Raw genomic sequence first — 45,810 nt, 5'->3', positions numbered from 1 at the left:
CGAAACCGTATATATGGACCGCGAAAGCGACCGACATTCTTGCCAAAGTCACGCGCGCTCGTGCCAAACTTAATAAGATTCAATCTGTTTGACGCACTACACTAGTTACCGCGAGCTCAAGCAAACGATGATGGGTGTGGCGTTAACCCTGCGCAGCCAAACTGTCGCTGGCGTGCAGCAGGAAATCTGGGGCGCCATGATTGCTTATAACTTGGTTCGGCTTGAAATTGCCAAGGCAGCGCTCGAGGCCGAGTGTGCTCCGACCGACATTAGCTTTGTGCTGGCCTTGCACACGATCCAGTATGAGTTGATGTGGGCCGCGGCAACGCGGGCACAGGGAAAATTCCCGAAGCTACTTCAGAACATGCGGCAGAGGCTCGTTACCGAGCTCACTGTGAATCGACCCGGCAGGAGGTTCGACCGGGTCGTTAAAACCAAGCCACAACGCTACCCGTACCGCATTACGAAAGAAATAGCTTAAGTCAACGCCATTAGGGACGGTGCCGGAATTGCCGGAACTGTCGGAATTGCCGGAAATGTCGTTCTGTCAGCCGCCCTGGCCCCCGCTCGGCTTCCATAAGTGCAGCGTCACCGTCTTGACGTTGCGCCCGTCGCGCGCGGCGGGATTGGCCAGCGTGACCGAGCCGGCCGGCACATGCGAAGCGGGGCCCAGGCGGCGCGCCAGCAGCGCTTGCCAGCCGTCGATGCCGCGCGCCTTGTAGTCGGTGCTCAAGAGCCAGGCGCTGCGCAAGTGGGCGGCATCGATTTTCTCGATCACCCGGGCCGAACCGGCCGTGCTGCCTTCATAGCCCGCAATCAGCCATGGCGTGCCCAGCGGAACGGCGCCAAGCGCGTACACCACGCCGGGGCTGTCGGCAAAATCGAGCATGTCCTCGCCCGCTCGCAAACCTGCGGCCTGCGCCATGGCGCCGATCTGGCGCACGCCGTCGGCGCTGCGCGCGTCAAGCAGCAGCGTGCCGGTTGCCACCGCGGCGGGACTGTTTTGCGCGCCCAGCGCGCTGTACTGGCGGTAGGTGTAGGCCGCATCGGTGAGCGCGAGCACTTGCGTGGTCAGCGCCGGTGCGCACAGCAGGCAGGCACTGGCCGCCAGCGCGCCAGCGTTGAGCAGGCCCTGGTGGTGCAGGCGGTACAGCAGTAGGAACACCGCGCACAGGGCGAACATCGAGGCAATCGCGCTGTGGCGCAGGATGGGCATGTTGGTGCCGAAGGAAAACGCCAGCGGCAAGGTGAACAGCAACAGCAGCAGCGCGGGACGCGCGCGCTCGGCGCGCTGTTCCAGGCTCCACAGGCCCAGCGCCGCCAAGGCCAGCACCTGCAGCCAGATGGAACCGCGATGGTCGAGCGTGATCGCCAGCGCGGCCGCGCCCACCAGCAGCAGCGTCAATGCCGAGACGGCGCCCGCCGTGGCGGTGCCGAGCCGGCGCCGGATCAGGAAAAACAGCAGGCCCGCCGCCAGCAGCACAGGTCCGCTGCGCATGAATTCGCGCTGCACGTCCCAGCTGACCGACTTGGCCAGCCACACGAGGCCGTAGCCGCCGCGCATGCGGGTAATCTCGATGCCTTCGCGCAGCGAGGCCAGCCAGCCGGGGAACTGGGCGGCGAGCAGGATAAAATTAATCGCAAAGCCGGCCGTGATCAATCCCGCCATCGCCAGCAGGCTGTTCCACTTCCAGGCGCGATTGACGGCGCCGTAGAACAGCAGATGCACCAGCAGCACCAGCAGCGCGCTCGTCGCTTTCGACAGAAAGCAGGCGCCCAGCGCCAGCCCATACAGCAGCGGCGCCAGACGCGGCGCCTTGCCTGCTGCCTGCTGCGCGATCGTGCGCAGCAGGCAGGCCGTCATGACGGCCATGGTGGCAAGCGAGAGCAGGTTGTAGGAGGGCGCGCGCAGCGTGGTCAGGAACCCGAAGTACAGCATCGAGGCCGCCATCGGCCCTGCCAGCCAGGCGCAGCGCTGCCAGCGCGTGGCGTCCTGCCGGGGCAGCGAAAAGCGCAGCACGGCATGCATCAGCAAGGCGCTGCTGGCCAGCACCAGCGCCAGCGACAGGATGCGGATGCCGGCAATGCTGTGGCCCATGGCGCGAAACGGCCACTCGAAATAGGCGCCAAAAAACGTGACGGTGCCGGTGAACTGGCGCCAATACAGAAAGTTGTGGAAGTAATAGGATTCGTCGGTGAAATCGAAGCCGCGCGGCGCCATCCAAACGTACAACGCCACTTGCACCAGCAGGATCAGCAGTGCGGGCAGGGCCCAGCGCGCCAGACCCGGCGCAGGGAGCCGGGAAGGGGCTGGCGTAGGGACTTGCGACGGGACGGGCGAAGGGAGCGGGCCGGAGCGTCGGGCAGGGGAATCGAGGATCATCGGGTCACTTTATACGGTGCGAATTGCAGTTCCGACATGATACAGAGCGCGCTTCGGTCGAGGCGTGTTTTTATCACAATTGCATGGCTATCTGTTACTCATACTGCCAATGTTTTGATATGATCTGCCCCGCGTCGCCTTACGATCCTCGCAACATGACGCGCGGGGTCAAGCACGTTGCACGTCTGTCAAGCGGAACGGCAGTCCCATCCGAAAAATGATAAAATCGCACTCCTCCGAGAGCCTCGCGCCTTCTCATTGCGCGCAGCGGCACTAACGGTCTCTAGGCGCGCTTGCCGGGGCCAGTGGTTGACAACAAGCCAGTTACAGCGCCTGCCTGGCGCGTGGACCGGACCGAAAGTTCATCCATGAATCTTGCTGCCCGGTACAGCGTTGTGCTGACGTACAGTGATGTTTTAACAATGCTCTTGCGGGTATGTTGTTTCTCCTGAACAAAATTAGTTGCTTCAATTGAGCGTCGCTTGTTGGTGTGATATATTCTAGTTGTTATAATTGCAAAAATTTTCTTATACGGATGCGAACATGAAATCAAATGACGTCGTTGCAGTAGTTGGACTGGGCTATGTTGGCATGCCGCTGGCAGTAGAGTTCGGAAAAAAGCGGACAACGATCGGATTTGATCTTTCGGCCAGCAAAATTGAAAGCTATCGCAATTTCATCGACCCGACGGGCGAGCTGTCGACCAGCGAATTGCGCGCCGCCTCCCAGCTGACGGTCGGCACCGACCCGGCGGCGCTGAGCGACGCCAAGTTCATCGTGGTGGCCGTGCCGACCCCGGTCGACATCGCCCACAACCCCGACTTCACGCCGCTGGCCGGCGCCAGCAAGACGGTCGGCCTGCACATGAAAAAGGGCGCCATCGTCATTTTCGAGTCCACCGTGTACCCGGGCGCGACCGAAGAAGTGTGCATCCCCATCCTCGAGCAGCATTCCGGCCTGAAATGGAAAGAAGACTTCCACGTCGGCTTTTCGCCTGAGCGCATCAACCCGGGCGACAAGGAACACACCTTGACCACGATTCTCAAGGTGGTCTCGGGCGACGACGCCGAAACGCTCGAGCTGGTGGCCGAACTGTACGAGTCGATCATCACCGCCGGCGTGCACCGCGCCTCGTCGATCAAGGTTGCCGAAGCTGCCAAGGTCATCGAAAACACCCAGCGCGACCTGAACATCGCCCTGATGAACGAACTGGCTATCATTTTCGACAAGATCGGCATCGACACGCTGGAAGTATTGAAAGCGGCCGGCACCAAGTGGAATTTCCTGCCGTTCCGTCCGGGCCTGGTGGGCGGCCACTGCATCGGCGTCGATCCTTACTACCTGACGCACAAGGCGGAAATGGTCGGCTACCACCCGCAAGTCATTCTGGCCGGCCGCCGCATCAATGACGGCATGGCCAAGTTCGTTGCCGAAAAAACCGTCAAGTCGATCATCGCCGCCGGTTTCCACGTCAAGGGCGCCAAGGTCAACGTCATCGGTCTGACCTTCAAGGAAAACTGCCCCGACCTGCGCAACTCCAAAGTGGCCGACATCGTCTACGAACTGCAATCGTACGGCGTGGACGTGCGCGTCTACGACCCGGTCGCGTCGAACGCCGAAGCGCAGCACGAATATGGCATCAAGCTCGACAGCTGGGAAGACTTGCCGCAGGCCGACGCCATCGTCGCCGCCGTGCCGCACAAGGAAATCCTGGCCCGTCCGCTGGCTGACCTGACCGCCAAGCTCAATCCGAACGGTTGCTTCATCGACGTCAAGTCGCAGTTCGACAAGGCGGCGCTGGTGGACGGCGGATTCTCCGTCTGGCGCTTGTAATAGTGCCCCTCCCTTTCGATTGCGTTGCCAGGAAAGTACCGACCAGTGAATAAGTTTGCCGAACTTCAATTGCATTTGCGCGACAACGCGTATCACTGGCTCGTGACCGGCGCCGCCGGCTTCATCGGTTCGAACCTGGTTGAAGCGCTGCTGCGGTTGAACCAGCGCGTCACCGGCCTGGACAACTTTGCCACCGGCCACCAGTACAATCTCGACGAAGTGCGCTGCCTGGTGGGCGACGCCGCCTGGCAGCGCTTTACCTTCATCGAAGGCGATATCCGCCAGTTCGCCGATTGCGCGCGCGCCTGCGAAGGGGTCGACTTCGTGCTGCACCAGGCGGCGCTGGGTTCCGTGTCGCGCTCGATCGCCGACCCGATCACCAGCAACGACGTCAATATCACGGGCTTTTTGAACATGATCACGGCGTCGCGCGACGCGAAAACGCGCCGCTTCGTCTACGCCGCTTCCAGCTCCACCTATGGCGACCATCCAGCCTTGCCCAAGGTCGAGTCCGTCATCGGCAATCCGCTCTCGCCGTACGCGGTCACCAAATACGTCAATGAACTGTTCGCCGATGTGTTTGCCCGTTGTTACGGGATTGAAGCGATCGGCCTGCGCTACTTCAACGTCTTCGGTCCGCGCCAGGACCCGCACGGCGCTTACGCCGCCGTGATTCCCCAGTGGATTGCCGCGCTGATTGAAAACCGCGACCTGTTCATCAATGGCGACGGCGAAACCAGCCGCGACTTCTGCTTTATCGACAATGTCGTGCAAGCCAATTTGCTGGCGGCCATGTCGCCGGCCGCGGCCGCCAACCAGGTCTACAACGTGGCGCTCAACGAGCGCACCAGCCTGAACGAACTGCACCAGATGATGTGCGCGCTGCTGCGCGAGCGCTATCCGCATGTCGAAGGGCACCGGCCCCATTTCAAGGATTTCCGCGCCGGCGACGTACGCCACTCGCAGGCCGACATTTCCAAGGCTGAAACGCTGCTCGGCTTTGCGCCCACGCACCGGATCGGCGAAGGCCTCGAACAGGCCCTGCAATGGTACATCGCGCACCTCGACCGGGCGCTCTAGTTCCAGGCAACAGTGGGCAGGGCGCCATGCGTCCCCCAGTAGGCATTAAGAATTGCGGAGGAAAGCGTGTTAAAGATTTCTAATCACTACGTCTCGAAGATAGTGTTTTTCCTATTGTTCGTCGAAGTGCTGGTACTGATCGGTTCGGCATACGCCGGCGCTGCCGTACGCGTGCTGAATATGGCCGAAGGCACCACGGCGCCGGAGTTTCCTCACTTTTTCCTGTCCGCACTCGCGTTTGCCTGCGCCATCATTTTTTCGATGAGCGCCATGGGCCTGTACCAGCTCAACTTTACCGAAGGCTTGCGCGACCCGTTTTTCCTCAAGCTGATGCCCGCCTTTGTGATGGGCTTCGTGATCCTCACCCTCATTTTCTACGTGCTGCCGGACCTGCAGATCGGGCGTGGTGTGCTGGCGGCCGTGTTTACGATTGCCGCAGGCGGCATCTTTTTGGCGCGCATGGTGTTTTTCAAGACGTCCGAATTGCGCTTCCTGGAAACGCGCATCATCTTTTTGGGCGGCGGGCCGCTGGCCAAGGAATGCTCGGACCTGGCCATTCATAACACCGGCTACCACCGCTACGACATTGCCGGCTATGTCGCCATTCCTTCCGAGGAATGCTGCGTGCCGCTGTCGCAGGTGCTCAAGGTGCGCGACGGCGAGTCGCTCTCGACGCTGGCCATGGCCCACAATGTCGAGGAAATCGTGGTGTCGGTGCAAAACCGGCGCGGCGGCTTCCCGATCAAGGAACTGCTCGACTGCAAGCTGCAAGGCATCAAGGTGACCGACGCCGCCAATTTTTTCGAGCGCGAAAGCTGCCAGATCCGCGTCGATTCGCTGCAGCCAAGCTGGCTGGTGTTTGGCGGCGGCTTTGACCAGAGTTTCATCCGTACCTTCATGAAGCGCGGCTTTGACCTGATCTGCAGCGGCGGCATCTTGCTGGTGGCGTTTCCCGTCATGGTCGTCACCGCCATCGTGATTTACCTGGAAGACCGTTCGCCGATCTTTTACCAGCAGGAGCGCGTGGGCCTGGACGGGCACAGCTTCAATGTGCTGAAATTTCGCAGCATGCGCAACGACGCCGAAAAAGGCGGCAAGCCGCAGTGGGCCGCGCAAAACGATCCGCGCGTCACGCGCATCGGGAACTTCATCCGCAAGACCCGGATCGACGAACTGCCGCAAATCCTGAACGTGTTCAAGGGCGAGATGAGCTTTGTCGGCCCGCGCCCGGAACGCCCATATTTCGTCGAGCAGTTGATTGAAGTGGTGCCTTACTACAACGTCCGCCACAGCATCAAGCCCGGCATTACCGGCTGGGCACAGGTGCGCTATGGCTACGGCGCTTCTGCGGACGATGCGTTGCAAAAACTTCAATATGACCTGTATTATGTGAAGAACAATAGTTTATTCCTGGACATCCTGATTCTGATTGATACGCTCAAGGTCGTACTGTTCCGCAGCGGTCGCTAGTCGGTCGCTAGTCGGTCGCTGGACGATTGCCAGACGTTCGCTAAATACAGGGACATTTTAATTTCCGCTGCGGTTCTGACGGATGGTGCACATTGAGCAGTATCGCTTCCTACAGCTACCTGGTAGCCGCCCTTGCATTCCTGGTCCTGTGCGTCATGCTGATGACGCGCTGGCGCAGCCGTACCCACGCCACCTCGGTCACCATCGCCGCCGTCGCCAGCCTGTTCTGGAGCGCCGCGCTGGCATGGCAAGCCGACCAGGGCGACTTGCCAGCCTGGTCGGCCTGGACCGATTCCTTTGAAGTGCTGCGCAACGGCGCCTGGTCCGCCTTTCTCATCGTCCTGATCGGCAGCTACCGTGACCCGGACAGCCGCCTGCCGCTCAAGCTGCAGGGCTGGGTGCTGGCAATCTTTTCCTTCTATGTGCTGTTCTTCCTGGGCACCGTGGCCGGGGTGTGGCACCTGACGTCGCTCAGCGAATCGGGCTTGATGCCGAGCGTGACGGCGCGCGTGGCGCTGGCCGTGCTGGGCATCGTGCTGGTCGAGCAGCTCTACCGCAACAAGTCGCTGCAGGAGCGCTGGGCAGTCAAGTTTGCATGCCTGGGCATTGGCGCCATGTATGCGTACGATTTTTACCTGTTTTCCAACACCATGCTGTTCCACCAGGTGGACCCGGACATCTGGGCCGCGCGCGGCGTCATCAATGCGCTGACCGTGCCGCTGGTGGCCATGTCGATCGCCCGCAGCGCTTCCTGGTCGTCGGAACTGGCGCTGTCGCGGCGCGTGATGTTCCATACCGCCGCGCTGTTCGGCTCGGCCATCTACCTGCTGGCCATGGGCTCGGCCGGCTACTACCTGCGCTTTGTCGGCGGCAGCTGGGGCACGGTGATGCAGGTCGCGTTTTTGTTCGGGGCGCTGGTGCTGCTGGTGGTGATCCTGTTTTCAGGCACCTTCCGCTCGTGGCTGAAGGTCTTCATCAGCAAGCACTTTTACCGCTACAACTACGACTACCGCGAAGAATGGCTGCGCTTTACCCGCACCCTGTCCGAAAGCGGTCCGGGGCTGGGCGTGCGCACCATCCAGGCCGTGGGCGAACTGGTTGAAAGCCCGGGCGGGGTGTTGTTCATCCGCCGCGATTCGGGCCTGTACGAGCCGCAATCGTACTGGCATGTGCCGGTCGAAAACATCAGCGAGCCGGCCGATTCGCCGTTTTGTCAGTTTTTGGAAAGCAAGCAGTGGGTGGTCGACCTGAACGAATACGCCGAGCGGCCCGAGCTATATGACGACATGCCGCTGCCCGCCTGGCTGACCAGGTTCGCCCGCCGCTCCTTGGTGGTGCCGCTGATCATGCAGGGCAAGCTGTTCGGCTTCATGCTCCTGATGCGCCCGCGCAGCCCGGTGGCGCTGAACTGGGAAGTGATCGACCTGCTCAAAATTGCCGGCAACCAGGCCGCCAGCTACCTCGCCCAGCAAGACGCGGCCACCGCGCTGATGGTGGCGCGCCAGTTCGAGTCGTTCAACCGCATGTCCACCTTCGTGGTGCACGACCTGAAAAACCTGGTCTCGCAATTGTCGCTGCTCATTCCGAACGCGGAAAAGCACCGCAACAATCCGGAGTTCCAGCGCGACATGCTCGACACCGTGACCCACTCGGTGCAAAAAATGAAGCTGCTGCTGCAAAAGTTAAGCCGCAGCGAGTCGCCCGTTCACATGGCCCCGCTGGCCATCGACAAGGTCTTGATCCAGGCGGTGGCGCTGAAGGCCGCGTTCGAGCCGCACCCGGTGCTGGAATTGCTCGATGCCGGCATGAAAGTGCTGGCCGACCGCGAACGGCTCGAGCGCGTGCTCGGCCACCTGATCCAGAACGCGATTGAAGCCACGCCCAAGGATGGGAAGGTGGCCATCAGCCTGCGCCGGCGCGACGACAACGTGCTCATTACCATTGCCGACACCGGCGAAGGGATGAGCGAGGAATTCATCCGCGAGCGCCTGTTCAAGCCGTTTGAATCGACCAAGTCGGCCGGCATGGGCATCGGTGTTTTCGAAAGCCAAGAGTACATTTCGGAATTGGGCGGTAAAATCGAGCTCGTCAGCGAAGTTGGCGCCGGTACCACCTTTTATGTAAGTTTGCCGCTCCATCAACACCAGGCGCAAACGCTCGATATTGCCGTCTGACGGCCAGAAAGACTGCTGTGACTACGACCAAACAAAAACTGCTCATCATCGAAGACGACCCGGGCCTGCAAAAGCAGCTGCGCTGGAGTTTCGACGCCTATGACGTACTCGTCGCGGGCGACCGCGAGAGCGCGCTGGCGCAGATCCGCCGCCACGAGCCGGCGGTGGTCACGATGGACCTGGGCTTGCCGCCCGACCCGGACGGCGCCACCGAAGGCCTGGCCACCTTGCAGCAAATCCTGGCGCTGGCGCCCGCCACGCGCGTGATTGTCTTGACCGGCAACCAGGACCACGCCAACGCCGTCAAGGCCATCGCGCTGGGCGCCTACGACTTTCACCAAAAGCCGTGCGACAGCGAAGTACTGGGCCTGGTGCTGCAGCGCGCGTTTTTTTTGCATGCGCTGCAAAAGGAAAACCAGCGCATGCTGGCGCAGCAGGCCGATTCGCCCATGGCCGGCCTGATCACGCGCGACGCCGGCATGCAAAAGGTGTGCCGCAACCTTGAACGGGTGGCGCCCACTACCGCGTCGGTCATGGTGCTGGGCGAATCGGGCACCGGCAAGGAAGTGCTGGCGCGCGCGCTGCACAACCTGTCGCCGCGCGCGAATAACCGCTTCATGGCGATCAACTGCGCCGCGATTCCCGAAAATCTGCTCGAGAGCGAATTGTTCGGCTACGAAAAAGGCGCCTACACGGGCGCGGCCAAGCAGACCAAGGGCAAGGTCGAACTGGCCAACGGCGGCACCTTCTTCCTCGATGAAGTGGGCGACTTGCCGATGGCGCTGCAGGCCAAGCTGCTGCGCTTTTTGCAGGAACGCGTGATCGAGCGCGTCGGCGGGCACGAGGAAATTCCGGTCGATGTGCGCATCGTTTGCGCGACGCACCAGAACCTCAAGGAGCTGACGGCGGCCGGGCGCTTTCGCGAAGACTTGTATTATCGCCTGTCCGAAATCGTGGTCACCATCCCGCCGCTGCGCGCGCGCCTGGGCGACGCGGCGCTGCTGGCGCACCACTTCAAGAACAAGTTCAGCGCCGCCGAATCGCGCTCCGGCCTGCATTTTTCCAGCGAAGCGATGACGGCGATCGAAACCTACGGCTGGCCGGGCAATGTGCGCGAAATGGAAAACTGCATCAAGCGCGCCGTGATCATGGCCGACGGCCCGGCGATTCAACCCGACGACCTGGGCCTGGCCGCCGCCGCCCCCGAAGACGAGCCGCTCAACCTGCGCCAGGTGCGCGACGAAGCCGAGTACAAGGCGCTGGTCAAGTCGCTGGCGCGGGTCGACGGCAATATCGTCAAGGCGTCCGAGCTGCTCGGCATCAGCCGCCCGACCATGTATGACCTGATGGCGCGCCATAACATCAAGAACGGCGACTAGCATGGCGCGGCGCGCGCTGCGGCTGCTGGCCGGCTGCGCCCTGATCGGCGTGCTCGCTGCCGGCGCCGGCGCGCTGTACCTGCAGGACAAGGGCATCACGCCGCGCGCGCTGGCGCCCTACATCGACAAGCGGACGTCCGGCCACAATCCAACCATCGAGGGTGTGGGCCAGTGGTCGGCCGCGGCGCTGGTGCGGCTCGACCGGGGCGAGTCCCGCCCACCCGTGGCCACCTTTGCGGCCATCGGCGCGCGCGCCGCGCTGCCCTTCGCCGGCGCAGCGGCGCAGCGGCGCATCGTGTCCACCAGCGACGAGGTAAGGCGCGCCATCGCGGCCGCGGCACCGGGCGACGTCATCACGCTGCTGCCGGGGCGCTACCAGTTCGCCGACGCGCCGCTGTATGTCAGCCGGCCGGGCACCGCCGCCGCGCCCATCGTGCTGCGCGCCGAGCAGGCCGGCAGCGTCACGCTTGAATTCGCGCTGGTGGAAGGCTTTATTGTCAGCGCCCCGTACTGGCATTTTGAAAACCTGGCCATCCGCGGCGTCTGTCTCGAGCAGGCCCAGTGCGAACATGCCTTTCACGTGGTCGGCGCGGCGCATCACTTTGAAGCGCGCAATAACACCATCACCGACTTTAACGCCCACTTCAAGATCAATGGCGACCAGCGCCTCTTTCCCGACCATGGTTTGATTGACGGCAATACGCTGCGCAACGCCAGCGCGCGCAGCACCAGCAGCCCGGTGACGCTGGTCGACCTGGTGGCGGCCAGCGGCTGGACGATCCGGCGCAACCTGATCGCCGACTTCATCAAGAGCGGAGGTGACCGCATCAGCTACGGCGGCTTCGTCAAGGGCGCCGGGTCGGACAACGTATTTGAGCAAAACGTGGTGCTGTGCGAAGACCGGCTGCGCGGCGCGCCGGGGCAGCGGGTCGGCCTGTCGCTGGGAGGCGGGGGCACCGGCAGGCAGTACTGCCGCGACGGCAGGTGCATCACCGAGCAGGATCGCGCCATCGTGCGCGCCAACCTGATCGCCAGCTGCTCGGACGACGGCATTTATCTGAACAACGCGGCCGCCAGCGAACTGCTGCACAACACGTTGGTCGACACCGGCGGCATTCAGGCGCGCTTTGCCGGCACCAGTGCCGACGTCGAGGGCAACCTGGTTGACGGCGACATCCGCAGCCGCGACGGCGCCTTGCTGCGCCTGAACGACAACCTGTCTACGCCGATCGCGCTGCTGTACACGGGTTACCATGCGCAGCGGCGGCTGTTTGCCGACGATTTTCAGTGGAAGCAGGCGCCGCCCCGGCGCGCCAAGGTCGACGAACTACCGCCGGACCTGTGCGGTGGAACGCGCCCGGCTGCGCCAAGCTACGGCGCATTTGAAGATATTAGCGCCTGCCAGAAGTAGATCTGACCGGTTCAGTAGAATTACATCGTCCTCGCGCACGAGGCTGTTGCAAAACGCTTTAGGACCAACTCGCCACTCAAAAATCGCAACATTTGGGATTCTGGAGACCTAAACAACATCGTCCTCGCGAAGGCGGGGGACCCATAGAACGGATGCCAATCCCTCCCTTAAAATCAGGTAGTTACAGTAACCAGATTGATTCAAGGAGAACATGACTCGTCGGTTCTATGGGTCCCCGCGTGCGCGAGAACGATGTTGGTTGTGGTTTTCGAGTTACCAGGCGCATTCAATTCCAGGCGCGCAGCCACTCGGCCGTCCACTGCGCCACTTGGTCATGCCAGACGCGGCGCGAGCAGGTATGGTCGGCCTTGGGCAGCAGGCGCCGCGTGATGCGCGGCGCGGCCATCAGGCCGCTCCACTTGGGCGACTGCGCGACAGCGGCGAATTCCTGCGCCGTCAGGTCGGCCCCGCTCAGAATCACCAGCACCTTGCCGGTAAAACGGTCCAGCCCTTGATGCATGCGGTCCGGCAGAGCGTTCGAAGCCGGCGCCTTGCGCGCGCTACCCAGCAGGCCGGTAAACGAGCGCGCGGCGGCGCGCACGTCAAAGCGGCCACTGGCGATTTTTTTCCACAGCGCGCCTTGCAGCAGCCGGTCGCGGTAGTAGTGCTTGAGCGTGGCCTTGGCCGCGCCGCTGTCGGTGCGCACCCAGGGATTGAGCAGCACCAGGCCGGCCACGCGCGCGTCGCCCGCTGCGTACAGCGCCGCCGCCGACGCCGCGTCGCACAGGCCCCACAGCACCACTTCGCGCACCGCCGGCGCGGCGGCCAGGAAGGCGTCGATGGCGGCGCGCAGGTCGTCGCCCACGTTCTCGAAGTCGCGCATCTCGCCTTCGCTGTCGCCCATGCCGCGGTAATCGAAGCGCATCGCCGCAATGCCTTGTTCGGACAGGCTGCGCGCCAGCAGCGTGAACTGGCGATGGCTGCCGGCGCGATATTGCGGACCTCCAACGACGATCAGCACGCCGCGCTTGTGGGGCGCTGCGGGCAGGTTAACAACGCCATACAGCCAGTTGCCGGCGCAGGCAAACACCAGGGCGCGCTGTTCAGTCATGGGCCAACAAGCTGCAGGTGGCGGCAATCAGCTCGGGACACTCGGTGATTTCCTGGGTTGACCAGAAGGAGGTTGCTGCCACCTTGTGCAGCGCGGGCGCCGCGCCCAGGCGCGTCCATTCAGCGGCCACGCGCAGCGCCGCCGGCGTGATGGGCCGTTCGGCGGCGGCGACGATTTCGATCCAGTTTACGGGGCAACTCGGTAAAAACCGTATCACATCGAGCGCGTCAATTGCCTTTACAAGTTCCGGCGCCAGCACGTAACCGGCCACCTCGAACGCCTCGCCGGCCAACAGGCGCGCGCGCAGTTCTGCGGTGCCTTCGGACGCCCCGTCCAGCATGGCGCCGGCCACGCGCAGGCGCAAAAACTGGGTCATGAAGGCGGCGCCTTGCAGCACCGGCTGCCACAGCACCAGTTGCGCCACTGGCTGGGTGCGCGCGCAGTCGAGCGCCAGCAGCGCGCCCAGGCGCAAGCCCCACAGCCCGACCGGCATCTGCAGGCGTTCGCGCAGCCAGGCGCTGGCGGCCGCCACGTCGTCCTGCCAGCGTTCCCAGCGCGCGTCGGCAAATTCGCCGCCGCTGTCGCCGCAACCGTGCAGGTCAATCTGCAGCACGCCGTAACCAAGCGCTGCCAGCGCGCGCGCCTGCAGGGCCGCCATGCGGCGCGACTTGTTCATTTCTTCGGCAAACGGATGGATATAGACCAGCCCACCGCGGCACGCGCCCTGCGGCGCGTGGTACAGGCAAAAGCGTTCCCCGTCGAGGAAGAACGCTGCAGCCGGCGCGTGCTGCGGCATGCTCACCCGAGTTTTTGCGCCACGAACGCGGCCAGGCTGCCCAGCGTGTCGAACGTTTCGGCGCTGATTTCATCGTCCTGCACGGCGATGCCGAAATGCTCTTCGAGCGCGGTAATCACGTTCACAACCGCCATGGAATCGAGTTCGGGAAGGCTGCCCAGCAGGCGCGTTTGCGCGTTCATTGCGTGGCCCTGTTCGCCCAGGTTCAGGATGTCGATCAGGATCTGCTTTACGTCGTCAAGGTACATGGTGTGCTTTCAAGGTGCGCGACTGCCAGCGCGCATGGAGACGGGCCAGGACCGGCCAGCGGTAATAATTGACATGGTATAGAGTGCGCACCTCATCCGTCCAGCGGGTGTGCCATTCCATCACCTTGCCATAAAATTCAAGGCGCGCAAAACGGCCTTCGTCGAACAGCTGGCGGCACGCTTGTTCGCGCATCAGCAGCGTTGGCGACAGGTTGCCCGGCACGCTCTCGTCATAGCTTGTTTTCAGCACGATGATCTGCGCGGCGTCTTCGATGCACAGGTCCATCGCCACCAGCTGCTCGCCAAACCAGTAGCGGTAAATGCTGCCTGCACCGCGCCGGCAAAAGCCTTCGAGCATGGCCTGGTAGTAGCGGCCCTGCGCATTGTCGGCGGCCACCGCAGTGCCGCCGCCGGCTTTCCAGCCCGCGCTCTCGAGCCGGCCATAGTCGGCCACGGCGGCGGCCACCTCGCCCGGCAAATGGCTCACCTGCAGCCGCAGCGCCACGCCTTCCTTGTCCAGCCGCGCGCGCTGTTTTTTCAGGTTGGCGCGCAGGTTCTTGCCGCGCCCATTCCAGTAATTTTCAAAACTGCCGGCCAGCGTGATTTTGGCGGTGTCGATGTAGCTTAGGGTGCGCAGCTTGCCGCCTTCGGCGGGGCGCGGCAGCAGGTCGGGATCGCACTGGGTCAGGCCAAACAGCAACGCCGGGCCGGGCAGGGCGGCGACCAGCGACGCCAGCAGCGGTTCGAGCGCCAGGCCGCTTTCCTGCAGCCATAGGCCAATCGGCGCCTGGGCCGGCTGGAACAGCGCCCAGCTGCCGCGCCCGCGCGCCTCGACCAGGGCCATGGCCACGGTTCGCCCGTCATGCGCGCAGCTGGCCAGGTATTGGCGGCCGGTGCCAAATTCGGTAATCAAGGGCTGCACGAATTCCACTGCCAGCATTGGGGAGGCCTGGCAGCGCGCGTGCAGCGCGGCCCACTCTGCAGGCAATTGCGCCGCCTTGACGAGCGACCATTTCATGCGGCGAGCGCGGCGCGGATCGCGACCGTCATCCACGCGACTTCGTCGGCGCGCAGCTCCTGGTGCACCGGGAAGGCAATCACCTGGCGCGACAGGGCCGCACTGTTGGCGCACATCTCGGCGCCCGGCCACAGCGTTTCGGCAAAGCGCGTCATGGGCACGCGGGCCGCGAGCAGGCGTTCAAACAGCGGCTGGGGCGCGTCTACCAGCAGCGGAAACAGCCACGGGCAGGCGCCGTCAGGCAGGGCGGCAAACAAGGGGCGGCAGCCGGGCAGGCCGACCAGCGCCTGCTGCAGCTGCAGGTAATTGGCGCGCCGGCGCGCGACAATGCGCGCGTGCGAAGCGTGCGCGATCACGGTGCGCGAAAACCACGATGCGCGCTTGTCCAGCCAGCGCGCATCGAACTCATAACTGCTGTCGGACGACGAAGGCGTCAGCGTGCCTGTGAGCGCGGGCGCGGCGCGCTGCTTGAGACGGCCCCACAGCGCCGCCTTGAGCTTGAGCGGAAGCCAAAGCAGCGCGTGCACCAGCGGCAGGCGGCCATACGCAAAGCTGTTTTCCAGCGCGTTCAGGCAGGCTTTCACTTCGAAACCCTTGCCCGCCGAGACCGTGGGCGGGGTGCGCAGAACGTGGCGCGCCGAGACCAGGCAGCCGCCTTCGTAGATGGGAAAAAACTTCATGCTGCTGGCAATGGCGTAGTCGCCCCAGGAGCCGGCCGGTTTGCCCTCATGCTCGCCAAAAAAACAGTGGGCGCAGTCTTCAAGCAGAAATAGTGCGTTCTTGTCGCACAGCGCGCGCAGCGCAGCCATGTTCTGGGCGATACCGAAGTAGTGGGTGACCATCAGTACCTTGACCGTCGCGTCGAGCCGGGCGGCGATGTCAGCCAGGTCAACCTGCGCATCCGGCCCGACCTTGTAAAACACCACGCGCGCGCCGCAGGCCAGCACCGGCGGGATCATCGACATGCTGTGGTATGCGGGCACCAGCACCGTGTCGCCGGCGCCCACGTGCATTTCGCGCAGCGCCAGCGCAATGGCGATGCGCCCGCTGGTAACCATGCGCACGTCACCGGCGCCCAGCACCGAAGCGGCGGCCGGCCGGTGCGGCGCCCCGAAGGTGCCGCGCGAGAGCACGGGCGCAAGCGGGGCGCGGGGTTTGATATCATTCGGCGTGGGCATGGTGGAAGTATAAACGGTGCACCGCAAATCAACTGTTAAGATTGCAGCCCATTGCGGCGACATCACAAGGTTTTAATGAGCGAGCTGCTTCACGACTTTATCTTCCGCGCGGCCCGGCAATTTCCGGCCTCGGAGGCGCTCGTGCATGGCGCGCGCAAGCTCAATTACGTGCAGCTGGCGCAAGCGGTCGATGGCGCGGCGCGCTCTCTGCTGGGCGCCGGCGTCCAGCGCGCCGCCCGCGTGGCCGTGTACCTCGAAAAACGCATTGAAAACGTGGCCGCTTGTTTTGGCGCCGCTGCCGCCGGGGCCGTGTTCGTGCCGGTCAATCCGCTGCTCAAGGCAGCCCAGGTGGCCTATATTCTGGGCGACTGCAGCGTCAGTATTTTGCTTACTTCCTGCGAGCGCCTGCGCCTGCTCGCGCCGGTGCTGGCCGACTGCCCGAGCGTGCATACCGTGTTTGTGGTGGGCGACGGCGAGCCAATCGACATTCCCGGCATCGCGGTGCGCGCGTGGGAAGGCGCGCAGGCTGCAACCCTGCCCGCGCATGTTGTCATCGACACCGACATGGCGGCTATCCTCTACACCTCGGGCAGCACCGGCAACCCCAAGGGCGTGGTGCTTTCGCACCGCAATATGGTGGCCGGCGCCGTCAGCGTGGTCGGCTATTTGGGAATGACCGCGCGGGACCGCATCCTGGCGGTATTGCCCTTGAGCTTCGACTATGGCTTCAGCCAGCTGACCACCGCCTTTCACGTGGGCGCCTGCGTGGTGTTGATCAACCACCTGTTCGCGCGCGATATCGTCAAGGCCGTGGCCGACGAAGCCATCACCGGCCTGGCCGCCGTGCCGCCGCTGTGGATCCAGCTCTCGCAGCTGCCTTGGCCCCCCGCTTGCACGCTGCGCTACCTGACCAATTCGGGCGGGGCCATGCCGCGCGCCACCGTGGACGCGCTGCGGGCGGCCTTGCCAAACGCGAGCCTGTTCCTGATGTACGGACTGACCGAAGCGTTCCGCTCCACCTACCTGCCGCCGTCGGAACTGGATCGCCGGCCCGATTCCATGGGCCGCGCCATTCCCAACGCCGAAGTGCTGGTGGTGCGGCCTGATGGCACAGTGTGCGACGCCAACGAGGCGGGTGAGCTGGTGCACCGCGGCGCGCTGGTGGCGCTGGGCTACTGGAACGACCCGGCCAAGACGGCCGAACGGTTCCGGCCCGCGCCCGGCCAGCATCCCGCGCTGCCGCTGCCCGAAATTGCCGTCTGGTCGGGCGACACCGTGCGCCGCGACGAAGAAGGCTTTTTGTATTTCGTGGGGCGCGGCGACGACATGATCAAGGTGTCCGGTTACCGCATCAGCCCCACCGAAATCGAGGAAGCGATCCACGCCGCGCAACTGGTGGCCGAAGTGGCCGCCTTTGGCGTGGCCCACCCCGTGCTGGGCCAGGCGATCGTGGTGCTGGCGGTGGCGCGGGATAGCCAGGAGGTGAGTATTGCCGCGCTGCTCAAGGAGTGCCAGCGCCGCCTGCCGGCCTACATGGTGCCGGCCCATATCGAGATTCGCAGCGAGGCGTTTCCGCGCAACCCGAACGGCAAGATCGACCGCAAGCTGCTGCGCCAGACTTGTTCCACGCTTTTTGAAAGTCCCACCCCATGAACGGTCGCAATTTATGAGTGCGAAGCCGGTGCACGCGCCGCAAACCCAGTTCCCCGTCGTGGACGACTGCCTGCAGGTAGGCGGCATGCCGCTCACGCGCCTGGCGCAGCGCGTGGGCAGCACGCCGTTCTATGCCTATGACCGCTCGCTCCTGAGCGAGCGCGTGGCGCTGCTGCGCGCGGCCCTGCCGCCGGCGCTGGCGCTGCACTATTCGATCAAGGCCAACCCGATGCCGGCGCTGGTGCAGCACATGGCCGGCCTGGTCGACGGGCTCGATGTTGCGTCTGGGGGCGAAATGAAAGTCGCGCTCGACACCGGCATGGACCCGGCGCGGGTCAGTTTTGCCGGGCCCGGCAAATCCGAGGCGGAACTGGCGCAGGCGCTGGCCGCCGGCGTGTGCGTGAACCTGGAGTCGGCGCGCGAAATCGGCATCCTTGCGCGCCTGTCGCAAACGCTGGGTATGCAGGCGCGCGCCGTCTTGCGCGTCAATCCGGACTTCGAGCTGCGCTCGTCCGGCATGAAAATGGGCGGCGGCGCCAAGCAGTTTGGCATCGACGCTGAAGAAACTCCGGCAATGCTGAAACTGGCCGCCGGCGAAGGCATGGCGGTGCTGGGCCTGCAGATTTTCAGCGGCTCGCAAAGCTTGAAGGCCGACGCCATCATGGAAGCGCAGAGCCGCACCGTGGAACTGGCGCTGCGCCTGGCGGCCGACGCGCCGCAAGCGCTGCACCAGTTCAATATCGGCGGCGGCTTTGGCATCCCGTATTTTCCCGGCGAGCGCGCGCTGGAGCTGGCGCCAATCGGCGCGCACCTGGCGCAACTTCAACAGCAAGTACTGAGCGCGCTGCCGCAGGCGCAGCTGGCGATCGAACTTGGGCGCTTTTTGGTGGGCGAGGCGGGCGTCTACGTGGCGCGCGTGATCGACCGCAAGGTCTCGCGCGGGCAGGTTTTTTTGGTCACTGACGGCGGGCTGCACCACCACCTGGCGGCGTCGGGCAATTTTGGCCAGGTGATCCGTAAAAATTACCCGGTGGCGGTCGGCAACCGCATGGCCGCGCCAAGCGACGCCCCGGCCTACGTGGTCGGTCCCCTGTGCACCCCGCTCGACCTGCTGGCCGACAAAATGGACCTGGCCCACGCCGAGGTGGGCGACCTGATCGTCGTGTTCCAGTCGGGCGCCTACGGCTTGAGCGCGAGCCCGGTCAACTTCCTCAGCCACCCGGCCGCGCAGGAAGTGCTGGTCTGACGCTGCTGCTATAATTTGCGCTGCCAATTTCAGCACTTCCAGGACCATTCGCCGTGCACAGACCCACCATTTCGGTCATTATTCCGACTACCTGCGAAGCGCGCCGGTGGGACTCGCTGCAGCGGGCCATCGCGGGCATCCTGGCGCAGGAACAGGTTGACGCGGGCCTGATCGTGGTCGTCAACGGCGAGCGTTTCGCGCCCGATTGCGTGAAGCTGCTGCGCGCCATGCAAGGCGTGCGCGTGCTGTACCAGGCCGAAGGCAGCGCGCCGCTGGCGCAGCGCCTGGGGCGGCAGACGGTCGAGACCGATTTTTTCTGTTTTCTCGACGACGATGACGAGTATTTGCCGGGCGCGCTGTGGCGCCGCGTGCAACCGATGCTGGCCAGTCCGCAGATCGGCTTTACTGCCTCGAACGGCTACCGGCTCAAGAGCGGGCAGGAAACACTCGCCGTGCAGCGCGCCGACGCCGTAATGGCGAACCCGCTCGCCGCTTTATCATCTGAAAACTGGCTATCCTCGTGCGGCGGGCTGTTTCGCTCCGCGCAGGTGACGGCCGATTATTTTGATAATCCGGCGCCGTTTTACGAGTGGACTTACCTGGCCTACAAGCTGGCGCGCGATTTTAAAATGGCATGGGTGGCCGAGCCGACTTTCCGCATTCACGATACGCCGGCGTCGCTGTCCAAGTCGGATGCGTTCCGGGCGTGCGAAGCGGATGTGTTGAAGCGCATCCTCGCACTTGGCTTGCCGGCGCCTGTTGCGCGCGAGGTGCAGGAAAAGCTGGGCCGCACGTATCATGACCTGTCGAGCGACAATATCGCGCTGGGCAGGCGCTGGCCGGCCTGGCGTTACCACATGATCAGCCTGGCGCACCGCGGCGGCTGGCGCTATCTTTTATATACGCGCAAGCTGTTGACGCCTCGTTAGGGGCTGTCGCCAACACGCAGAGGAGCGTAGGTCGGATAAGCGTCCGCGCAATCCGACGTGCGTCAACGCGACGCCTGTCGGATTGCGCGACGCTTATCCGACCTACGCTTCTTGCTCCTTTAGGACCGGGCACCCGGAGCCAGGCTAAGCTTGATACCAACCTTGCCCAGCACTTGTTCCAGCTTGAGCACGCAAAAATGCTCCGGCCCTTCCGGGGCGCCGGCCATGCGCCACAGCAGGTAGATCGCCGCGCCGTACACCAGCGCGCCAACCGCCACGCATAGCAGCAGGGCCAGCATGTAATCGAGCGTCACTTGGCGCAGCGTGAAGGTGCTCTTGAGCAGCAGCACGACGCCCGCCATCAGCAGCCCCGCCAGCAGCGGGCGCACCAGCTTTTTCGCGAACTCGGTGCCCGACAGGTCCAGGCAGCGGGCAATCAGCATCTGGTTGACCGGCACCATGATGATGATGGTCCCCAGCGACGCCCAGGCCGCACCCAGCACGCCCCAGTAATACACCGATGGAATGAGCAGCACCAGCACCAGCACGGCTTGCACGGCGCCAATGATGGTGACCAGGCGCATATTGCCTTGCGCAAGATAGACGTAGCCGATGTTGGTCTGCACCGCCTGGATCACGCCATACACGGCCATGACTTGGATCACCGGCACCGCATCCATCCATTTCCAGCCGAGCACCGTGGGCACCAGCAAGTCGGCCACGGCCATGATGCCCAGGCCCGCAGGCACCGCAAACAGAGCGATCGAGGAAATCACTTTCAGGAAACTGTTGCGCAGCACCGCCAGGTCGGTAGCAGCCTTGGCGTAGCCGGGAAAGGCGGCGCGGTTGATGGGGGCGACCAGTTCCGTGGTGGGCATCGAGGAAATTTCCGCCGCGACGGAATACACGCCCAGCGTCTGCGAGCCGGCAATGCGGCCGATGCAAAATTGCGCGGCGTTGTTGCGGATAAAGGCCATCAGGTTGTTCAAGACCAGCCACTTGGAGCTGTGGAACAACTCGGTTTTCGCCGCCAGCGACAGGCGCGGCCGGTAGTCGCTCACGACATACGACATCACGAACGAGAGGATGGTACCGGCCAGCTGCCCGTACACCAGCGCCCAGTAGTTTTGCATGTACAAAGCAAGGGGAATGGTGACCAGCACCGTCGACAAGCGCTTGCTCAGCAAAAACTTGAATTCCTGGTCGAAGCGCATTTCGCGCCGGAAAATCACGGGCCCGATATTCGCCCAGCCTTGTACGGCAAAAGCAAACGCGAGCACGTAGACCACCACTTGCAGGCGCGGTTCGTGGTAAAAATTGGCTGCGGGTATTGCCAACAAGGCCAGGATGAAGGCGCAAGCGGTGGAAAACAAGGCCGTGAAGGTCCAGGCCGTGTCGAACTCGTTGCGCCCGGCATGCGGGTTGCTGATCAGGCTGACGTCAAAGCCGAAGGAAATGAGCAGTTCGAGCGCGCTGATCAGAATCATCGCCATGGCGACCAGGCCAAAGTCGGCCGGCGAGAGCATGCGCGCCAGCACCACGGTGCTCAGCAGCCCGATGACCTTGTCGGACATCTTGAAGGCAAGCATCCAGGCCGCGCCCCGCGCGATTTTTTTATCAATATCAGTCAATGGGAACGCTGCCTTTCGTAACCTGGTTGAGCACCTGCGCCAGCTGGCTGGCACGGTGCGTGCGCGAGGACGAGGCAATCAGCGCCTCGGTCGCGACATAGGCCTGGCCGGCGCGGATCTGGCCGAGCAGGCGCTCGAGCACCGGGACGATGGACGCGCTGCTGTCCATCTGCGCAATGGCGTCAAAGCCGGCCGTGCGCAGCACGCGCGCCGTCTCGCCGCTGGTGTCTACCAGCCCCAGAATTGGTTTGCGGGCGCGGAAGTATTCGTAGATCTTGGCCGGGATCTGGGTGTTGAAGGGCGTACCCTGGAACACGATCAGGCCGTCGGCGGCCAGCATTTCCTGCAGCGCTTCGCGGTACGGCACCGACGGCTCGACCTTGACGATGTCGCCCACCTGGTATTTGTCCACCAGCGCGCCCATGGCCGCTACGTCGCCCGGGGCGCGCAGCACCACGCGCAGCGATGCCGCACAGAGTTTGCCTTCGCCGCGCAGCGTGGCCAGCGCCGCCAGGAATGGCGACGGGTCGCGCCCGCCGTCATACAGCACGCCGCTGTGGATCAGCGTCAGGCGCTCGCCCGGCACGGTTGCCACCGGCACGGCGTCGCCGAAACCGTCTTCGTCGTAGCCGTTCTCGATGACCGAGAATTTTTCAGGGGGCAGGCTGGGGAAGCGTTCGCGGTACGAGACCATCGCGCTGTGCGTGGTAAACACGGCCGCGCTGCAGCGCGTGATGGTCTGGCGTTCGATCCAGCCATACACGGCGCGCTGCGGTTTGGACACCGGGTACGAGCTTTGCAGCATGGGGTCGCGAAAATCCGCCACCCACGGCAGGCCCGTCACGCGGTGCAGGGCCAGCGCGATCAGATGCGAGGTGGCGATCGGGAAGGTAGACCAGAGCACGTCCGGCTTGTAGGTACGGATCAGCGACAGGCCGGCCGGCACGGCCGCGAACCACCATGAGATCCAGCGGTCCGGCAAGGCCAGCGCTTCGGGGTAGCGGCCCTTGATGCCCAGGTGGCGCTTGGTGTCGAGCGCAAAGGCGCGCCGCACGACCAGGTTCTTGGGCACGCTGGCCAGCTGCGAGGCGTTTTTTTCGTTGTAGGCGCGCGGGCTGGCCGAGAGCACCATCGGTTCCCAGCCGTTGTGGCCCAGGTGGCGTGAAAACGACAGCGTGCGCTGGATGCCGCTGCTCGCCGCCTGCGGCGGGAAGTGGAAAGCGGTCAGTAAAACTCGGTGGGTCATCTGCGGTGTTCCGGGGTGCGGTGCCTGCCCGGCTTCGTGCGCGTCGGCGCGCCGGGTCGTGGTATGGATGTCGTAGTCGGGATAGCCGGCACTGGCCGGATGGCGCTCGTCCCAGCCCAGCCAGCGGATCAAACGCAGGCCGAACAAAAAAGGCGTCTTGTCCCACGGCCGGCTGCGCGGCAGCTGGAAGCGGTCGGCGCCGCTGGTTACCGCGCCAATGGCCGTGGTAAAGGCGGCCGAAAACCCGGCTTCCTTGGCCATTTGCGTGTGGCGCTGGTCGTAGTCCTTGCCGACCTTGCCGTTCGGGTAGGCGAACAGCTGGACCGGTTTGCCGATGATCGCTTCCAGTTCCTTTTTGCCGCCCGCGATTTCAAGGCGCGAACTGTCGTCGGTCAAGCTGGTGAGGATCGGATGCGAAATGGTATGGGCGCCGATCTCGATGCCGGCGCGGTCCAGGTTGACCACCATCTCGGGCGTGAGCATGAGGTCGTGGTCGAGGTCTTCGCCGACCAGTACTTCGAGCCGCTTGATCAGGTCCAGGCGCGCCTGCGGCGGCAGGTACTTGGATGCTTCGGTCAGCTTGCCGACGGTTTGCTGGCGGTCGCCCAGGCTGGCCAGAGAGTAAGCGCCCAGGCCCAGTTCGCGCAGGTCCAGCTGCCCGGCCGGCAGGTTCTGCACCGCTTCGATGATGCGGTCGTTCCACATATTGCCGCCACCGACATAGCCGCTGGTGACGAACACCGTGGCCGGCAGCTTGAATTGCTTCAAAATCGGCAGCGCCAGGTCGTGCACCGAGCGGTAGCCGTCGTCAAAGGTGATGCACACCGCGCGCGGCGGCATGCGCGCCGTGCCAAGCATGGCGATGGCCTCCGACAGCGGCAGCACATTAAAGCATTCGGCCAGCAGCTGCATTTGCCAGCGGAAGGTGGCCACGTCCGGTTCCGATTCGAGCAGCGGATCTTTTGCTTCCAGAATGCGGTGGTAATTGACCACGCACACGCGCCCCTTGCCCACGCCGCCCGGTGCGATTGCGTCGCCCAGCGTGCGGATCAGGCGCCGGCCGGCGCGCGCGCTGAAGGAATCACGCATAAGCGGCGGCCCCTTTGGCGGCGAGTATGGCGCGAAACAGCGCAAGCTGGCCGGCGGTGGTGTCGTCCCAGCTGAAACGCTCGGCATAGCGGCGCGTGGCGGCGCGGTCGGGGTAGTTGGCGCGCAGCGCGCGTACGGCCGCAGCCAGGCCTTGCGGCGTGCGCTCTTCCATCAGCAAGCCCGCTTCGGGTGCGGCCACCACTTCCGGCGTGCCCCACACGCGGCTGGCAATTACCGGCGTGCCGCACGCCATGGCTTCTAACAGGACGTTGGCCCAGCCTTCGCGTTCGGACGGCAGCACCAGCGCGTCGGCGGCGCCATAGTAGTCGCGCAGTTGCGACTGCGGCAGCGCGCCCAGCATGCTCAAACGGTCGCTCACTTTCAGCTCGCGCGCGAGCTGCTCGAGCATGCCGCGGTTGGGGCCATTGCCGGCGATGAGCAGGCGCACGTCCGGCAGTTCGGCCAGCGCGGCCACGGCCAGCTGCTGCGCCTTGACGGGCACCAGGTGGCCCACGGCCAGCAGCGTAAAACCGGGGAGGCCCAGGCGGGCGCGCACTGCTTCGCGCTCCACCGGCTGGAACAAGTTCAGGTTGACGCCATTGCGCAAGGACGTCACGCGCGCCGGATCGACGCCCAGCGCAATGACTTCGTCGCGCAGCGCGTGGCACACGGTGATCACGCCGGCGGCGCGCTTGGCGGCCCACATGATCATCTTGCGCGGCAGGGGAAAGCCGGGCAGCTGGGTAATATCGGAGCCGCGCGCGGTGATCACCACCGGCTTGTTGAAGTATTTGCCCAGCATGGCCGCAGCCACGCCGTCCGGATAAAAATAGTGCGCGTCGATCAGGTCGAAGTCGAAGCCTTCGTCGAGCAGGCGCGCGACGCTGGCGCGCGCGCCGGCCGCCAGCAGCGCCGGCGCGATGTTCATGCCGATTTTGGGCAGCGTCAAGTAGCGCGGGTGCTGCACGGCGATGCCACTGCGCGTTTCGCTGGCCGGCACCTTGCGAAACTCGGTGTAGTGGCCGGGGAACCAGGGCACGGGCGCCACCACGCGTGATTCGACCTGGCCGCTGGCGACCAGGTGGCGCAGGCGTGTTTCAACGAAAATCCCGTGGCCGGGCTTTTCCGTGTTGGGAAACAGCGTGCTGAACGTCAGGATCTTCATGCGGTGGGCAATCCCGTCAGGCCGCCATAGATTTTTTTGTAGCGCGCCACGCTGATGGGCCAGTTGCGCTCATTTTCCACAAAGGTGCGCCCGTTGGCGCGCAGCGCCGGCCAGCTCTCTTGCGCGGCCAGCAGCGCGCCCACGTTGTCGGCCAGCGACTGCGGGTCGTCCGCCTTGAACAGCACGCCGGTCTTGCCATGCTCGATCAATTCCAGGTGGCCGCCCACGTCGGACGCGGCCAGGACGCGGCCCTGGGCCATCGCTTCCAGTGGCTTTAATGGCGTGACCAGGTCGGTCAGGCGCATCGACAGGCGCGGGTAAACCAGCACGTCGAGCAGGTCGTAGTACTGCTGCACCTGCTCGTGCGGCACGCGGCCCGTGAAGACTACCTTGTCGGCGATGTTCAGTTCCGTCGCCAGCTGGCGCAGCTGCGCGTTCTGCGGGCCGCCGCCAACGAGCAGTACGCGCAGGTTTGGCAATGTGGCCAGCATGGCCGGCACGGCGCGCAGCAGCACGTCCAGGCCTTCATAGGCATAGAACGAGCCGATGAAGCCGATCAGGCGCATGTCCTGCAGGCCAAGCTTGTGCTTGAGCGCGAGGTCGGCCACGCCGCCCACGGCAAACTTGTCGATGTCGACCGCGTTCGGGATCACCGTCACCTTGTCGGCGGGGATGCCGCGCGCGACGATGTCGCGCCGCAGGCCTTCGCAGATAGTGGTCACGGCGCTGGCGTTTTTGAGGGCATAGGTTTCGAGCGCGCGCGTGAGCTTGTAGCGCAGGCCGTTTTCCTTGGCCGTGCCATGGTCGACGGCGGCGTCTTCCCAGAAAGCGCGCACTTCGTACACCACCGGGATACCGAATTTTTTACCGGCGCGCAGGGCGGCGATCGCGTTCAGGCTGGGCGAATGCGCGTGCAGCACGTCGGGCTTGATCTGCGGGATGATCTGGCACAGGCGCTGTTCCAGGCCGTCAATGACTTCCTTCTGGTTGAGCACCGGCAGCTTGGCCAGAAAGCCGTCGCTGCGCGGCGTGCGGTAAAAGTGCAGGCCGTCGACGTCTTCTTCCAGCGTGGGGTTCGCCCCGCCGCCCTGCTTGGAGCCGGTCACGTGGAACGTCTCCCAGCCGAGCGCCTGCTGCTCGCGCAAGATGGAGCGGGTGCGAAAGGTGTAGCCGCTGTGCAGCGGGATCGAGTGGTCCAGTACGTGCAGAATGCGCATCAGTGGCTCCCCGCCGCGGCCGATGCCCCGTTCTTGCGCAGGAAGGCTTCGAACATCAGTACTGACCACAGCGATACGGTGTGGTCCTTGGCGCCGGATTGGTGCTGATCGATCATTTGCTTGAGGTAGGTTTCGTTAAAAATGCCGGTTTCCAGCAGCGCCGGATTGAGGACGGCGCGGCGCATGGATTCGCGCAGCGGGCCGCGCAGCCAAGCGCCCAGCGGGATCGAAAAACCCATCTTTTTACGGTACAGGATGTCGTCCGACAGGTAGGGTTTCAGGGCCTGCTTGAACACGTGCTTGCCTTCGCCGTTGCGCAGCTTGGACGAGGAGGGCAGCCCCGACACCCATTCCACAAACTGATGGTCCAGCAGCGGCACCCGCACTTCAAGCGCGTGCGCCATGCTGGCGCGGTCGACCTTGGTCAGGATGTCGCCCGGCAGGTAGGTCTTCATGTCGATGTACTGGATGATCGAGAGCGGGTCGTCGGTCGGCGCATTGGCCGCGTGGCCGCGCATCACTTCAATCGCGCGGTAGCCCTGCAGGCGGGTGCGGAAGGCGTCCGAGAACAAATTGTCGCGCACGCGGTCAGCCTGGATCGACACGCCATGGAAGTAGCCCTCGACCAGGTCGCGCGCCAGCGCTTCAAAGGTGGTCTTGGCGCGGAACATCTGCGGCGCCCAGTCAGCTTTTGGATAGACTTTGCCGAGCATGCCAAACAGCGGTTTGCGCAGCGTGAGCGGCATCATCGAGCGCACTTTTTCTTCGCCCATCGCAAAGCGGTGGCGGCGGTAGCCGGCAAAGTTTTCGTCGCCGCCGTCGCCTGACAGCGCCACCGTCACGCGCTTTCGTGCCAGTTCGCAGACCCGGTAGGTGGGAATGGCCGAACTGTCGGCATACGGCTCGTCGTACAGCGCGGCCAGGGTGTCGATCAGGCCATAGTCGTCGGTGTCGACGATTTCGCGCTGGTGGTTGGTATGGTATTGATCGGCCACCTGCTGCGCATACACCGACTCGTCGAAGCTGGTGTCGTTAAAGCCGATCGAGCACGTGTTGACCGGTTCGCGCGACAGGCCGGCCATCATCGCCACCACCGCGCTCGAATCGACGCCGCCCGACAAAAAGGCGCCTAGCGGTACGTCGGCGATCAGGTGGCTAGCCACCGCTTCGCGCAGGCGCACCACGAGTTCTTCTTCCATCTCTTCGTCGCGCATCGGTGCGTGCGGCGTGAACGGCACGTCCCAGTATTTTTTTGGCGGCGGCGCGGCCTGGCCGACTCTCAGCGTGAGCGTGTGGCCCGGCATGAGTTTGAGTGCACTGGTGAAGATGGTGCGCGGCTCGGGCACGTAACCGTAGGCGAAATAGTCTTCCACCGCGCGCGGATCGATCTCGCGCGACAGGTTCGGCAGGCACAGCAATGTTTTCAATTCGGAGCCGAAGGCGAGCATGCCGTCAGGCAGAAAAGCGTAGTGCATCGGCTTGATGCCGAGCCGGTCGCGCGCCATGAACAGCACTTGGGCATTGCGGTCCCAGATGGTGAAGGCGAACATGCCGCGCAGGCGCGGTACGCACGCTTCGCCCCACTGTTCCCATGCGTGGACGATGACTTCGGTGTCGCAATGGGTGCGGAAGGTGTGGCCGAGCGCTTGCAGTTCGACCATCAGCGCCTGGAAATTGTAGATCTCGCCGTTGAAGACGACCACCACGCTGTGGTCTTCGTTGAGTAGCGGCTGCTGGCCCGACGCCAGGTCGATGATCGACAGGCGGCGGTGACCAAAGCCCAGGCCCGGCTCAAGATGCAGGCCGCCTTCGACCGGGCCGCGATGGAACTGCGACTCGTTCATCCGGTGCAGCGTGGCGCGATCAATCTCGCGCCCGCCGCGCATGTCAAATAATCCGACTATTCCGCACATGGTGTAATGGTTTCTTTCAGGTTCAATTTGGTTTTGCGTAGTGCATCGTACAGCGCCACATAGGCCTGCACCATGGCGCTCACGCTGTTGTGCGCTTCGATGCGTAAGCGCGCGGCAGCGCCGTGGCGCGCAGCCAGCGCGGCGTCGCCGGCGTAGCGCGCCAGTGCGGCGGCCATGGCGGCGCTGTCGCCGGCCGGCACCAGGGTGCCGGACACGCCATCGTCGATCAATTCGGGAATCCCGCCCACCGCCGTGGACACCACCGGCAGGCGGCACGCCATTGCTTCGAGCAGCGTGACCGGCGTGCCTTCGGCAATCGACGAGAGTGCAAACAGTGAAAAGCCGCGCATCAGGTCCGCAATGTCGCTGCGCGCGCCGGCCAGCTGCACCACGTCGCCGATGCCGGCAGCGGCCACTTGCGCCTCCAGCTTGGCGCGCAGCGGGCCGTCGCCGACGATCACCAGGCGCAATCGCTCATGCTGGGTTGGCAGCAGCGCGCGCAAGGCAATGAAGGCGTCGATCAGGCCGGCCTGGTTTTTCACATCCTGGATGCGGCCCACGGTGCCGATCACAAAATGCGCAGGCGCTGCAAGGTCAAGGGCAGGCCGAAAGTGCTCGGTATCGACGCCGTTGTTGATCAACTCGACCTTGGCGGGCGCAATGCCGACCACGACTTTCAGCCAGCGCTGCAGGTCGAGCGAGACCGGTACATAGCGGTCGACAAAAGGCGACATCAGGCGCCGCAGCAGGTTGTGCTTGCGGTTCAAGCCTTGCGGGTCGCCGGCGTCGCGGCCATGTTCGGCATGGATGCGGATCGGCACCCCGGCCAGCGCCGCCGTCACGCTGTATTCGATGGCCGACAGATTGTAGGTGTGCAGGATGGCCGGGCGCAGGCGGCGCAGCAGCTTGAACAGCGCCGCGTGCGTGCCCAGGCCCAGGCCCGGTGCCTTGTTCAGCGCGTACAGTTCCACGCCGGGCTGGGTGAGCTTGTCGGCAAAGGCGGTGTAGTCGGTCAGGCAGACGATCGCGTGCCGGTATTTGTGGGCCGGCATGCGGTTGATGCAGTCAACCAGCAGCGTCTCCAACCCGCCGAAATCGAGCCGGTAAATCAGGTGCACGACCAGGCTAGCCTGGCCGTCGGGGGATGCTTCCAGCTTTGCCCCCATCCTAGTGGCTCCTGGCGCTTGCCAGCGACGTTTCAATGGCCGGCAGGTTGGCCTCCAAAAAGGCGTGCAGCGCCTGGCGGGCGGGCTCGGGCTGCTCGCCGTACGGGGCCGACACCAGCACGGCAGCGCCGTCGTCGCTGCCAAACATCAGCTTGACCTTGGCCTGGCGCAGCTTGCCCAGGTAAGCGTTGGTGACCGGCTGGCCGTCGATCCAGAGCCAGTGCCAGACCAGGAAGTTACCCGTCGGACCCTGCATGCGCGACTCGTGCAGCACCAAGGTGCGCGCGCCGAACTGCTCGCTGCGCAGCGCGCCGCCGGCCTCGTGGAATGCATCCTTTTCACCGGCCATGCGGTTGCTCGAACTGATGACGGCCTTGTCGCGCGTCTGGTTGCGGTAGTACCGGACCTTGAGCGCGACCGGTGCCAGGCCGGCTTGGGCAAAGGCGCCGCTGTAGGTGTCGTCGGCCGGCAGGTAGAACGGCAGCCAGGTGTTAAAGGCCGGCGCCGCAGTCCAGGTTCCGGCGACGGCGATGGCGCCCAGCTTGGCCGGGTTCGGGTTAAGCGTGGCGGCGTCGTTGTACTTCACAAAAACAGGCCACAGCGCACACGCAGCCACCACGGCCAGCGCCATGTTGCGCAGCGCGCCGGGGCGGGTGGCGGGGGCGTGGGCGGCGGCGCTGAGGGCCTGCGCTTCGGCGTCGGTGTCCTGGCGCCAGTAGCTGCCGACCCAGAACATCAGGAACATCACCAGGCCAAAAAAGATCCAGCCATAGATCAGGTGGTCCACGCCGGTAGCCAGCGCCATGTCGCTGTAGTGGCCGATCATGACGATCATGTAGGCGCGCAAGCCGTTGGCCAGGATCGGCATCAGGATCGACATGATGATGAACACTACCCGCCGCGTGGTGGAGCGGTAGGTCAGATAGGCGTACAGGCAGCCGATGGTGACCGAGGAAATCAGGTAGCGCACGCCGCTGCAGGCGGTCACCACCGACCAGCTGCCGGTGGGCAGCTCGAAGCGGGTGCCGTTGCGCAGCACGGGAATGCCGGTCGCCTGCACCGCCCAGACGGTAAAGTCGGCGGTAAATTCAATCAGCGGGCCGATGAAGATTTCACCGAACGGCACGGCGAACAGCAAAAACAGCAGCGGAAAGGCGAGCGACCAGGCCAGGCGGCGCCCGAACATGGCCAGCGCGATGACAGGGAACATGGCCACGAAAGCGTACTGCGCGACCACCTGCACTTCGCCCATGCGGGCCAGCATCCAGCCGGCGCCGACCAGCAGCAGCAGGCCGACGGCCGGCCACCATGGCGCGGGCGGCAGCGCCGCAAAATTGGCGCGCCGGCGCCACACCAGCCACAGGCTGATCGGGACGATGATGTAGCCGTGGGCAAAGGTCTCGGAACTGTTCCAGACCTCGACGATGGATTTGGCGGTTGCAAAATAGAACAGGAACGGCGCTAGGAAGGCGAGCGCGATCAGCAGCAGGGCCGTGGTCGGCAGGGCGCGGCTTGCGTCCTTGTCCCTGGCGGCGGTGTCGGTCATCAGCATTCGAGCCTCGCTTCGATGCGCGCAAGGTTGCTTGGCCAGCTGTACTGATGCTCGACCTTGGCGCGCGCGGCGGCGCCCAGGCTGGCGTCTGGCGTCTCGAGGCCGAGCAGGCCCGTGATGGTGGCAATAAACGCGTCGGCGCCGTCGGCCAGCAGCAGTTCACTGCCGGGCGTCGCTTCGATGCCTTCGAGCGCTTGCGGCGAGACGATCACGGGACGGGCCATGGCCATCGCTTCAAGTACCTTGTTCTGAATGCCGCGCGCAATGCGCAGCGGCGCCACGGCGATATCGGCGTGGTGGATGTACGGCCGCACGTCAGGCACGGTGCCGGTGACGATCACGCCTGCCTGCTGCGCGAGCGCCTGCACGGCGGCGGCCGGGCGCGCGCCGACGATGCAAAAGCGCAGCTTCGGCATGGCGGCGTGCAGCTTGGGGAAGACTTCGGCGGCGAACCACTGCACGGCGTCGATATTCGGCCAGTAATCCATGGCGCCGGTAAAAACCAGCACCCGTTCATCCTTGCCATAAGGGCGCTCGTACTGGCGCTTGGGCGAAAAATAGTCGGTGTCGACGCCATTATTGAAAAAGCCGATCTTGGCGTCGCTCTCGGGCGCCAGCGTGCGAAACAGGTCGGCCTCGGGGCTGGAGACGAACAGCGCGGCATCGCACGTCTTGGCGACATGGCGCTCGTAGGCCAGCAGGGCGTCGGCCTCGTGCCGGTACAGCCAGCTCATGGGCCAGGACTTCTTGCCGGCGTACTGGCGCCACTTGTCGGAGTCGACGTCGCACAGGTCGACCACGCGACGCGCCTGCGGATACTTTTCCGCGTACTGCGCCATGGGCGAGGAAAACACCATCACCCGGTCGATCTTGTGCTCGCCCATGGTGCGCGCGACCCAGGCGTGCATGCCGGCGTCGCGGTAAAAGTCATACGACAGCGAGCGGCCGGCGATCAGGCCGACCAGGCTGCGCAATCGCCCGCCCAGCCAGCCCAGCTTGGCGAAGTGGCTGGTGGTGCACATGGCCTTGACGGTCGGCACGTGCTGCCAGTCGTCGGGGTCGTCGACAAAGGTTGCCAGGTGCACTTTGTAGTGCTGCGCCAGGTGCTTGAGCAAGTGGTAGGAGCGGATCTTGTCGCCCTTGTTGGGCGGGTAGGGAATCCGGTGGATCAGCAATAACAGGTTTTCCACGGAATCAGCCCAGGTTCCTGACGATGAACGGGCCAAGGAAATTGGCCAGCCCGATCGGCATTTTTTTCCACATCTTGATGAACAGCTGGTATTTCGGATTCAAGGGATTGTTGTCCGGCAGTTCGGGCGCCGCATACAGGCGGTATTCATACTCGAGCGGGGTGGGCGCAAAGCCCCAGTTCTTCTTGAAGTCGAAGGCGCCCGTGCCCAGCTTGCTGCGGCCAAAGTCGAAGATGCGCACGCCGCGCGCGGCGGCGGCCTGCATCAAGTTCCAATACATGAAGTCGTTGCCGGCGGTTTCGCGCGCGGCCGGCATGCCGCCGCCGTAGTAAGGCAGTACTTCGTCGCGGAAGTAAAAGCTCATCACGGCGCCGATCAATTGTTGTTCGCGAACGATGATGCGGATTTCACACTCGTCGCCAAACACTTCCTTGATGATAAAAAAGTATTTTTTTGGGAAAACCGGCGTGCCCAGGCGGTGAACGCTGCTCGCGTAGCAGGCAAAGAAACGGTCCACGCCCTGGTCGATTTCGCCCGTCAGGCCGAGCTTGATGCCCTTGCGCACCATGGCGCGCTGCTTGCGCGGAATGGCGTTCATGTTTTCTTCATCGTCGCCCGAGATTTCTTTGCGGAACGTGACGTACAAATCCTTGCGCAGCCACTTGCTGTCGTCGGCGTGGGCCGGCACCAGGTTGCGCATTTCAAGGTGGCCCACGCCGAGCTGGCGCGCGAGCTGGTCGGCGGCGTTGTCGAGCAGGGGACGGGCCGCATCGGCGGTGGCGACGATGCCGCCCAGTACGCAAAACGGCAGCGAGCCCAGCCAGTGGCCGAACATGCGGCTTTTCATTTGCGCCAGTGGCAAGATGCCGACGATGCGGCCATCCTGCTCGGCGTAGTAAAACCAGGTCTTGTGGCCGTAGGTGCGCTCGATGATGGTTTGCCAGCCGGCGCGGTGGAAAAAAGTGGCGTCCGGCGTGGCCGCGACAAAGGCGTCCCAGCGCGCGTAGTCCTTCGGCTGCAGCAGGTGCAGCGTGGTGGTGGCGGTGGCAGTGTCAATCATGGTGCTCATGCTGTTACCTTCGCGGCGGGCGCGAGAAAAATGTTGTCCATGCGGTCCCAGGAAAAGTCGCGCGTCAAGGCCTTGATGCGCGCTTCGGTGCGGCCCAGGTTGACGTAATGGCGAAAGCGCGACTTGATGTCGACACCGTCCGGCCTTGGCTGGCCCGGGTCGAGTTCCCACGGGTGGAAATAGAAAATAGCCGACTCGTTTTCTTCGGCGTTGACCTTGCGCATCATCCAGCGCGACAAGGCGTACGGAAACAAACGGAAGTAGCCGCCGCCGCCGGCCGGCAGGTTGCGCTGGCCCAGCTTGACGGTGGTGATCGGAATTTCCAGCAAGCCATCGGCGCCGTTCGGATAAAACGCGAAGCGCGGCGCGTCAGGCATGCCGTAATGGTCGTGCTCGACGGGGTAGATACTTGAGCTGTACTGGTAGCCGGCGTCCAGCAGTGCGTCCAGCGCCCACAGGTTGGCGGTGCCGATCGAAAAGCTGGGCGCGCGGTAGCCGCGCACGCGCTGGCCGGTCAAGTCTTCCAGCAGCTTTTTGCTGCTGGTGATGTCTTGCGTGAATTCGGCCAGGTTCTGGTCGGACGCGCGCAGGTGGCCGTAGCCATGGCTGGCCACTTCATGGCCGGCGGCGGCGATCCGCTTGACCATCGCTGGATAGCGTTCGGCGATCCAGCCCAGCGTGAAAAAAGTGGCCAAGACGCCGCCGTCGGCCATCAGCGCCAAGATGCGTTCGATGTTCGCCTCGACCCGGCATTCGCGCGCAGGCCAGCTGGCGCGGTCGATGTGGGGCGCAAAGGCGGACACCTGGAAATAGTCTTCGACGTCGCACGTCATGGCGTTACGAATCGGCGCGCCAGGTGCGCGCAGTCGGGCAGGGGCTAAGATCATTATTCGTTATTGTGGTTAAGGGGCGTGTTGGCCCCGGCCGGTGTGGCCACGAGTTTTTTGAGGATGTTCAGGACGGACACCACCGACTTTTCCAGGCGCATCAGGCGCTCGTCCATCAGCGGGTTCGATTCCGCCGTCGCCACCGGCGGCGCTGGCGCCGGCACCGGCGCCTGCGCCGGAGCGACCGGGTTGGCGGCGTTGGCGGCATTGACGATGTCGGCCGGGGTGGTCGGCAGTTCAAATTCCTGGGCGATGTCGGCGATCACGGCATTGACTTCGGCTTCGTCGAACGCATGCAGCTCTTCCAGAAAGCCCATCAGCAGCAAACGGTCGCACAAGGTGTTGACCTTGCGCGGGATGCCGCCGCTATTGTGAAAAATTGCCGCGTGCGCCGCGCTTGAAAAGGCCGGGTCGCCTTTCCAGCCGACCGTGCTCAGGCGGTGTTCGATGTAGGCGCGCGTTTCCTCGGCGTCCATCGGGCCCAGGTGGTAGCTGGCAATGACGCGCTGGCGCAGCTGCTGCATGCCGGGGCTGTGCAAGGTGGTGCGAAACTCCGGCTGGCCGATCAGAAAGGTTTGCAGCAGGCACTTGTCGTCGGTCTGGAAGTTCGACAGCATGCGCAGTTCTTCGACCGTGCCCGGTTTCAGGTTTTGCGCCTCGTCGACCACCAGCAGCGCGCGCTTGCCCTGCTCGTCGGACAGGCGCAGGAATTTTTCCAGGCGCGTGAGCAGGTCGGCCTTGCTGACGTTTTCGTAGGGCAGGCCAAAGGCCGACACCACCATGCGCAAGGTGTCGTCCGAGTCGAGGTGGGTATTGACGATGTGGGCGGCGACGATTTGCTCGGACGGCAAATTGTTGAACAGGTTGCGCACCAGCGTGGTCTTGCCCGCGCCTACTTCGCCGGTAATGACAATAAAGCCTTCGCCCTGCGACAGGCCATACTCGAGGTAAGCCATGGCGCGCTTGTGGCCCTTGCTTCCGAAAAAGAAGTGCGGGTCGGGGCGCAGCCGGAACGGTTTGGCCGAAAGGCCATAGAATGATTCATACATCGCGTAGTCGACTCCGCTATAACTGCATGTTGAGAGAAACCGACAACGCGTTTTCGGTGTATCTGGCGCCGGCCGTCAGACCCGAGACACCGCTCACGCGGCGCAGTTCGGCCGAGGCGGCGGTGTTGCGGCCGAGCTGGTGGCGCAGCGTCACGCGCGCCGCCCTGGAACGGGCCTTGAAACCGGTGGTGATCGATTCGTTGTCGGTAATGTCGGCCGCCAGGTTCAGGCTCGAGCGCGGCGACAGGCGATAGCTGGCGGTGGTGCTGAGGCCGACCTGGTTGACGTTGTCATTGATGGTGTCCACCGGGTTGCCCAGCAAAGCGCTGTCGACTCCGCGCACCGACAGCGCTTCGCGCCGCAGCTTGAACAAGGTGACCACGGCGGTGGTGCGCGCCGCGCGCAGCGACATGCTCGCGCGCAGCTGCTTTTGCAGCGAGTAGCGGTTGCTGAAGAAATTCACGTTGTTCAGGTAGCCGGGCGCAATCACTGGCGGCGGCGCGATCACCGGCGGGGCGTCGGGGGTGAACAGGCCGCCCAGGTCGGCCGCGGTGCTGCCGCCGGGTACGCCGCCGGGTACGCCGGGAAGCGGGATGACGGTGCCGGGGAACACGCTGCCGGCGCGCAGGAAGCTGGCGCGCGTGGTGATGACCGAGTCGTCATAGCTGATGTCCCACGAGGTGCGGCGGCTGCGGTGCAGCGCCCTGAACGAGCGGCTCGGGCCGTAATAGCGGTGGCCGGCGCTGGCTTCGACGCTGGTGCGCGCGCTTGGCGTCCAGCGCAAGCCGCCACTGCCCCCGCCCCCGCCATTGGCGCCGCCGACCGCTTCGTAATCGTAGTCGTCGTAAAAGCCGGCTGCGGTCACGGCCAGGGTCGGGCGCAGCTGGTAGCTCAGGTTCAGGCTGGCCATGCGGATGGTGCTGTCGTTGCGGACCCTGTCGTGAATTTTTTGTTCGGACGCGGCCAAGCTCCAGCCCAGGTCATCCCAGTGGCGGCCGCTGGCAAGGCGAGCCGAGAGCGTGTCGCCGGTGGTGCTGCCCAGGCCCGAATTGCCGGCATCGACCGAGTCGTGCAGGTAGCGCAGTTCGGAGCGGGCGATGCGTCCGAAGCGGTTCACGATGTAGGGGCTGACTTGCCAGGTGCGCACGTTGGCGCTGTTGGTGTTGGCGTACTCGTTGGACGACACTTGCGGGCCGAACGGGGAAATGCTTTGCAGGCGCATGCTGGCGCTGCCGTCGACAAATACCATGTCGTCGACCAGCTCGGCCTTGGCGGCCGCGTTCAGCTGGCTCGACGAACGGCGCGTGCCGTAGTCCGCGCCCGTGTGGGCGTACAGGTGCGCCTGGTACTGGCCGTTAAGCTTCAAGCGGCGGCCCTTGTGGCTGACCACCACGCCCGGCGAAATATCGGTCATGAACTGGCCGTGGGCGCGGTTCGACGGCTGCAGCGTGACGTTGTCGCTGTAGGTTTCGCGCACGTCCAGCGTGGGCACGATGTGCCAGTTGTTGTAGCTGGTCTTGGCGACGTCGAGCCCGGCAATGCCGCGCTGGATGCTGTCGAGATCGACCGCGCGCGCGGCGGGTGCGAAGCACATGGCCGAGAATGCCGATATAGCCGATATAGCCGATATAGCCGACAGCGCCGACAGCGCCAGCGGACGTCCCCAGGCCAGTGCGACCGCGCGCGACAGCTTAGCCATAGTGGTAGTCATACGTTTCTTCCACGCCAGGAAATTCGCGCGTCTTGTTATAGATCAGATTGACGTTGGCCAAGCCGTCAAGCTGGCGCAGCGATTCCTTGACCGCGTGCTGGGTCGTGGTTTCGGCTTCGACCACGACCACGATCTGGCCCATGTGGCTGGCCAGCACGTGCGCTTCGCTCGTGAGCAGCAGCGGCGGCGAATCGAAAATGACGATCCGGTCCGGATAGCGGTTGGCGATTTCGGTGACAAAGGCACTCATCGTCTGGCTGGCCAGCAGCTCGGTGGCGCGCGCATTGCTCGCGCCCGCCGGCAGGATGCTGAGCGTATCGACGTTGGTGCGCAGCATGACGTCGCCCATGTCAACTTTGTCGTCGAGCAAAATATCCATCAGACCGCGCTGGGCCGGCAGGCCGAGCACGCGCAACACGGAAGGGCGGGCCACGTCGGCGTCAACCAGCAGCACCGTGTGGTCCAGTTCCATGGCAATGCTCATGGCCAGGTTGATGGCGCAGTAGGTCTTGCCTTCGCCCGGCAGCGAGCTGGTAATCATGATCAGGTTGCCCGGCTTGTCGCCCGGCTGGCGCTCGGCAAAGGCTTTCTTGATCAGGGGACGCTTGATGATGCGAAAGTCTTCCAGCAGCGCCGTGCGCCCGCTGGCGGCGGTGACCATGCCGGAGTCGCGCATGTGCGCCAGATCGAGTTCGATCCGCTTGGCGCCCTGGCGCGGGGGCGCGGGCGCCTCGGCTGCGGGTGCGACGGGAACGGGCCCTGCTGGCGTTGCGGGAACGAACGCCGCTGGCGCTGCGGCCACCGCGGCGGCGCTCGCTGCTGCAACTGCCGTCTCGGGCGGCGCTGCCATCTCGCTGGCGGCCGCGCTGGCCAGGGCTGCGTGTTTCTGGTCCAGCGAACGCTGGGCTGCTTTTTCGATAATGCTCACAATATCCCCCGGTTACTTCGGTTAGACCAGAGGTCTGATGAGTATGGCCGCCATCACGGTGCCGTAGGCGCCGAACAGCCCGAACACCGCGGCCGCCAGGCCGTACAGGCGCTTTTTCTGGCGCGCTTTCTGGGCCGGCGTCCAGTTCATGCTGATCGAACCGAGAATCGGTACGCCCGTCACGTCGCGCAGCGCGGCCTGGCTGAGGAAGGTCGGACGGAATTGGCTCATCAGCAAGGCGACGCCCAGGCCGGCGCCCAGCGCCATCACAAACACGACCGAGAACAGGCGCGCGCGATTCGGGCCGACCGGCTTGGACGGCACGGTGGGCGGGTCGATCACGCGAAAGGTCAGCATGTCGGTGGCCGAACTCAGGTCGCCCGACAGCTTGGCCGATTCGCGCCGCTCCACCAGCTTCTGGTAATTTTCCTTGTTGACCGTGTAGTCGCGGTTCAGTTGCGAGAGCTGGGCTTCGACTTCCGGCGCGGCCGTGCTCTGGGACTGCATGCGCGCCACGCGCGACTGGTATTCGGCGACGCGGGCGCGCAGCGAAGCCACGTGCGCTTCAGCTTCGGACAAGGAAATTTTCAAGGTTTGCAGCATCGGGCTGTAGCTCGCGCCCGGGTCCGAACTTGGCACGCGGGTGCGCGCTTCTTCGCGCTTTTGCGCCTGCAACTGGGACAGCAAGCGCTTGGCGCTGATGATGTCTGGGTGCGCTTCGGTGTATTGCATGTGCAGCGCGTCGAGGTTTTTGTTGACGGCCGCGATGCGTTCGTCGAGCTCGGGATTGGCCATCATGGCCGGCTTGCCCGGCGTGCCGCCGCCGCCGATCTGGCGCACGATAGCGTTGCGCGCCTGCTCGGCTTCGTTCAGCTCAAGGCGTGCCTGGCTGAGCTGGTCGGTGGCGGCCACCACGCTGCTCGAATAATCGTTGCCGCCGCGCGGCAGCAAGCCCATGTTCTTGATCTTGAAATCCTTGAGCGCGTTTTCGGCCGCGCTCAGCTTTTCTTCATACGACTTGATTTGCTCGTCGATGAATTGCACGGCCTTTTCGGCATCCTGCTTCTTGCCGCCGAAACTGCCTTCGACGAAAATGGTCAAGAGCGAGCGCACCACTTCCTTGCCCAGCTTGGGGTTGGGGTTGTTGTAGGTGATGGTGTAGATGTCGTCGCGCTCGGTGCCGAGAATCTTGATGTTCTCGATCAGCTCGTCGATCTTCTTTTCTTTTTGCTTGGCGTTCTGGTTGGTCAGGTCCAGGTCGACCATGCCCATGACGCGCTCGACGTTGGGACGGCTGATCAGGGTGCGGCGCATGAACATGACCTGGGTGTCGAGGTTGGGCAGGGTGGTCATGCCGGCCAGCAGCGGCTTGAGCACGCTCTGGGTATCGACATACACGCGCGCCGACGCCTGGTAATCGTTGGGGAGCGAATACACAACGCCCCAGCCGACCAGGGCCACGACCCAGGAAATGGCAATCGCGTACCAACGGTACTTGCCAATCGCCTTTAAAAAAGTCAGTATTACGGCTGTCAGTTCTGCCATCTTGTCAATCTCGCCATCAAAGAATGCTGGAGCAGGCGCGTGCGCCCGGCTGGGTTGAAATACCGGCTATCATCGCCTGCACTGGGAAGCAATTGCAATTGCGCTGGAAAATTTCGGTAGAGCTTGCCTGCGATAACTTGCGCCATCCCATCTTGCTGCTAGGTTGCCGCGTGCTAAGTATTCAGGCGTTTCGCGCGTTGTTTAAATAGCAGCTTAAGTGTCGCATGATACAACAAGACGATGCTTTCGATTAATCCTAACGAATCCTCCCCAGCCTGCGGTCCAGCCCGAAAAACCACCTGGCAGCGACTCCGGCGAAGCCAAAATGCCAACATTGTATTGTCGTGCAACCAAAAGCGCCATATATAATGCAGAATCGACCAGAGACAAGCTCAGCTGGCGATCAATCAACTAGCGGTAAATGCTTCCGCCCCCAGCCCACTCAGGAGAATACGCCAATGCCACTTCGACTGCTGAGTTTGTGGTTGTTCTGTTGTGTTCCATGTTGTGTTCTTACATCCGCCGTCGCGGCCGATTTTCCGCACACCATTGCCAGCGTTAAAAAATCCCTGGTCGCGGTCGGCACTTCGCAGAAAACCCGCTCGCCCGCGGTGCGTTTTAACGGTACCGGCTTTGTCGTCGGCGACGGCTTGTCCGTCGTCACCAATGCGCACGTGCTCCCCGCCGCGCTGGACGGCGAAGCCTTCGAGACCTTGGGCATTGTCATTGCCCACGGCGAAGAATTTGAATTTCGCCAGGCCACGGTGGCGGCGGTTGACCGCGAACACGACCTGGCGCTGCTGGTGTTCGCGGGCGCGCCGCTGCCGGCGCTGCAGCTGGGCGAACCGGCCCAGATGGCCGAAGGCAGGGAGCTGGCGTTCACGGGCTTTCCGCTGGGCATGGTGCTGGGACTGCATCCGGTGACGCACCGCGCGCTGCTGTCGGCTATTACGCCGGTGGTCATGCCTTCGCTCACCTCAGGCAAGCTGGGCGCCGGCGCCATCGTCCAGCTGCAGCGCGCCCGCTTTCCCGTCTACCAGCTCGACGCCACGGCCTACCCCGGCAACAGCGGCTCGCCCCTGTACGACCCGGAGACGGGCATCGTGTATGGCGTCATCAATATGGTGTTCGTCAAGGGCTTAAAGGAGAGCGCCATCACCAGTCCGAGCGGCATCACTTACGCCGTGCCGGCGATGCATGCGCGTGAATTGATGCAACCCAAATCGGCGGCCGGGAAATAATTCTGCTGTGCGGTGAGGCGAAGAGCGCAGTGTTTGGTTTACAATAGCGCAGGATTTGCTATTGAAAAAACAATTGAATAATGGAAACTATTCCGTTTGGATGTAGTTTCAATGTACACAACACTACGGCAGGGCTCAGCGCCGCTGTCGCAACGAGGACTGCCATGCATAACACGACCAACAACAAGATCAATGTGACTGCGTTTACTAGTTTTAATCCCACCATCAAACGCCTGGCCTGCATGGCGCTCGCCCTGTCGGCCCTGGTGCTGAGCGGCTGCGCGTCGCGCGCACCCATGGTCAATGCCGCCGACAACTCGACCGCGCCCCAGCACGATTACCTGATCGGCCCCGGCGACAGCATCAGCATCAATGTCTGGCGCAATCCCGAAGTGTCAATGGCGGTGCCGGTGCGCCCCGACGGCAAGATCACCACGCCGCTGGTCGAGGACTTGCAGGCGTCCGGCAAGACCGCCACTGAGCTGGCGCGCGACATTGAAAAGGCGCTCGGCAAGTACATCCAGCAACCGGTGGTGACGGTGATCGTGACCGGCTTTACCGGCACCTACGGCGAGCAGATCCGCGTGATCGGCCAGGCCGCCCGTCCGCAGGCGCTCGCCTACCGGCGCGACATGTCGCTGATGGATGTGCTGATCGCCGTTGGCGGCGTGACGGAGTTTGCCTCGGGCAACAAGGCGAGTGTCATCCGCAAGGTCGATGGCAAGCTGCAGAAAATGCCGGTGCGCTTGAACGACCTGATCAAGGAAGGCGATATCTCGGCGAACATGTCGATGCGCCCCGGTGATGTGCTTGTCATTCCAGAAAGTTTCTTTTAAGATTACACTCTCGCTGTCGGGCAACTTTACACTTGTCCGCGCCGGCGCCTTGGGTCAGTCTGCACAAGCTGGTCACCCTTTGCCGTAACTTGTTGATTTTAATCAGCTACTGCATGCGCCAGTGTTGTCATGGAATGAAGCTTGCTTACTTCCAGGAAAAATATTGCACCTGCCGTCAGGCAGTGTCTCGCTTTCATGCTTGCCGCGACGGCTTGCGCACTTGAGGAAATGCACCATGGTCAAACGCGATTCACCAGACGACAATGCGGGCGCGAACGCACAAGCCGACATTGCCGCGTTGACGCCGCAAGGCGCGGCGCGTCGCCGCGTGGCGGGATTGGGTGTATCGGGTGTCTTGATGACCGTCGCCAGCAGCGGCGCGATGGCCCAGGTGGTGTGCAAGTCGCCGTCGGGCGCGCTGTCGGGCAACTTGAACAGCCATGCGCCGGAATTGACCTGCGCCGGCGCCAAGCCCGATTGGTGGGCCAAGCATTTGCCGTCCAACGTCAAGGCCAATACCAAGTTCTACAAACTGTTTCCGACCAACGACAAGGTCGGCAACATGAATCTGTCCACCGTGCTGGCCGAGCGGGCCCATAACGGCACTGCCAGCGTACCGGCGCTGATCCTGGCGACCTGGTTCAACGTGACGGTGTCGCCGCCGAAGGTGACGGTCATGACGGCGCAAGCGGTCAAGGACATGTGGGCCAACTACGATCGCAACAATCCGTTTTATCGTCCGGGCAATGGCAGCCAGGTCTGGACCAGCGAACAGCTGGCCGACTACCTGCGTTCGACCCAATACTGATGACGCCGGCGGCGCGCGCCCGGTAGGGGCCGTCCATGCGCATGTGGCAACTCAGGCCCGGCCAAACCCTGCGCGCGCGCCGGTTTGGCGATGAAACCGTCCTTTTCAATGACCTCTCGGGCGACACCCACTTGCTGGGCGACAGCGCCATGCACCTGCTCGGATTGCTTCAGACGGCGCCCCGGTCGCAACAGCAAGAGCAATTGCTCGACGCGCTGTGCGACGTACTCGGGTGCGCGCGCGGCCCCGCCGTCGACGCCGATGCCGGCGCCGTGCTCGCACAGCTGGCGGCGCTGTCGCTCATTGAGCGCGCCTGATGGCCACCGTTTCGTCGCTGAGCGCCGCCGAACTGCGCGGCCGCCTCGCCGGCCCCGGCATCTACCTGCGGACGGGCAGCTTTGTCACGCTGCTGCGTTCGTCCGTGGCGCACGTGGCTGACGGCATCGGTCTCTTGTACGCCGACTATCCGCTGGAGGACGCGCCCGGCTTTGCCGATTTTCATGTCAACCTGGACCAGGCGGGCGGCCTGCGGCGCTGGTTCAGGCGCCAGGTTGTTTTCAAGAATGACGGCCACGCCCCGTTCAAGCCGCTGCCGCTGGACCAGGCCTTTCCCATGTTCGAATGGTCGATGAACTGGTGCGTGTCGAGCCGCGCGCACGACTGCCTGATCATCCACGCCGCCGTCATCGAACGCGACGGCGTGGCCGCGCTCTTGCCGGCCCCGCCCGGTTCGGGCAAGAGCACGCTGTGCGCGGCGCTGGTGCTGCGCGGCGGCTGGCGCTTGCTGTCCGATGAATTGACGCTGGTGCGCCTGAGCGATGGCTTGATCGAACCGCTGCCGCGCCCGGTCAGCCTGAAGAACGCGTCGATCGAGGTGATCCGCGCCTGGGCGCCAGAAGCTGTGTTCAGCCGCGCCGTGCACGACACCAACAAGGGCACCGTGGCCCACGTCAAGGCGCCGTCGGCCAGCGTGGCGCGCGCGCACGAGGCCGCCCGCGCCGGCCTGATCGTGTTTCCGCAGTATGTGGCCGGCTCGAGCGCCGTGCTCGAACCCATGGCCCGGGGGCGCGCTTTCATGCAGGTGGCCGACAACGCCTTTAACTACAGCACGCTGGGCGGCGCGGGTTTTGATGCGCTGGGCGAGCTGGTCGCCGGCAGCGCCAGCTACCGCTTCCGCTACGCCAGCCTGGACGAGGCCATCGACACCTTTGCGCGCCTGGCCGCGCTCGCTGCATGAGCGCGGTGATGGCCCCGCCGCTGCTGGTGACGGTGCTGCGCGCGCCAGGCAGCATGGCGCACCTGGCGCTGCCCGAGTGGGACTTGCTGCTGCGCCAGGCGCTGGCGGCCAACCTGACGGCCACGCTGTACTGCCTGGCGCTGGAGCATGGGTTGCTGGACGCCATCGCGCCCGCACCGCGCCGCCACCTGGCCTGGGCCGGTACGCTGGTCAAGCGGCACGGGGAGGGCGTGCGCTGGGAAGTGGACCGGATCGGCGCGGCGCTGGCCGCCATCGAGGTGCCGCTGTTGCTGCTCAAGGGGGCCGCTTATGTGATGGCGGACTTGCCGCCGGCGCAGGGGCGGCTGTTTTCGGACGTCGACATTTTGGTGCGGAGGGAAGACATCGACCTGGTGGAATCGACGTTGATGCTGGCCGGCTGGTTTTCGCAGCACCAGGATGCCTACGACCAGCGCTACTACCGGCTCTGGATGCATGAAATTCCGCCCATGCGGCACATGCAGCGCGCCAGCATGATCGACGTGCACCACGCGATTTTGCCGCTGACGGCGCGCGCGCGGCCGGACCCGGCCAAATTGCGCGCCGCCGCCGTTACGCTGGCAGGGCAGGGTGCAGTGAAGGTGCTGGCGCCGGTCGACATGGTGCTGCACAGCGCCACGCACTTGTTTTATGACGGGGAATTCGACAAGGGCTTGCGCGACCTGCTCGACCTGCACCGGCTGCTGCTGCACTTCGGGGCCGCGCCGGGTTTCTGGGAACTTCTGGCGGCGCGCGCGCACGAACTGCAATTGGGCCGGCCACTGTTGTATGCGCTGCGCTACTGCGCGCGCGTGCTGGAAACGCCGGTGCCGGCGGCCGTGGGCGCCGCGCTGGGGCCGGCTGCGCCGAATGCAGCCTTGCTGGCGCTGATGGACGCGCTGTTTTTGCGCGCCTTGATGCCGGCGCACCCGAGCTGCAGCGGCCCGCTCTCCGGTCTGGCACGCCGGCTGCTGTACGTACGGGGCAATTGGCTGCGCATGCCGCCGCTGCTGCTGGCGCGCCATTTGTTTCACAAGGCATTCATTTCGCCCAAGGTAAACTCCGGCTAAGCCCTTGGCTACAAGGTCGGAAAAGGCCAACGGCCGCATTCCGACAAGTGCCGTCGGCGGCTCCTGTCGGAATGCGGCAGTTGGCCTTTTCCGACCTACAGGACACTGTTACGCCACGCTTTTACAGCTGCTTGAGCAGTGCGCGCGCTTCGTCCATCTGGGCGAACGGCTTGCCGTCGGCCAGTGCCTTGTCCAGTTCCTTGCGCGCGCGCGCCTTGTCGCCCGACTTGTTCAAGGCCCCCGCCAGGTGGTAACGGATGTCATTGGCCTGCGGCGCCTTGGCGGCCGCTTTTTCCAGCAGCGGCAAGCCGCGCTTGACGTCGCCCTGTTCCACCAGCATCCAGCCCAGCGTATCCATCAGGGCGGCATTGTCGGGCGCGATTTTATTGGCCTGTTCGGCGGTCGGCAGTGCGCGCGGATCTTTTTCCTGCTGGTAGGCCCAGGCCAGGTTGTTGAGCACCAGCGGGTTATCCGGGCTGCGCTTCAAGATGGCCTCGAAATTGGCGATCGCCGCCTTGTACTGCTTGGCCGCAAGCTGGGTTTCGGCCGCGTACAGCATCACGGCCGGCTCGCCCGGCTTGTCCTTCAGGTACTGGGTCAGCTGGACGTCCGCTTCCTTGGCCTTGCCGTTCTGGCGCAAGGCCTGGTTCACCTTGAGCATCAGCTGCGCCGACTTGGCCAGGCCGTAGGCTTGCTGGTAAGATTTGAGCGCCAGCTCCGGCTTTTTTTGCGCCTGCAGCAAGTCGCCTTCGACCGCGTAATACACGGCGCTGGACGGCTCTTCCTTCTGCAGGCGGTGCACCACGGCCAGCGCTTCGTCCGGTTTGCCGCGGCGCAGTTCCAGGTCGACCAGCGCCAGCTTGGCCTGGACGTTAGCCGGTTCGAGGGCGATGGCGCGCTTGATGTCGTCGGCGGCCAGCGCTTCATTTTTAAGCAGCCTGTGCACCGACGCCAGGCGCAGCTGGGGCTTGGCCGACTTCGGCAGCAGCGCGGCCAGCTTGCTGTAGGTTTCGAGGGCGCCGGCGGCATCATTGTTGGCCACCTGCGCCTGGCCGAGCATGTCGGCCAATTCCGGATTGGTCGGGTTGGCAACCTGCAGCTTGCGCACCAGCGTGAGCGCCTTGGCCTTGTCGCCGCTTTTCATGTAGTAGGCCGCCAGGCGCATGCCAGGCTCGGGCGTGTCCGGGTTTTCGGCGGCGGCGCGCTCGAGCCAGACCAGCGCTTGCGGCATGTTGCCTTGCGAGCCGGAAAGTTCGGCCAGCGCCGTCATGGCGGCGATATTCTTTTTGTCGAGCGCGACAAACGCTTCCAGGCGCTTGCGCGCGTCTTCAGG

The 45,810-nt window shown here is 64.2% G+C and carries 36 protein-coding genes and 1 pseudogene (1 of these 37 running past the window's edge); 16 read left to right on the top strand and 21 right to left on the bottom strand.

Annotation, left to right across the window (positions count from 1 at the left end; all coding sequences use genetic code 11):
- Positions 1-100: 100 nt before the first annotated feature.
- Positions 101-481 (top strand): annotated as a pseudogene (locus ACP7BV_RS04385) (IS4 family transposase); the annotation flags it as partial.
- Positions 482-547: 66 nt separating this feature from the next.
- On the opposite strand, the gene ACP7BV_RS04380 reads toward ACP7BV_RS04385, so the two are convergent.
- The gene (locus ACP7BV_RS04380) at positions 548-2,383 is read right to left on the bottom strand and encodes a hypothetical protein (protein ID WP_426101872.1); all 1,836 of its coding nucleotides are present in this window, start codon (positions 2,381-2,383) and stop codon (positions 548-550) included.
- A gap of 543 nt (positions 2,384-2,926) precedes the next feature.
- Here ACP7BV_RS04380 and ACP7BV_RS04375 point away from each other — a divergent pair.
- From ACP7BV_RS04375 to ACP7BV_RS04350, 6 genes are all read left to right on the top strand, one after another.
- Entirely contained in the window at positions 2,927-4,216 is a 1,290-nt protein-coding gene (locus ACP7BV_RS04375; protein WP_426101870.1) for a nucleotide sugar dehydrogenase, read from the top strand.
- 45 nt (positions 4,217-4,261) lie between these two features.
- Positions 4,262-5,296 carry an SDR family oxidoreductase gene (locus ACP7BV_RS04370; protein WP_426101868.1) on the top strand — a complete coding sequence of 345 codons (1,035 nt, stop codon included), beginning with the start codon at positions 4,262-4,264 and terminating at the stop codon, positions 5,294-5,296.
- 66 nt (positions 5,297-5,362) lie between these two features.
- Positions 5,363-6,766 (top strand): TIGR03013 family XrtA/PEP-CTERM system glycosyltransferase, encoded by a 1,404-nt coding sequence (locus ACP7BV_RS04365; RefSeq protein ID WP_426101866.1) that lies wholly within the window; start codon positions 5,363-5,365, stop codon positions 6,764-6,766.
- Between the two features lie 92 nt (positions 6,767-6,858).
- Positions 6,859-8,940, top strand: a complete 2,082-nt coding sequence (prsK, locus tag ACP7BV_RS04360; RefSeq protein WP_426101864.1) for an XrtA/PEP-CTERM system histidine kinase PrsK — start codon at positions 6,859-6,861, stop codon at positions 8,938-8,940.
- 17 nt (positions 8,941-8,957) lie between these two features.
- Positions 8,958-10,319, top strand: coding sequence for a PEP-CTERM-box response regulator transcription factor (gene prsR / locus ACP7BV_RS04355; RefSeq protein ID WP_426101862.1), 1,362 nt, complete (start codon positions 8,958-8,960; stop codon positions 10,317-10,319).
- A gap of 1 nt (position 10,320) precedes the next feature.
- Positions 10,321-11,730, top strand: coding sequence for a right-handed parallel beta-helix repeat-containing protein (locus tag ACP7BV_RS04350; protein ID WP_426101860.1), 1,410 nt, complete (start codon positions 10,321-10,323; stop codon positions 11,728-11,730).
- A gap of 286 nt (positions 11,731-12,016) precedes the next feature.
- Here ACP7BV_RS04350 and ACP7BV_RS04345 read toward each other — a convergent pair whose 3' ends face one another.
- From ACP7BV_RS04345 to ACP7BV_RS04325, 5 genes are read right to left on the bottom strand one after another with little or no spacing between them, the layout of a single operon-like run.
- Positions 12,017-12,841: a hydrolase 1, exosortase A system-associated gene (locus tag ACP7BV_RS04345; RefSeq protein ID WP_426101858.1), complete on the bottom strand. Its 825-nt coding sequence runs from the start codon at positions 12,839-12,841 to the stop codon at positions 12,017-12,019.
- Complete coding sequence (locus tag ACP7BV_RS04340; protein ID WP_426101856.1) at positions 12,834-13,637, bottom strand: hydrolase 2, exosortase A system-associated; 804 nt, start codon at positions 13,635-13,637, stop codon at positions 12,834-12,836. Before ACP7BV_RS04340 ends, ACP7BV_RS04345 begins: the two co-directional genes overlap by 8 nt.
- Before the next feature lie 2 nt (positions 13,638-13,639).
- On the bottom strand, positions 13,640-13,885 hold the full coding sequence (locus tag ACP7BV_RS04335) for an acyl carrier protein (protein ID WP_426101854.1): 246 nt from the start codon (positions 13,883-13,885) through the stop codon (positions 13,640-13,642).
- On the bottom strand, positions 13,875-14,903 hold the full coding sequence (locus tag ACP7BV_RS04330) for a GNAT family N-acetyltransferase (protein WP_426101852.1): 1,029 nt from the start codon (positions 14,901-14,903) through the stop codon (positions 13,875-13,877). Before ACP7BV_RS04330 ends, ACP7BV_RS04335 begins: the two co-directional genes overlap by 11 nt.
- A complete protein-coding gene (locus ACP7BV_RS04325; RefSeq protein ID WP_426101850.1) occupies positions 14,900-16,081 on the bottom strand; it encodes a DegT/DnrJ/EryC1/StrS family aminotransferase in 1,182 nt (393 codons plus the stop codon). Before ACP7BV_RS04325 ends, ACP7BV_RS04330 begins: the two co-directional genes overlap by 4 nt.
- 75 nt (positions 16,082-16,156) lie before the next feature.
- Here ACP7BV_RS04325 and ACP7BV_RS04320 point away from each other — a divergent pair, with 75 nt between their 5' ends.
- Genes ACP7BV_RS04320 through ACP7BV_RS04310 form a run of 3 tightly spaced genes read left to right on the top strand, consistent with a single transcriptional unit; the run spans position 16,157 to position 19,909 of the window.
- Entirely contained in the window at positions 16,157-17,734 is a 1,578-nt protein-coding gene (locus ACP7BV_RS04320; RefSeq protein ID WP_426101848.1) for an acyl-CoA ligase (AMP-forming), exosortase A system-associated, read from the top strand.
- 13 nt (positions 17,735-17,747) lie between these two features.
- Positions 17,748-18,980 (top strand): pyridoxal-dependent decarboxylase, exosortase A system-associated, encoded by a 1,233-nt coding sequence (locus ACP7BV_RS04315; protein ID WP_426101846.1) that lies wholly within the window; start codon positions 17,748-17,750, stop codon positions 18,978-18,980.
- A gap of 53 nt (positions 18,981-19,033) precedes the next feature.
- Entirely contained in the window at positions 19,034-19,909 is an 876-nt protein-coding gene (locus tag ACP7BV_RS04310) for a glycosyltransferase (protein WP_426101844.1), read from the top strand.
- A 119-nt stretch (positions 19,910-20,028) separates the two neighbouring features.
- Here ACP7BV_RS04310 and ACP7BV_RS04305 read toward each other — a convergent pair whose 3' ends face one another.
- Genes ACP7BV_RS04305 through ACP7BV_RS04240 form a run of 14 tightly spaced genes read right to left on the bottom strand, consistent with a single transcriptional unit; the run spans position 20,029 to position 39,267 of the window.
- Entirely contained in the window at positions 20,029-21,540 is a 1,512-nt protein-coding gene (locus tag ACP7BV_RS04305) for a lipopolysaccharide biosynthesis protein (RefSeq protein WP_426101842.1), read from the bottom strand.
- Positions 21,533-23,875 carry a polysaccharide deacetylase family protein gene (locus ACP7BV_RS04300; protein ID WP_426101840.1) on the bottom strand — a complete coding sequence of 781 codons (2,343 nt, stop codon included), beginning with the start codon at positions 23,873-23,875 and terminating at the stop codon, positions 21,533-21,535. Before ACP7BV_RS04300 ends, ACP7BV_RS04305 begins: the two co-directional genes overlap by 8 nt.
- Entirely contained in the window at positions 23,868-25,040 is a 1,173-nt protein-coding gene (locus ACP7BV_RS04295; RefSeq protein ID WP_426101838.1) for a glycosyltransferase family 4 protein, read from the bottom strand. The genes ACP7BV_RS04300 and ACP7BV_RS04295 overlap by 8 nt, the downstream gene beginning before the upstream one ends.
- Positions 25,037-26,257, bottom strand: coding sequence for a TIGR04063 family PEP-CTERM/XrtA system glycosyltransferase (locus tag ACP7BV_RS04290; RefSeq protein ID WP_426101836.1), 1,221 nt, complete (start codon positions 26,255-26,257; stop codon positions 25,037-25,039). The genes ACP7BV_RS04295 and ACP7BV_RS04290 overlap by 4 nt, the downstream gene beginning before the upstream one ends.
- On the bottom strand, positions 26,257-28,170 hold the full coding sequence (locus ACP7BV_RS04285) for an XrtA/PEP-CTERM system amidotransferase (RefSeq protein WP_426101834.1): 1,914 nt from the start codon (positions 28,168-28,170) through the stop codon (positions 26,257-26,259). The genes ACP7BV_RS04290 and ACP7BV_RS04285 overlap by 1 nt, the downstream gene beginning before the upstream one ends.
- Positions 28,158-29,336: a TIGR03088 family PEP-CTERM/XrtA system glycosyltransferase gene (locus tag ACP7BV_RS04280; protein ID WP_426101832.1), complete on the bottom strand. Its 1,179-nt coding sequence runs from the start codon at positions 29,334-29,336 to the stop codon at positions 28,158-28,160. The genes ACP7BV_RS04285 and ACP7BV_RS04280 overlap by 13 nt, the downstream gene beginning before the upstream one ends.
- 1 nt (position 29,337) lies before the next feature.
- The gene (gene xrtA / locus ACP7BV_RS04275) at positions 29,338-30,882 is read right to left on the bottom strand and encodes an exosortase A (protein WP_426101830.1); all 1,545 of its coding nucleotides are present in this window, start codon (positions 30,880-30,882) and stop codon (positions 29,338-29,340) included.
- Entirely contained in the window at positions 30,882-32,078 is a 1,197-nt protein-coding gene (locus tag ACP7BV_RS04270; protein WP_426101828.1) for a TIGR03087 family PEP-CTERM/XrtA system glycosyltransferase, read from the bottom strand. Before ACP7BV_RS04270 ends, xrtA begins: the two co-directional genes overlap by 1 nt.
- Before the next feature lie 4 nt (positions 32,079-32,082).
- Positions 32,083-33,147 (bottom strand): FemAB family XrtA/PEP-CTERM system-associated protein, encoded by a 1,065-nt coding sequence (locus ACP7BV_RS04265; protein WP_426101826.1) that lies wholly within the window; start codon positions 33,145-33,147, stop codon positions 32,083-32,085.
- Complete coding sequence (locus tag ACP7BV_RS04260) at positions 33,144-34,034, bottom strand: XrtA system polysaccharide deacetylase (protein ID WP_426101824.1); 891 nt, start codon at positions 34,032-34,034, stop codon at positions 33,144-33,146. The genes ACP7BV_RS04265 and ACP7BV_RS04260 overlap by 4 nt, the downstream gene beginning before the upstream one ends.
- Complete coding sequence (locus ACP7BV_RS04255; RefSeq protein ID WP_426101822.1) at positions 34,034-35,083, bottom strand: XrtA/PEP-CTERM system-associated ATPase; 1,050 nt, start codon at positions 35,081-35,083, stop codon at positions 34,034-34,036. The genes ACP7BV_RS04260 and ACP7BV_RS04255 overlap by 1 nt, the downstream gene beginning before the upstream one ends.
- Before the next feature lie 16 nt (positions 35,084-35,099).
- Positions 35,100-36,794, bottom strand: coding sequence for a TIGR03016 family PEP-CTERM system-associated outer membrane protein (locus ACP7BV_RS04250; protein WP_426101820.1), 1,695 nt, complete (start codon positions 36,792-36,794; stop codon positions 35,100-35,102).
- Positions 36,775-37,722 (bottom strand): XrtA-associated tyrosine autokinase, encoded by a 948-nt coding sequence (locus ACP7BV_RS04245; protein WP_426101818.1) that lies wholly within the window; start codon positions 37,720-37,722, stop codon positions 36,775-36,777. The genes ACP7BV_RS04250 and ACP7BV_RS04245 overlap by 20 nt, the downstream gene beginning before the upstream one ends.
- Before the next feature lie 21 nt (positions 37,723-37,743).
- Positions 37,744-39,267, bottom strand: a complete 1,524-nt coding sequence (locus ACP7BV_RS04240) for an XrtA system polysaccharide chain length determinant (protein ID WP_426101816.1) — start codon at positions 39,265-39,267, stop codon at positions 37,744-37,746.
- 611 nt (positions 39,268-39,878) lie between these two features.
- Between ACP7BV_RS04240 and ACP7BV_RS04235 the strand changes: the two genes are divergently transcribed.
- The 6 genes from ACP7BV_RS04235 to ACP7BV_RS04210 all read left to right on the top strand — a co-directional run bounded on the left by ACP7BV_RS04235 (position 39,879) and on the right by ACP7BV_RS04210 (position 44,477).
- Positions 39,879-40,508 carry a S1 family peptidase gene (locus ACP7BV_RS04235; protein ID WP_426101814.1) on the top strand — a complete coding sequence of 210 codons (630 nt, stop codon included), beginning with the start codon at positions 39,879-39,881 and terminating at the stop codon, positions 40,506-40,508.
- Positions 40,509-40,750: 242 nt separating this feature from the next.
- Positions 40,751-41,344 (top strand): XrtA/PEP-CTERM system exopolysaccharide export protein, encoded by a 594-nt coding sequence (locus tag ACP7BV_RS04230; protein WP_426101899.1) that lies wholly within the window; start codon positions 40,751-40,753, stop codon positions 41,342-41,344.
- Between the two features lie 235 nt (positions 41,345-41,579).
- The gene (locus ACP7BV_RS04225; protein ID WP_426101812.1) at positions 41,580-42,152 is read left to right on the top strand and encodes a hypothetical protein; all 573 of its coding nucleotides are present in this window, start codon (positions 41,580-41,582) and stop codon (positions 42,150-42,152) included.
- A gap of 35 nt (positions 42,153-42,187) precedes the next feature.
- Positions 42,188-42,469, top strand: coding sequence for an HPr-rel-A system PqqD family peptide chaperone (locus ACP7BV_RS04220; RefSeq protein WP_426101810.1), 282 nt, complete (start codon positions 42,188-42,190; stop codon positions 42,467-42,469).
- Positions 42,469-43,389, top strand: a complete 921-nt coding sequence (locus ACP7BV_RS04215) for an HprK-related kinase A (protein ID WP_426101808.1) — start codon at positions 42,469-42,471, stop codon at positions 43,387-43,389. The genes ACP7BV_RS04220 and ACP7BV_RS04215 overlap by 1 nt, the downstream gene beginning before the upstream one ends.
- A gap of 8 nt (positions 43,390-43,397) precedes the next feature.
- Positions 43,398-44,477, top strand: a complete 1,080-nt coding sequence (locus tag ACP7BV_RS04210) for a nucleotidyltransferase domain-containing protein (protein WP_426101806.1) — start codon at positions 43,398-43,400, stop codon at positions 44,475-44,477.
- A 121-nt stretch (positions 44,478-44,598) separates the two neighbouring features.
- Here the strand turns inward: ACP7BV_RS04210 and prsT are convergent, their stop codons facing one another.
- Positions 44,599-45,810: the final stretch of an XrtA/PEP-CTERM system TPR-repeat protein PrsT gene (prsT, locus tag ACP7BV_RS04205; RefSeq protein WP_426101804.1), read on the bottom strand. It continues 1,566 nt past the right edge of the window; only the last 1,212 of its 2,778 coding nucleotides appear in the window; its start codon lies beyond the right edge, outside the window; it ends in the stop codon at positions 44,599-44,601.

Origin of the sequence: Massilia sp. TSP1-1-2, from assembly GCF_049896185.1 — a bacterium.
In the GTDB taxonomy this organism is placed as follows: domain Bacteria; phylum Pseudomonadota; class Gammaproteobacteria; order Burkholderiales; family Burkholderiaceae_D; genus Telluria_A.
The sequence above is the reverse complement of the archived record's forward strand: the minus strand, read 5'-3'. Positions and strand labels throughout refer to the sequence as shown.

What these genes read in the sequence shown, in the direction of transcription:
- ACP7BV_RS04380 (WP_426101872.1), bottom strand. Translation starts at nt 2,383, where the DNA reads ATGATCCTCGATTCCCCTGCCCGACGCTCCGGCCCGCTCCCTTCGCCC.
- ACP7BV_RS04375 (WP_426101870.1), top strand. Translation starts at nt 2,927, where the DNA reads ATGAAATCAAATGACGTCGTTGCAGTAGTTGGACTGGGCTATGTTGGC.
- ACP7BV_RS04350 (WP_426101860.1), top strand. Translation starts at nt 10,321, where the DNA reads ATGGCGCGGCGCGCGCTGCGGCTGCTGGCCGGCTGCGCCCTGATCGGC.
- ACP7BV_RS04345 (WP_426101858.1), bottom strand. Translation starts at nt 12,841, where the DNA reads ATGACTGAACAGCGCGCCCTGGTGTTTGCCTGCGCCGGCAACTGGCTG.
- ACP7BV_RS04340 (WP_426101856.1), bottom strand. Translation starts at nt 13,637, where the DNA reads ATGCCGCAGCACGCGCCGGCTGCAGCGTTCTTCCTCGACGGGGAACGC.
- ACP7BV_RS04335 (WP_426101854.1), bottom strand. Translation starts at nt 13,885, where the DNA reads ATGTACCTTGACGACGTAAAGCAGATCCTGATCGACATCCTGAACCTG.
- ACP7BV_RS04330 (WP_426101852.1), bottom strand. Translation starts at nt 14,903, where the DNA reads ATGAAATGGTCGCTCGTCAAGGCGGCGCAATTGCCTGCAGAGTGGGCC.
- ACP7BV_RS04325 (WP_426101850.1), bottom strand. Translation starts at nt 16,081, where the DNA reads ATGCCCACGCCGAATGATATCAAACCCCGCGCCCCGCTTGCGCCCGTG.
- ACP7BV_RS04320 (WP_426101848.1), top strand. Translation starts at nt 16,157, where the DNA reads ATGAGCGAGCTGCTTCACGACTTTATCTTCCGCGCGGCCCGGCAATTT.
- ACP7BV_RS04315 (WP_426101846.1), top strand. Translation starts at nt 17,748, where the DNA reads ATGAGTGCGAAGCCGGTGCACGCGCCGCAAACCCAGTTCCCCGTCGTG.
- ACP7BV_RS04300 (WP_426101840.1), bottom strand. Translation starts at nt 23,875, where the DNA reads ATGCGTGATTCCTTCAGCGCGCGCGCCGGCCGGCGCCTGATCCGCACG.
- ACP7BV_RS04295 (WP_426101838.1), bottom strand. Translation starts at nt 25,040, where the DNA reads ATGAAGATCCTGACGTTCAGCACGCTGTTTCCCAACACGGAAAAGCCC.
- ACP7BV_RS04290 (WP_426101836.1), bottom strand. Translation starts at nt 26,257, where the DNA reads ATGCGCATTCTGCACGTACTGGACCACTCGATCCCGCTGCACAGCGGC.
- ACP7BV_RS04285 (WP_426101834.1), bottom strand. Translation starts at nt 28,170, where the DNA reads ATGTGCGGAATAGTCGGATTATTTGACATGCGCGGCGGGCGCGAGATT.
- ACP7BV_RS04280 (WP_426101832.1), bottom strand. Translation starts at nt 29,336, where the DNA reads ATGGGGGCAAAGCTGGAAGCATCCCCCGACGGCCAGGCTAGCCTGGTC.
- xrtA (WP_426101830.1), bottom strand. Translation starts at nt 30,882, where the DNA reads ATGACCGACACCGCCGCCAGGGACAAGGACGCAAGCCGCGCCCTGCCG.
- ACP7BV_RS04265 (WP_426101826.1), bottom strand. Translation starts at nt 33,147, where the DNA reads ATGAGCACCATGATTGACACTGCCACCGCCACCACCACGCTGCACCTG.
- ACP7BV_RS04260 (WP_426101824.1), bottom strand. Translation starts at nt 34,034, where the DNA reads ATGATCTTAGCCCCTGCCCGACTGCGCGCACCTGGCGCGCCGATTCGT.
- ACP7BV_RS04255 (WP_426101822.1), bottom strand. Translation starts at nt 35,083, where the DNA reads ATGTATGAATCATTCTATGGCCTTTCGGCCAAACCGTTCCGGCTGCGC.
- ACP7BV_RS04250 (WP_426101820.1), bottom strand. Translation starts at nt 36,794, where the DNA reads ATGACTACCACTATGGCTAAGCTGTCGCGCGCGGTCGCACTGGCCTGG.
- ACP7BV_RS04240 (WP_426101816.1), bottom strand. Translation starts at nt 39,267, where the DNA reads ATGGCAGAACTGACAGCCGTAATACTGACTTTTTTAAAGGCGATTGGC.
- ACP7BV_RS04230 (WP_426101899.1), top strand. Translation starts at nt 40,751, where the DNA reads ATGGCGCTCGCCCTGTCGGCCCTGGTGCTGAGCGGCTGCGCGTCGCGC.
- ACP7BV_RS04225 (WP_426101812.1), top strand. Translation starts at nt 41,580, where the DNA reads ATGGTCAAACGCGATTCACCAGACGACAATGCGGGCGCGAACGCACAA.
- ACP7BV_RS04220 (WP_426101810.1), top strand. Translation starts at nt 42,188, where the DNA reads ATGCGCATGTGGCAACTCAGGCCCGGCCAAACCCTGCGCGCGCGCCGG.
- ACP7BV_RS04215 (WP_426101808.1), top strand. Translation starts at nt 42,469, where the DNA reads ATGGCCACCGTTTCGTCGCTGAGCGCCGCCGAACTGCGCGGCCGCCTC.
- ACP7BV_RS04210 (WP_426101806.1), top strand. Translation starts at nt 43,398, where the DNA reads ATGGCCCCGCCGCTGCTGGTGACGGTGCTGCGCGCGCCAGGCAGCATG.